We start from the raw sequence: 57,671 nt of genomic DNA, 5'->3' as shown, positions 1-57,671 counted from the left end.
GCAGCAGCTGTATCTAGCGCATTTGCACCCGTCGCAAGTTTAATCGCGACACCACCTGCAGGATTACCATTGAACTTAGAGTCAAACTGATAGTTGTCAGAACCTAACTCAACGCGTGCAACATCACTTAAACGCACTTGTGCGCCATCAGCCGCATTTTTTAGGAAAATGTTTTTAAACTGCTCTGGAGTCTGCAACATACTTTGTGCATTAACTGTCGCATTTAAAACTTGTCCCTGAACTGCTGGGGCACCACCTAATTGACCTACCGCAACTTGAGCATTTTGTGAACGTATAGCTGCTGCAACATCTGAAGGTGTGAGATTAAAACTAGTAAGTTTTGCTGGATCTAACCAAATACGCATTGCATAAGAACCACCAAAGACAGTCACTTCACCTACACCTGCAACACGACTTAGTGGCTCAGAGATGTTTGAATTGACGTAATCTTTAATATCTGATGCTGACAAGCTGCCGTCAGGTGAGTAGAAAGCAACGACCTGCATAAAGCTTGCACCAGACTTGGTCACTTTTACACCTTGACGTTGAACGTCTTCTGGTAAAAGTGCAGTTGCTGATTGCAATTTATTTTGAACTTGAACTTGAGCGATATCAGGATCAATGCCTTGTTCGAAGTTTAAGTTGATCGATGCTTGACCATTACCCGCACTGTTTGAAGAGATATAACGTAAACCATCCAAACCATTCATTTGCTGTTCAATGATTTGAGTAACCGTATTCTCAACAGTCTGAGCTGAAGCACCTGGATATGTTGCAGAAATTGTCACCGTAGGCGGTGCAATCGTTGGGTATTGCGCAACTGGCATTTTGGTGAGGGTGAGAATACCCGCCAGCATAATAACCAGTGCAATCACCCATGCAAAAATTGGGCGATGAATAAAAAATTGAGCCATGCAATCTACCCCTTAAACTTGTGAAGTAGCTTTTTGTTCAGTTTTTGAAGAGTCAGCTTGTTTTTGTTCATTTGCTTTAGGGGCAGCATTTTGACCTTGTGATGCTTGAGGTTGGTAAGGCTTAGCCTTAACTTCTTGACCTTCTTTTACCTTTGCAACACCATCCACAATAACTTTATCACCAGCTTTTAAACCATCGGTAATAATCCAGTCTTGACCTTGAACCCCTGCTGTCGTCACTGGTCGAGTCTCTACAGCACCTTTCGCATTGACTACCATAGCAATTGCTTGTCCTGTAGGTAAGCGAGTTACAGCTGCTTGTGGAATCAGATATGCATTAGGTAGAACTGCTTGAGAAATTTTTGCAGTTGCGTACATACCAGGTAATAACAAGTGATTTGGATTTGGGAAAACGGCACGTAAAGTCACTGATCCTGTTTCAGGGTTAACACTTGCACCAGAGAATGCGAGTTGTCCTTCGATAGGATAATCTGAACCATCTTCAAGTGTGAGTTTGACGCGAGTATTATTACTACTATCTAAACTACCTTTACTCAACTGCTGACGTAAACGGAGCATTTCAGCACTTGATTGATTGATATCTACATAGATTGGATCAAGTTGTTGGATTGTCACCAACGGATCTGCTTGGTTTGCAGTAACTAAAGCACCAGAAGTTACCGAAGAACGACTAGATTGTCCTGAGATTGGTGCGCGAACAGTTGAATAACCTAAAGTAATTTCAGCATTTTTCAATGCTGCCTGAGCTGCAGCTACATCTGCTTCAGCCAATTTTACTTGAGCATTAATATCATCATATTCTTGTTTAGAAACGGCGTTAGTACCAACCAATTGGCGATAACGATTTTCTTTCACACGCAATGCATTTAAATTAGCTTGCTGACGTAATAAAGCTGCACGAGCATTGTCAGCAGTTGCACGGTTGGTATTAGCATCTATTTGATAAAGCGCTTGACCTGCTTCGACATAACTGCCTTCAGCAAATAAACGCTTTAAAATAACGCCCCCCGTTTGTGGACGAACTTCTGATATTTGATACGCAGAAGTGCGCCCAGAAAGTTCAACATTTTGTTCAACACTTTGTGGTTGAGCAACGATAACACCAACTTCTGGAGGCGGCATTTTTTGAGCAGCAGCAGCTTGCTGTTCATCTTTAGGATCTTTGCTACAACCAACAAGCGCAATGCTTGTTGCTAATGCGCAAGCAGTTAGGGCAGGTGCCCAAAGCTTAGCCGACATCATTGTTCCACCTCAATTTAGATTTTTTATCTAAAAACAAATTGTTGCTGAAATTGCTTTGATACAGCCAAAACCAAAGCAACGAAGTCAAAATCAACCCAATACCCCAACCAGCCAATACATCAGTTGGATAATGAACCCCTGCATAAACTCTAGATATCCCCATGATTATTAACCATAAAACAGATACTAAAACGATACTGGAACGATATTTGTGCTGTTGTGATAGCAACAGAACTAAACTCGATAGGGTTGCAGCATACAGGCTATGGGCACTTGGGAAGGATGCTCCATAACTTTGAACTAAATGATAAAACGCCAATGGTCTTGGTCGATCAATGCCCCATTTCAGAAGCCAACCAATCACAATGCTACCGATCACGCTCAGGGCGACAAATATGGCCTTTTTATAGTTTTTCTTTCGAATTTGATGGATACAAAAAAACGACGTTAAAACCAGTAAAAAGGGCATGCCTCCTAGGCGAGAAAACAGAACGGCTACGTGGTTAAGCGCAAACGAACGGTGTTCAAATAGCATTTGAACACCTCTAAGGTCTAAATTTGATATGCTTGGAGAAAACAGCCCAATCACACCGATTATCAAAAAAATGCAACCAATACAAAACAGTAGGTACGGCATGCGAACCTCATTATTTGCTTAACCATTGTTCAGGGTTATATAATGTTTGAAAGTGTACTTGCGAGTACACTTTTGGTCAAGTCTTGAAATTTTATGATAATTTCATTTTCAGATTTTTTTAAGGTTCAGTAAAAAAACATAACAAAAATTGATTAATGTCTCACTTTTTGTTCACTTGATGCATCATCATCTACTTCGATTGGTTGCTTTGGTGGCCAAAAGAAATCACTTGGTCGTGTTAAGAAGTGCGTGAGTACCAATTTTGCCAATGGTTTCCATTGTGCGAAACGTACGCGACGAGCGCGTAAAGCAACAATAATAGTCAAAGTAAAGCTAACAAATAGGTTGGTTAAACCAATGAGCATGACACCAAGAAACGATACAAGGATTAGACCAATATCAGGTGATCCACTAATAGTCATTAAGCCTTGTATAAAATTTGCAGATGCAAATGCAATGTGACGAATATCTAGTGGTAAGCCTAAAATAAAACCAATGGTTCCCATACTTCCAAGCATAATGCCGAACAAAAAGTTACCAGCTAAAGCACCTAAGTTGGTTTCGATATAATTAGCAAACTTATCCAGTCTTTCTTGTCCCATTAAACGTTTCAAACGAAGATGCTGTTTTAATCGAGGACCTACCTTTCGATATACGGCTAGGTTATCGAAATATCCTGCAAGTAAACCTGATAAAAATAAGCACACACCAGCAATTGCTGCATGTGGAACGGCCAAAGAAGTGAACGGATTTAAGGAGTGCAGTGTTTTACTTGCTTTAACAGGTGAAAGCAAAGGTTCATGTAAGTTGTATTGCCATAAGAAAGTAATAAGTGCAGCTACTGGAATCGCAATCGAGATATTGCCGAGGATGGCCACAAATTGAGTACGAATAATATTGATAATTAAAGCTGCGAGTTCTGCAATTTGTGCGGTTTTACTGCCTTTTTGATGTTGTACTGTTGCTGCGAGCGCAGCAGCTGTCATTGCTGGTTGTTTAGTTGCAACGGTGAAATGCAGCACATGAATCAGCATAAAACCCAACGCATAGTTCATGCTATATAGAAATGCATGTCCAAATGGAGCCAAGACCAAACGCGCTGTCAGTATTTTTAAGGTTGCCATGGTCGCAATAATTGCACCTGCACCCGCAGCAGCCTTATACATTCCCCAAAAGCCAGCTTTGTCAGTACTTACATAATGTTCGCCTGTCTTACTTGCATTCTCAGTAACTTGTAACGCAATTAACTCACTGGTAGAACTCAGTAAGTGACGCACACTTTTTTCATCATAATTCGCTTGAGTTAGATCTGTGATTAACTCACCCAATGATCGGTATCGAATTTCATTTTTGCTGACCAATAAACTAAGCAATAATTCAATTCGATCAAGTGCTTGTTCCAAAAGCGAGAGTAAATAAGTCAAACTGATACTTACACCAATACGCTTGGTTGCTCTGCGGATTTTGAGTACAACTTCGCGACATTGATCCAGCATAACAAATGCTTGTGATGCATCAGGAGGCGGGAGAACTACAATGCTATCTTGATCTTCGATCTGCTTTTTATACTTCTCAATAAATTCGACAATTTCTCGGTTTTGAACCAGAAAAGGAGATTCATATTCAATAATGTCAGGTAAGGCATTAATAAACTCAGGATATAAGCCAATGCCACTGATTCGATATGAAAGAACAGTAATCGCTTTTATTAATTCATTTTTAGAATAGAGTTTTTCTTTACTATTGCTATGACTTTCACTGATTAGGCTAAATAAACGAATCCAATCTTGTGTATCAATTAAAGCTAACCAATCGCTATCAGTTTCTTGGTGAAAAACTTTACCCACTAATGTTCTGAGTTGCTGACCATCTTCAATTAAAGGAAGAAAATGAGCGCCTAATCGTTGGCTTAACTGGTTCCAAAAGCCATCCAAAGAGAGAATGCCACTGTCGGCATACAAGCTAATTTGTTTATATTGGCTAATCAGACGCAATAAAAAGTTTTGAAGCAAAATGGAGGATGCAGGAGTGGGTAATAAAATCCTAACCAATGCATCAATACGTGATTTTACTTCATTGGCATCGTTAGGATCAGCTGGTCGTATACGATTGACCAGTTCAATAATTAGGTTTTCGTCAAGAGCAGCTTGAGGTAGTTCAAGCTGTTCCTGCATTTTTAAAAATAAATCAGATAAATTTAAATGCATAGGCAATTAGAACATCATTGGAGTCGGTGTAAGGCCATTAAGGTTAAATTGATCAGTGCTTGTCGATATTCATTATCAGGTAAGGCTTTTAAAGCCTCTAATGCGCCATCCGTTTCTTGTTGGGCACGCTTTTGGCAATATTCGATTGCGCCCGAGTTATGCACGATTTGAATAACTTTATCTAGATGCTCGATACCACCAGTGGCGATACTACGACGGATAATCTCATGTTCTTCACCTGTCGAATGAGCTAATGCTGAAATTAACGGTAAAGTAGGTTTACCTTCCATCAAATCATCACCAATATTTTTACCTAATGTTTCAGCATCAGATGTGTAATCCAAAATATCATCAATAATTTGAAAAGCATTACCAAAATGACCTGCGAAGCGACGAAGAGGTTCACGGTACTCTTCTGTACCTGCCAAAATAGCTGCGCCTTCAGTAGCAAGTTCAAACAAACGAGATGTTTTACCATGAATAATGCGTAAATATGTTTCTTCGGTTGTTTCGGGTTGATGCTGAGATTGAAGTTGTAAAACTTCACCTTCAGCAATTTCACATGTGCCCGTAGAGAAATCTTTTAATAGCGTGATGTTATTTAAATCAACCAATAGATCAAATGAACGTGCTATTAAGAAATCACCCACCAAAACAGCAGTTTGATTGTTCCACGTTGCATTTGCGGTTGGGCGACCACGGCGGAGGTTTGATTCATCGACGACATCATCATGCACTAAAGTTGCGGTATGAAGCATTTCAATGATGGCAGCTAAATGTTGTGCTTGCTGCATATTTGCCAATCCACAAGCTTTTGCAGCCAGTAAACACATGATTGGACGCATACGCTTCCCACCAGCTTCTACGACGTGTTTGCTTACAGACATGACTAAGCCAACTTTAGAGCTAATTCCTTCATTGATCAGGTAATCCATCGCAGCAAAATCTGTCGCAACAGGGGAAAGAACGTCTTGCTTAAAATCGATAACCATATGAAGAAAAACCTCGTATAGGTGGGTAGTGCGCTAAGTGTATCAATTAATCTGTTGCTAAACAGTTATACAGGCTGTGTAATCCGTCATTTAAAACATTATGATGAGTTTTTTGGTCTTAATTTAGACAGAAAAAAGAGCTTGCCCACCAAACATCATTACTTTACTTATGACTTTGTAAAAACACAGTTTGTTATTGTCGCAATTTGTTTTTAAAAATGTATTGCAAATCACAGAAAGAATCAATCAAAACTGTAGAACTTCAATCTAATTGATTTTATTAGAAAATCTAAAAATTGATTGAATCTATTTGCATTTGTATAAAATGACTTGTTGTTTGATCAAATTTCACTTAAAATTTGTCCCCTTATATAACCCCAGTGGCGTTCGTTTTAAGATCGATATATCCCTTTATCGACACGACGACACGGGCATGTTGGAGTACATATGTACGCAGTAATCCAAAGCGGTGGTAAACAGCACCGTGTTGTTGAGGGTGAAACCCTTAAAGTAGAATTATTGAAAGCTGAAACTGGCGCAACTATCACGTTTGATGACGTGTTAATGGTTGTAAACGGTGACAACATTCAAATCGGTGCTCCAGTTGTAGCTGGCGCAAAAGTAACTGCAGAAGTAGTTGGCCATGGTCGTCACGACAAAATCCGCATCATCAAAATGCGTCGTCGTAAACACTACCGTAAGCAACAAGGTCACCGTCAATGGTTTACCGAGTTGAAAATTACTGGTATCGCAGGCTAACACGAGGAGTAAATAGACATGGCAACTAAAAAAGCCGGTGGATCGACGAAGAACGGTCGTGATTCGAATCCTAAGATGTTAGGTGTTAAAGTTTACGGTGGTCAAACTGTAACTGCTGGTAACATCATCGTTCGTCAACGTGGTACAGAGTTCCACGCTGGTGCAAATGTTGGTATGGGCCGTGACCATACTTTATTTGCTACTGCTGACGGCGTAGTAAAATTTGAAGTGAAAGGTCAATTTGGCCGTCGCTATGTAACTGTTGAAGCGTAAGTTTTAATAGTTCAGAAAAACCCGCTTTTAGCGGGTTTTTTTATGAGTATACATTTTATAAGGTGTCTAATTTGAATAGTGTCCGAATTTTCCTGTCTTAATATCATCATAAGCCTGTAAAATTTCATCATAACTATTCATGACGAAAGGACCTTGTCCATTAATTGGCTCGTTTAAGGGTTGTGCTGATAAAAATAATAAATCACAGTTTTCTAGAGCGTTGATTTGAACGTCAGTTCCTAAGCTCGACATGACAGCCATCGCTTGTTCTTCGAGAGATTCTTCATCAGAAGAAAACTGTACTTTACCTTTACGCAAATAGATCAAGGTTGTCGCACCCTCGGCAGCAGGTAATGTAATTTGTTGGTCTTTCACAAGATGTATGTCAAAGACATTCATTGCAGTAAATGTTTTTGCGATTCCAGTTGTTTGATTTAACTCACCAGCAACTACGCGAATATAGCTAGCTTGATCATCGAGAATAATTTTAGGGATATCTTCATTTAATAAACTTTGATAGCGAGGGGCAGACATTTTGTCTTTGGCAGGTAAATTTACCCAGAGTTGTACCATTTCAAATGGACCACCACTTTCACGAAACTCGGAACTAAACTGTTCTATGTGTTGTATTCCAGAGGCAGCAGTCATCCACTGAACATCACCTCGTTTGATCAAGCCACCGCCACCTGTGGAGTCCTTATGTTGTAATTCACCTGCAAATACAAAGGTCACGGTTTCAAAACCGCGATGTGGATGTTCATTTACGCCTTTCTTTTTGCTTTTAGGTTCGAGTTTTCCTGGTCCTAAATGATCAAGCAGTAGAAAGGGCGATGTTGTATTACCAAGTTCATGGTAAGAGAATACTGAAAGTGCAGGGTAAAAGTCGCCAATAGCGAATCGAGTGTCATTTCGATGGATGAATGCAAGACTTTTCATAGTTTATGCTTATTTTATAAATTCTAGTAAGACTATCAAAAAGTTGATTCAGGTCTACTCTATTCTTTATTAATAATTCCTATATCAAAAAATTTAGCTACATGATTGATTTTAAAATCTTGTCAAATTGTGGATTTGCATCCTTACAATTTCTACATAAAGACCGCATCTTCATACATAATGCTGAACTTTGCGACACGAAATACACAAAACCTGTGCTTTTCTTCATTTTTTTAATGATTAAAAACAGTAAGATGTCGTCATAACAGTAGAAATCTGATAGAAGGTTCATTTTATGAATTTCGTAAAAAAAATGGCATATGCTGCAACAATTGGTGCAATGACACTGTCTCCAGTTGTGAGTACACAGTTATCTGCTGCACCAACAGCAGCATCTGCTCAGCAAGCAACCTCAAGTTTGGTGAAGCAGTTATCTGGCTTGCAACGTTTAACAGCAGATTTTGAACAAACTACAAAAGTTACAAACAGTAAGCCGAGCAAAAATAAAAGCTTAACTGCACAACATATGAATCAAACTTTCAAAGGTACAATGAAAGTAGAACGTCCTGGAAAGTTTTATTGGGAAACGACTAGCCCAGCGAAGCAGACCATTGTGACCACAGGTAAGCTTGTTTGGATTTATGATCCAGATTTACAACAAGCTGTTCGTCAGAGTTTAGATGATCAAATTGCCAATACACCAGCACTATTGTTATCAGGCAATACTAATCAGATCATGCAGTCTTATCGTGTGACGCAGCCTGACCGCACTAAACTTTATTACACTTTATATCCAAAACAAGAAGACAGTGCTTTCCAAAGCATGACCATTAGTTTTGGCGCAAATAAAGCACCAAACCTGATGATTTTACAGGATTCTTTAGGTCAAACGACTTATGTTCGATTCAGTAACATTAAAGTCAATCCAAAGATCCCTGCATCAGTCTTTAATTTTGCACCGCCTAAAGGTACAGATATTATTGATCAGTAATCAGTTAAAAAAAGCCGCATATTTGCGGCTTTTTCTTGTCTGAAAGATACATTTTTAAATTTTATATCCTTACAAGGCTTTGTATAGTGAAGAAAAACATCAGAGACTTGCATGACGATGAATACTTCACAATTATCAAAACTTATTCCAATTCTTATAGTTGTTGCTTTAGTCGGATGCCAACCTAAACAAGAATCATCCAAAGAAACTGCAAAATTAGACATACCATTAATCCAAGCAAAAGTAATTCCAATTAAGCTTCCCAAGCAAAAAGTTTGTTTGGAGGATGGTTGTACCAATTACGATTTGCAAACCGTCGAAACCAATCAAAAATGGATCGATGAATATTTTGTCAATCGTATGAAAAAAGCTGAGCCGAATGCTTTTGCTAATCTTCCTGATCAGAAAGTTAAAGTTCCTGCAGATGAACCTTCATTGAGTGAGAGTAGTACATACGTTCGTTTTATAGGACAAAATTATAATTTAGCGACATTTGCGATTCAGTCGTATTCATATTCTGCTGGCGCAGCACATGGTATGTCACATCAAGAGTTTGTGAATTTTGATCTTTCTAATAAAAAACATATCACTGTCAGTGAATTGATTAAACCTGAGATGAATACCAAACTGCGTGATGAACTATATGCGTCTAATCAGAACTGGTTAGAAGATCATAATATTAAAAAACAAGATTTACAGCTCAGTGACAATTATTACTATGGAGTGAATGGTATTGTTTTTGTCTATCCTTTATATGAGCTTGCATCTTATGCTGAAGGAATGAGTGAGTTAACGTTGCCCTATTATGCAGCGAAACAGTTTATTAAAGCTGAATATTTACCAAGTTTACCAAAAGAACCAAATTAATTGATTTTCAGCATCTCAACCTGCGTAGGTGCTGAGTCTTTGTTGTCTATCGCTGTATTTTTTTGGGTTAAAGCCTTACACTATAGCCAGTTTTTTCTCTATTCATGATTGATTATGATTGACCCAAAATTACTCAGAAATAATATTGAAGCAGTAAACGCTGCTTTAGCAAAACGTGGTGTTCAGCTTAATGCGCAAGAATGGGCTGATTTAGAAGTTCGCCGTAAAGAATTGCAGTCAAAAGCTGAGAATTTACAAGCTGAACGCAATGCGGGTGCTAAACAAGTTGGTCAAATCAAAAAGTCTGGTGGAGATGCTTCCGAAATCATGGCACGTATGTCTGCCATTGGTGACGAAATCAAAGCTGCTGAAGTTGCTTTGGCAGAACTTCAAACTGAGTTAGAACAAAAATCACTGGCGATTCCAAACCTGCCTGATGAATCTGTACCTGAAGGTAAAGATGAAAGTGATAATTTAGAAATCTTGAAATGGGGTACACCACGCCAGTTTGATTTCGAAATTAAAGATCACACTGATCTCGGTGAATGGATGGGTGGTCTTGAATTTGAGACTGCAACAAAACTAACAGGTTCTCGCTTCAGCGTGTTGAAAGGTCCATTGGCTCGTTTGCAACGTGCTCTGACTCAATTCATGCTAGATACACATACGCTTAAAAATGGTTATACCGAAGCTTATGTACCTTACTTAGTAAATGCAGATACTTTACGTGGTACAGGACAATTACCTAAGTTTGAAGAGGATTTATTCAAGCTTCAAGGTGAAAAGGAATACTACCTGATTCCTACTGCCGAAGTGCCGATTACTAACTTTGTGCGCGATGAAATCATTGATGCAGATCGTTTACCGTTAAAATATGCTGCACATACACCATGTTTCCGTAGTGAGGCTGGTTCTTATGGTCGTGATACCCGTGGTTTAATTCGTCAGCATCAATTCGATAAGGTCGAAATGGTGCAAATCGTTAAGCCTGAGCACTCTATGCAGGCACTTGAAGAATTAACTGCACATGCAGAGGGCATTTTACAGGCACTTGGTTTGCCATACCGTAAGATTTTGCTCTGCGGTGGTGATATGGGCTTTGGCGCAACTAAGACTTATGACCTCGAAGTGTGGGTACCGAGCCAAAATACCTATCGTGAAATCTCTAGTTGTTCAAATATGGGTGATTTCCAAGCGCGTCGTATGAAAGCACGTTATCGTGTAGATCAGAAGAAGATCGAATTGGTGCATACATTGAATGGTTCAGGTCTTGCGGTGGGTCGTACCTTGCTTGCGGTAATGGAAAATTATCAACGTGCAGATGGTTCAATCGAGATTCCAGAAGTTTTACGTCCATATATGGGCGGCGTAAGCTTCATTGATTAAAACATGCATCGATTTTGTGCATAGTTTTTGCTTTAGTTCAATCAGATAGAAAATATAGAAGAGGCTAGATGTGGAAATATTTCCAATCTCTTTAAAGTTGCAACAGCAACGTTGTCTGATTGTAGGCGGTGGGCGTATTGCCTATCGTAAAGCAAGTTTATTGGTCAAAGCAGGTGCAATCATTGATGTGGTTGCACCTGAGATTGAACCTGATTTAATGATTTTAGTTGAGAAATCAACGGGTCAGTATATCCAAGAAAGCTTCTCAGAATCTGTACTTGATACTCGCTATCGCTTAGTGATTGCTGCGACAGACCAAGCAGATGTAAATAAAGCCGTATTTGATCATTGTGAGCAGCGCAATATTTTAGTCAATAGTGTTGATGACATACCTAATTGCCGTTTCATGGTACCTGCAATCATTGATCGTTCACCTTTAGTGATTTCTGTTGCGTCTAATGGGGCATCGCCAGTATTGTCTCGACAATTGCGTACACAGATTGAAACTATTGTGCCGCATGGGATGGGTAAACTCGCTGAGTTTTCTGGACAATGGCGTAAGCATGTTAAAGAAAAAATTTCTAACCCAGATGAGCGACGTATCTTTTGGGAAAATTTATATGCAAGTCCTCTAAAAGAACAAGTTTTCAATGACAATCTTGAGCTTGCAAATCAACTGATCCAGCAAGCTCTAACTGAATGGTCTGCACCTAAAGGTGAAGTATATCTTGTTGGTGCGGGACCTGGTGACCCAGAGTTATTGACACTCAAAGCGTTGCGTTTGATGCAACAAGCTGATGTTGTGATCTATGATCGTTTGGTTTCAGGTCCGATTTTAGATTTGTGTCGTCGTGATGCCGAAAAAATTTATGTGGGTAAAGCACGTTCAAATCATTCTGTTCCGCAAGAAGGCATTAATGCTTTGTTGGTTGAATATGCACAACAAGGTAAGCGTGTTTGCCGTTTAAAGGGCGGTGATCCATTTATTTTTGGGCGTGGCGGTGAAGAGATTCAAGAATTGGTCGAAGCCAATGTGACATTCCAAGTTGTGCCAGGGATTACCGCGGCTTCAGGTTGCTCCGCTTATGCAGGGATTCCGTTAACACATCGTGATTATGCGCAAAGTGTGCGGTTTTTAACAGGACATTTAAAAGAAGGTTCACCTGAGTTGCCTTGGAGTGAATTGGTCTATGAAAACCAAACTTTAGTTCTGTACATGGGCTTGGTTGGATTAGAACGCATTTGTGAGCAACTCATTGCACATGGTCAACGTCCAACGATGCCTGTTGCATTGATTTCTAAAGGTACAACGCCTGAACAAAAAGTTGTTGTTGGAACTTTGGCTGATATTGCAACAAAGGTATCTGAACATCATATCGTAGCACCGACTTTAACTATTATTGGTGAAGTTGTGAGCCTACGAGAACAGTTAAAATGGCAATAAATCTTTCCTAATCCCACTTTAGAAAGAGAGTGAGTTCCTCTCTTTTTTAAAGGGTGACTAGGAGGGATTATGAAAAGTAGAGAAAATTTGTGATTCATGTGGTCCTATACGAACCTGAGATTCCAGCAAATACAGGTAATATCATTCGTTTATGCGCTAATACAGGTGCTCAGCTACATTTAGTCAAACCTTTAGGTTTTGAGCTAGATGATAAAAAATTGAAGCGCGCAGGTTTGGACTATCATGAATGGGCAAGAATGTTGATATGGGACAATATTGAGTTGTGTCTTGCTGATCTCAAATCTAAAGGTGTTGAGCATGTCTTTCCACTGACGACCAAGGGCAGTGCGACACCACATACAGTTGATCTCAATCGTCCAGTTGCTTTATTGATGGGACCTGAAACTAGAGGTTTGCCTGAGCATGTCCGAATGATGTTCCCACAAGAGCAGTGGATAAGATTACCAATGGCTGAAAACTCAAGAAGTTTAAATCTATCTAATGCAACTGCTGTTATTGTCTATGAAGCTTGGCGTCAACAAGGATTTAAAGCTTTAGTTTAATTTATTGCTCAAGTGCTAAAACGACTTAAAGTGATCTATTTTAAGTCGTTTTCTTGTTTGGGGCTTGAATCAAATTTTTGTTGAGCTGATATCACTTTTTCAATATTAGTTTCAGCCCAATCTTTTAACTGAAATGCCATTTTGGCAACTTCATGTCCTAATGGTGTTAATGAATAATCAACACGTATTGGAGAGGTATTTTGGACTTGTCTTTGGATAAATCCATCTCTCTCTAGCATTTTTAGTTTTTGAGACAGTACTTTAGGTGAAATACCTTGAATATTTTTCTTTAAAAGATTGAAGTGCTGAGTTTCGTCTGCGAGGACATTGATAATCAGTAAAACCCATTTGTCAGCAATTTTTTCAAAAAATAACCGAGCAGGGCAATGTTGTTGATAAATATTATATTTTAAAGCGGTATTCATCTTTTTAACCCAGTATTTAATGCGAATAGCAACATAGTTACCAATTGGTAACTAATTGACACCTAGTTTCTAAAATATATCATTAAATCGAACTTTTTTGAAATTATAAGGACTCTCTCATGTCAAACATTGCTGTTGTTTATTATTCTGGTTATGGACATACGAAAGTTATTGCTGAAACATTTGCTCAAAGCATACAAGCAGATTTAATCGAAATTGATCAAAATGGTGATATTTCAGAACAAGATTGGCAGCTGCTAAATCAAGCACAGGGGATCGTTTTTGGTACACCAACATATATGGGAGCAGCGCCTTGGCAATTTAAGAAATTCGCTGATGCATCTTCTAAAATCTGGTTTACACAGGGCTGGAAAGATAAAGTTTTTGCAGGTTTTACCAATAGTGCAAGTTTAAATGGTGATAAACAAGTTACCTTAATCCATTTACAAACTTTAGCCTCTCAACATGGTGGAATTTGGGTAAGTTTAGGCTTATTACCAGCAAATACTAAAACAGCAACCCGTGAGGATGTGAACAATTTAGGTGGTTCTGTTGGTTTATTAGTACAAACTCCATCAGATGCAGGTGTTGATGAAATTCCTTCAGGTGATTTGGAAACAGCTAAGCTCTATGCAAAACGAGTTAAAGATATTGTTGAAAAAATTCATGCATCTTAATAGATGATAATAAAAAAGGCGCATGAAGCGCCTTTTTTTATGATGTTGATTAAAGTTTATCATCAAACTCATTATGCTGAGGTGCAGAATATTTGAAGCCTTTAGTTTTATAACCAAGGTATAACACACCAAACATAGCCCACCATAAGCCATATTTTAGTGAGGTATCTTCAATTTCTAACCACAATGCAAAGATACTGATGAATCCCATTAAAGGAATCACAACGAAGTTTAAAATATCTTTAAGATTTTTAGTTCGTCCATCACGTAATGCATAACGAGAAATAACTGATAAATTGACAAACGTAAATGCAGTTAAAGCACCAAAGCTGATCAATGAAATAACGGTATCAAGGCTCATAAATCCAGCACATAGCGCGACTGCACCTACGATCATGATGTTGTATGACGGCGTAAAGTTCTTTGGACTAATATGACCAAAGATTTTTTTATTAATCACGCCATCACGACCCATCACATACATCAAGCGCGATACCCCTGCATGCGCAGAAATACCAGATGCCATTACTGTCACGATTGCAAAAGCAAGAACATAAGACTGGAACAATGAGCCACCAACTAGGAGTAAAATGTCAGGCTGTGTTGCTGCGACATCTTGGAAGTAAGTTTTAGGATCATTTGGAAAGTAAATTTGCATGAAATATGTGCTGATGATAAACACGATCCCTGCAAATAGAGCAGTCAAGAAAATAGCTTTTGGAAGCGTTTTTTTGGTATCTTTGGTTTCTTCTGCAAGTGAACTTAAAGAGTCAAACCCTGTAAACGAGAAACAAAGTAAGGTTGCACCAGTAATTAATGCGCCAACTGAGGTTAACTCGTTCCAAAATGGTTCAAGACTCCAAAGCTGATAGCGAGTTTCTGCTGTTATTGGTCCTTCTGCGTTAAGTCCCATTTGTAATTTGCTATAAACTAAATAGGTAAATACAGCAATCACAATCAGCTGGACTAAAACAATCATGCTGTTGAAATTAGCAACAAACTTGGCGCCACGTAAGTTTACGCCAGTCATGAACGCAGTCAAAACAATAACCCAAACCCAATGATTTACACTTGGAAATAATGCTTCAAGATAAATCACTGCAAGGATAATATTGACCATTGGTGAGAGTAAATAATCTAACCAAGATGACCAACCTACCATAAAACCAACATTGGGATGAATGGATTTTTGCGCGTAGGTATATGCCGAACCAGACGATGGATAGCGGCGAATCATGTGACCATAGCTCAAAGATGTGAACAAAATTGCAATTAAGGCCACTATGTATGAGGTAGGAACATGATGATGACTTTCTTCTGATACTAGACCAAAAGTGTCAAACAAAGTCATAGGTTGAATATAAGCTAAACCAATAATGATAATGTGCCAGAGACCTAGCGTTTTTTGCAGTTTAGCTGCCGATTGAGTCCCAGAGATATTTGTCAACGGCGTTATCCTCATAATCGTTGATCAAGGATCAGCTATGGTTTAAGGATCATTTGAGACGAAATGATCCCCCCTACAGAAAAAAGAAGTCCGCCAATCTATCCTAAATTGGTATTCATTGTCAGTACTTTTATGCTTTTTTTAGCAATTTTTTTGCCAATTGTGGAGAAAAAAAGATGAATAAAAGTTCACCTAAATTTTAAAAGCCCCGATCACTTTATATGATCAGGACTTTTTCTGCATGATTTATGATCTAAATCAATTAATTACCAAGCTTTTTGCAAGATAGCACGTAGATCTTTTAAGCTTGCTTCTTTTGGATTGAAAATGATTGAACCATCATTCAACGCTTTTTCAGCAACATCATCAAGTTGAGCTTCAGTGACTTTACCAGTTTCACGCAAATTGCGAGGTAACTTAGTTAAGCTGAATAAACGATCACGCATTGTTAGGATTGTAGCAATCGCTTTGTCCGCACGTTGATTCGCAGGGGTTTGAGCATAAATGTCAGCGCCTGCTAACGGAAGCAATAATTCACCAATCTTATTGCCATTCACTTCTTTGTTGTATTCAAGCACATATGGCAAGAACAAGTTCATGCATAGACCGTGAGGCAGATGAGCTACCGCACCTAAAGCATGACCTAAAGAGTGAACTAAACCAACCATTGAGTTCGAGAACGCAATACCAGCCATTGTTGATGCTTGTGCAAGCTCTAAACGACCTTGTGGTTCACTAGGATTATCTAGAACTTTAAACAAGTTTTCGCTGATTTTTTTGATAGCAGCACTTGCATAAGCATCACTTAGAGGGTTAGCAGCCAAACACGTATAGGCTTCAACAGCATGTGTCATCGCATCCATCGCAGTCATAGCTGTAAGATGCGGTGGTAAGGTCTGAGTCATACGTGGATCAAGGATTGCAGCATGTGGCATTAGATAATATGACGTAAATGGGATTTTTACGTTCTTTTCTAAGTCTGAAACAACAGCAACCATTGTTACTTCTGAACCCGTGCCAGATGTCGTTGGAATCACGAAGAACGGTTTCAATGGTTTTGATAGGTTATGTGCACCTGAGTATTGTAGTAAATCATTACCACCTTCAGATACCAGAATGTTAGTAGCTTTAGAGGTATCAATAACTGAACCACCACCAATTGCAATAATCGCATCACATTTTTGTTTGCGATAAAGTTCTGCTGCTAAACGAACAACTTCTAAGCTTGAATCTGGTGGTACATCATCAAAAATTGCACCAATAACAGCATCAGTCGTACTGAAAGCAGCTTCAATTGGATTTAATAAGCCATTTGCGCGAACACCCTTGTCAGTAATGATCATTGGGCGTTTTGCACCTAAAGTTGCAAGTTCAAAAGGGATATGCTCTAACGCGGCATTACCAGCAATTACTTTTACAGGGCAGAAAAATTCGTAATAAGGCTTAGCCATGTTAAGCACTCCGTTGGAAATATGATTTAGCGACTTTAAGGTAAATATTTTTAGCACCCGTGAATTTTTCTTTTAATGTCAATTCGGCTGGGTAACGTTTTACTGCGAGTGAAGCAATTAACTTAGGTAAGATCAGTGCTTCCATTTTATTTAAGCAACGGACAAGGCGAATCGCACTTGATACATCACCATCCGCAATCATTCGGTCATTTGCAAAGGCTTGAGCTGTGCTTTCTTGGAAAGAAAAAACTAAGAAGGCATGAGTCAGATGCTTAAATGTAATGGTTAAATCAGGCTTACCTTTGTAATTTGGTAATAGCTCTAATTGTTTTTCTTCTGTTACCCGAGCGATAAATGCAGGACCATTAGGAAAAACATTCATCGAGAGTATAAAGCCCACAGGAAATTTAGAAACTTCCTCTTGAACTTCACTGTCCACTTGGCTTGCCATTACTAAACCACGACCAACAACGTCCATCATGAGTTTTACGTAGGCAAATTGCAAAGTGGGCTTCACTGCTTTGGTCGAAATCACTTGCGTATCCCTTGTTAAAATTATGCAAAAGCAAATTTAGAGTATTTACTCTAATTTATTTCTCTAGATTTTAAAAGTAATTTATTCAGATTTGACTTCAAGGTCATTAAACAAATCTGCATTTTTAAAATATTCAACGAAATCATTACAGAGCTGCTCGAAATTTGGATAATCTTCAAGCAAGTCTTGTAAGCGTACCATTTCTAAACCTGCGTATCCACAAGGATTAATGGTTTGAAAACCACTAAGATCACAATCAATATTTAGCGCAAGCCCGTGATAACTCCTTCCTCTTCTAATTTTAAAACCTAAAGACCCAATCTTACGTCCATCAACATAGACTCCTGGGGCATCTGGTTTGGCATAAGCATTGATATCGTATTTCTTGAGTAAATCGATCATCGCTTGTTCAGCGAAGCTAACTAAAGTTCTGACATGCCATTTCAAACGATTAAGATCAAACAGGAAGTAGGCAACCAATTGTCCTTTACCATGCCACGTCACTTGACCACCACGATCTGTATGCACAACAGGAAGTTGAGTATGCATGAGAATATGTTCTGGTTTACCTGCTTGTCCTTGAGTTAGAACATCTTGATGTTGGAGTAGCCAAAGCTCATCAGGTGTTGTTTTATCACGATGAGTTGTAAAATCTTTCATCGCTTCAAATCGTGTCGTGTAATCTTGTAGATCCTGAAAACATCGAATGATTAAGGATGGTTTATCAAGGTTCGTCACAATAAACTTCCTTTGATTGAATAAATACTTTTTTGCGGAAAATCTGCTCTAACTGATCGTTTGTCGTTTCATGTGGATTTGCACAATTCGACCACTCACGAATGAGTTGAATTTGGGCATATTGAACTGCGTTTTTGCTTTTTAATTTAATATCAAAATCTTTGCTGCGTTTCATGAGAAATTGTGGATCATTACCTAATTTTAACTCTAATTGATTTTCACGTTGCAGAGAAAGTTTGGCATTGTTAATCAGTGATAGCTTATCTTGTGCATTTAAAGCTTTGGCTTGGTTTAAACATTGTGGTGCAAAAGTCGAAGTGAGTAACTTCGTAGGCTGTGTAAATGCGAGAGCTGTCAAATAATTATGTTGGTATTCCTGATCTAGATTTTGAATAAGCTCTTTTTTGAGTTGCTGAAATTCTTTAATAGGCAAGGGGTGTAAATTATTTAATGCTTCCTTCTGTACTTTGTATTCTTCTTGAATTGCAATTAAATTGATCTTAGCAATGTCATCTGGGTGAAAGGCATAAGATTTACTATTTAATTGTGTCGAATGACGTGATTGCATCATTTTAATCGTGTCATTTAATTGTTTAACTGTGAATTTATTGGTGTCATAAACTCCTTTATATTCACATAGCTCATTTTGCCAAGAAAAAGTTGCTGTTTTCGCATCACTGATAGATGGGATAAATACCGTAAATAATGATAGTAAAATTCGTTGCGTTTTCATCAGCTATTTCGCAATCATAAATCGAAAAAGAAAGAATAATATAGAAGTGTTATGAATGGTTTAACTGATCAGAGGTTTTATTTGCACACATAAAAAATCCAAAACACTTTCGTATTTTGGATTCCTTGATTATAGCGCTGTCTTAATTAATGGACAGGCAGCAAGATCAGCATATAGTGCATGAACTTGTTCTAATTCTTCAAAGCGTAATTGCGCAGTTAAAGAATGATATTTACCTGTGCGAGATGCTTGAACAGTAACTGTTTCACCATCAAACTCAGGGAAGTGCTTCTGCAAAATATCAACAACAGCCACTCGAAGTTCATCCCCTGCATTACCAATCAATTTGATTGGATAGTCCATTGGGAAAACCCAAAGATGTTCTTGCAATTCACGAGAAGGAGTGCGGTCTAACATGAGCAACCTCTTAATTTGAAACGCCTGCATCAGTGCAGGCGCTTATGATCTAATACAATAATGGGGACAAAGCACTAGACTTCAACCCCTAAATCAAAGCCTACAGAATGCGCTGTTAGAGCTTTGATTTTTGAGTAAAACACACTCAATATTAGTCGTTTTCCAAGAATGAACGTAAGTGTTCAGAACGAGAAGGGTGGCGAAGTTTACGTAACGCTTTCGCTTCAATCTGACGGATACGCTCACGCGTTACATCAAACTGCTTACCTACTTCTTCTAAAGTATGGTCAGTTGGCATATCAATACCAAAACGCATCTTCAAAACTTTTGCTTCACGTTCAGTTAAGTTTTCAAGTACTTCACGAGTCGCTTCTTTTAAGCCTTCCGAGGTCGCAGCATCCACTGGTGAAGTGATGTTTGAATCCTCGATGAAGTCACCAAGATGCGAATCTTCATCATCACCGATTGGTGTTTCCATCGAAATCGGTTCTTTTGCGATTTTAAGTACTTTACGAACTTTAACTTCGTCCATTTCTAAACGTTCGCCTAATTCTTCAGGTGTTGGTTCGCGACCCATTTCTTGAAGAAGTTGACGAGATACACGGTTGATCTTGTTGATCGTCTCAATCATGTGTACTGGGATACGAATAGTACGCGCTTGATCGGCAATAGAACGAGTAATTGCCTGACGAATCCACCACGTAGCGTAAGTCGAGAATTTATAACCACGACGGTATTCAAACTTATCTACGGCTTTCATCAAACCAATGTTACCTTCTTGAATAAGATCAAGGAATTGTAAACCACGGTTCGTGTATTTTTTCGCAATCGAAATTACCAAACGTAAGTTGGCTTCAACCATTTCTTTCTTAGCACGACGGGCTTTTGCTTCACCTACGGCCATACGTTTAGAAATATCTTTAATTTCTTTCACGTTTAGATCTAGTTCTTTTTCGATGTCAGCAATCTTTTGTTGGAATGCAAGTACATCTGGGCGAACTTTTTCAAGGTGTGGTTTGATTTCAGCAGGTGCCTTAGCAATTTGTTCATCTAACCAAGCAGGATTTGATTCTTGCTCTGGGAACGTTGTACGGAACTGATTGCGATCCATACGGCCTCGACGTACAGCATAACGCATAATCTCACGTTCATTTGCACGAATTTGATCATGTGTGCCACGAATCATTTCTGAAATAATGTCAAATAAACGTGGAGTAAATTTGAACATCATGAACACAGCTGCTAGAGATTCAAGCGCAGCTTTCGCTTCTTCGCTGCTACGACCGTGTTTTTCAATAATCGCTTTGGTGTCATTCCAAGCAGATTCTAATTCTGTAAAACGAACTTTTGCGACTTCTGGATCAGGACCTGAATCACCTTCAGAATCATCATCACCTTCAGACTCTTCATCTTCATCATCATCGTCGAGTTTTACATCTTTTGCTGGTGCTGCTGGAGTTTCATCATCCTCAAGCACAGCTTCTTCTTCCAGTACTTCTGGAATATCATCATCTGTTTCTGGATCTAAATAGCCAGAAAGAATATCGGCAAGACGACGCTCGCCAGTTAAAAAATCATTATATTCTTGTAAAACGACTTCAACAGCATTTGGCCAGTAAGCGATCGAGTGTAAAACGTCACGGATACCTTCTTCGATACGTTTTGCAATACTGATTTCGCCTTCGCGAGTAAGAAGTTCAACTGTACCCATTTCGCGCATATACATACGAACAGGGTCAGTCGTACGACCAGGCTCACTTTCAACTGAAGCCAATACTGCAGCAGCTTCTTCTTCTGCAACTTCATCAGCAGCCTCAGTCGATTCGCCAAACATCGCATCGTCAGTTTCTGGCGCACGTTCATGCACAGGAATACCAACGTCTTGAAGCATCTGAATGATGTCTTCAATCTGTTCGCTTTCTGTAATCGAGTCCGGGAGATGATCGTTAACCTCAGCGTAAGTTAAGTAACCTTGTTCTTTGCCTCGGCTAATCAGAGCCGCTACTTGAGAAGTAGGGGAATGCATATCGCTCATCTTTGCTTACTCTTTGTTGAATCTGTGGCGGTGAAAAACCGTGCATGATAGCACAATTCACGTCGAATGTTTTGGATTTGATCCGTTTGTCTTAAATAAAAAAATAGGTTTGATTTCACGGTAGTTTGTTGGATATGGGGTTGAGTATTATTTTTTCAAGCAGCAAGTCCATTGAAAGTGATTATATTTCATTGTTGTTGCCCTCCATCTATAAATACACAAAAAAAGCGCTGAAAAAAAGTACAAATCACCGATTTATAGCGAAAAAATTAAATAAAACTTGACAAGGTATTTGAAGAAAGATAAATAGCGGCTAGACCCATTTATATTTTTCATTGTTAGAGGTAGTGTTAGTGTCTTCTACAGATTTTGAATTAGATGATGATAACTACGGCGATGATGATGTTGGTTTTGATGAGTCATCAGGAAAAATCAGCGCCAAAGAATCATTAGAAAAGCGCCGTTTGATTGATGATCTATTGGCTCAACGTCGTTTAGAACGAGAATTAAAAGATTTTGATTATGATTTCGACGACGATGATCTCGACGAAGAAGACTGAGCAAAATTTCTGAGACTTTAAGTCTTAAAATGTTATGCTGTTGACGAAATATTTTTAAAATTTGGATAAAGAATGAGTACGTTAGATTTAGACTTATTGAGTAATTATCTTGACGGTGATCAAAACGAATACGGTCTGGATTTTGCAGCGACTCATGGTTTTCTGTGTGCAATAGCCGTAGGTCCAAAGTTTGATCGTTGGTTAGAAGAACTTTTTGATAATAATCAAAAGAAAGTTCCTAGCGAAATCGTTGAACAAGTTAAGTTATGGTTAGAGTCTCTAAGACAAGACTTGGCAAACGAAAACGGAATCGAATTTCCTTTTGAAATCGAAGAAGCGGACGTTGAATCAAGTTTGGGTGATTGGAGTGTAGGTTTCGTTGATGCAATGTTCTTGAACGAGGATGCTTGGTTTACACCTGAGTTTGAAGAGCAACTTGTAGATTTAACTTTACCAATCATGGTCTTCAGCGGTATTGATGAAGAAGATCCTCAGATGGAGTCTTTCCGTCGTAATGGTCAATTGATGGATGAGTTAGCAGAAGAAATTCCAGATAATCTGAACGAAATCTATCTCATGTATCATACTCCAGCATAATATGTTGTATTTATCAGCTTATTAAGTTGATGATATTTGATGTAAAAAACGTCCAATAATGGGCGTTTTTTATACCCTGAATTTTATATTTTGATCGATTTGATTGAGTGTTTTATATTTGAGAAAATATTAAACTGACACCTAATAAGACCAGCAACAAACCAATACCTTTATTAAGAAATATTTGTTTCTCTAAGATTTTATTTCTAATGTTTGGTGTAGAACAAAACTGAACGATGAGAAGAAACCAGATCAAATGAGCGGCTGAAATAAATATACCGTAACCAAGCAAGACCCACGTATTGTTTCCATTATTCATCACCTGTGAAAATAAACTCATAATAAATAGCATGGTTTTTGGATTTAAAGCGTTTGTTAGAAATCCCTGTTTAAATGATTTGCTTCTTGAGTTATATACTTTTGTCTCTTGTATACTTGCAGTCGTGTGAGTGAAAGTTTTATAACCAATATAAATCAAATAAAATGCACCAAGATATTGTATAAATTGAAGAACGCCAGGAATGCTATGGCGCACAAAATTTAGGGCGATTAGACTATAAAAAACATGAATCCAAACCCCGCAAGCGATTCCATAAGCTGTATATCTACCTTGTAGACGACCGTATAAATAACTATTTCGTGTGATTAAGGCAAAGTCAGCACCTGGACTGACTACTGCCAAAATCGTAATCAATAAAACGATTAGTATTTCATTCACGCAAGTGACTTATTAATAAATTTAAGCTTAATTCATTTATTTTTCATATATTTGCTATAGTTAAAAATGAAGTTAATTCATTTTATATATGAGTATTTGGAATGATAGAGCGCTTGTCATTGAATTCTCTTAAATTTTTTTACTATGTTGCTCGCTATCAGAGTGTTACAGAAGCAGCGGAAAAACTGTTTGTGACACAGAGTGCGGTGAGTAAGCAGTTAAAAAGTTTGGAGGATAGTCTAGGGATAGAAATTTTCTTTCGTGAGGGGAGAATGCTAAAACTCACACAGGATGGTGAGGTGTTGTTTGAGTGTTGCCAACAGATTTTCCCACAAATTGAAACTTGTTTAGTTCATTTAAAAGAAAAGAATAAGACGAAGAAAAATTTAATATTATCTTGTGAGCCCACGATAGCTATGAAATGGCTAATTCCAAGATTGGCAAATTTCAAACAAAAGTTTCCTGATATTGAGGTCAGTTTGCTCACAGGTGGAGGTGAGGTCGATTTTAATGTGCAACAAATTGATTTGGCTTTAAGAAGAGATGATTTTATTTGGTCAAATCAGATTTATAGCGAGAAAATTGCTGATGAATATATGCTTTGTGTGAAGAAAAAAGATCGATTAGACATTCCCAAAAATATCTTTATATCAGCATCGAGAGCCAAGCTTTGGCATCATTTTAAAAAGATACATCAACCACAATTGAGTTCGATGCATACAGAAACACTTGAACACTTCTATCTATGTATTGAAGCAGCATTGGCTGGATTGGGTGCAACGATTGTTTCTGGCTACATGGTAGAACGTGAAATGGACTATCAAATGCTTGAAAGACTTACAAAAGTTTATCAAGATGGTTCTGCTTATTACTTGTTATCTGAGCTTCCATTTGAAGATGATATTCGTAAGATGCATTTCAAAAACTGGTTAATTGATGAAATGCAAAGCTCACAATTTAAATTCTCTAGCAATAATTAATTCTTGGTTCTAAACATCTCAATTAAGACGCTTTTTATTCTCAAGTCCTTTAAGGCATTGCTTTGCATACCAGCCATAGCTGAGATGAAAAATAAAATATTCAACTAATATTAAAAATACAGTCACCAAAATCCAAAGCCATATAGGAATGTGTTTAATAATCTCAATAGATGTTTGAATAGGAGCAATAAAAAATAATGCGATCACGACGAGGATTGCACTCATAATTAAGTTACTCGCAATTGATCCTAAAATTAGTTGTTTACGTTCTTGAGGATTGGGGACTCTTTGTTCGCGTTTTACAAAGATCCATGACGTAAAAAATCCTGCTGCAATTAATGTCGGTACGGTAGTAGAACTTGATAGATCTATCCAGTAAGCCAATAATCCAAAAATAAGTAGTGTGAGTGTATAAATACCTGTAAATATCCATAGATAATATTTCATTATGATTTCTCTTTATGATTTGGTTCTGGGTCTATAAGTAATTTAAATCTATATGTTAATTTTATTTTTTAAATCAACTTGAACGTGCATTATAAATAATAAGTAATTAAAACCACAGCTTTTAATGTGGTTTTAATAAGTTGATATGCATTTAGTAAGGCTTTAATAGCCAAATTTTTTCTTCAGCGTCAACCTTTCCTTTAAGTAGCTCTGTCTGACTTTCAAGTAATTTCAGTTGGTACTGCTTGGAATAATAGTCTTTAAGCTGTTGAGGGGAAATAGAGAAAGGCGGACCTGCCATCACACTTTGATCATATTCAAAACTAATGAGTAATTGAGTTGCTTGATTGCTAATTTGCATCAAATGCTGTGCATAATCTGTTCGCACTTCTTCAGGTAAAGCGACTAAAGCAGCTCGATCATAAATCGCATCAATTTTACCAATATTGCTTGAAGTCAATTCAAAGAAATCACCAACAAATAGATCAATTTGAGGATGATGATAATGAGTTAATTTTTCTAGTTTTCTTTCAGTAAATGGAATAGCAAGTTCGGATATTAATTCTTCGATTGCAATTGGACTAAGATCAATTCCAATCAGATGATAACCTTGTGCTAACAACCAATGGATATCTAAGCTTTTCCCACACAATGGAAGGAAAATACGATTGCTTTTCTCTAGGTTTAAGGAGTCAATATATTTAACCAATAGTGAATGCGGTTGATTGAGATGAAACCCAATTTCATTTTTTTTCCATTTGTCATGCCAAAATTCATGTTTCATAATTTGTCTCAGATAAAAATAATTGAAAATAAGTCTCAGTGTTTATCTTTATGATTTTTTTGGAACTTTCTTGCAATAATCCAAATGATATACAGTAAAGCTAGAGCTAAAATAATATAACCAACACGTTGCATAATCAGAGTCATCAAGGCTTGATTTTCACTAAAGTGATAACCTAAGTAGGCTAGAAAAGTAGTCCATACAATCGTTCCTAAGGCACTGTAGGTCATGAATTTACCAAAAGGCATTTTACTCATACCCGCTGGAATACTTATGAGAGAGCGAACAGCTGGAATCATACGACCAAAGAAAACAATCTTATGTCCATGTTTGTTAAACCAAGTTAATGCTTTTTCAAGATCACTTACTTTTATTCTTAGAAATTTTCCGTAATGCTCTATAAAGATGAATAATCGTTGCTCAGGAATTTTTCGACCAATCCAATATAGCACCATCGCAGCAAGTAAAGATCCTGTACTGCCCGCAATAATGACACCAATTAAAGTCAAATCACCTTTAGAGGCTGTATAACCAGCAGAGGGCATAATAATTTCAGATGGTATTGGTGGAAAAATATTGTCTAAAAACATTAAGAATGCAATACCCAAATATCCCAGCTTTTCCATCACAGATAAGACCCAGTCTTCTAGTCCCATAGTACCATTCTTAGTCGAAGATCAATTTAGATAGAATATTTCTTACTTATCCAGCTGACAACAATAGATTGGTTAATTGAGATGTACTAAATCATTAAGTCTACACAGTCTAGAAAGTAAATTTTTTTTCTCATGGTATGGTTTCTTAATCCTCTTGTAGGTATAAATACTTAAAAATAAACAGAAAGGTATGTATAATTTTGTTAGTTTCGGAAATTGCTGAAATTGAATTAAAAAATTTTAAAAATATTAGGGTAAGTTAATGAAATTAAATACTAAAACATCAATTAAGTTCAGTTTATTAATTATGTCAGTCCTAATGGTCGCTTGTGGAGGGGAGAAGGGTAACAATACAAGCGAAGCAGATAAATCTTCTGATGAATCTAAAATTGCTTATAGTTCGATTACAGGGACAGCCTTTGGTTTTACAACTTTAAATAATTCGAATGTGACAGCAAACTGTAAAGATGGTGTTGGTTTTAAAGATGAAGTCAAAGTTGACGCTCAAGGCAAGTGGCAAGGGCAGATAGATAGCAGTAAATTTCCATGCCGTTTAGAAGTCAAAGCTAATGAGCAAAGCTATCACAGTTATATTAGTCAAGCTGGAAGTGTTAACATTAATCCATTAACAGATTTGACTATTACTTATGCCAGTATGCAATTGCCTAATACTTGGTATCAATCAGGAATGATGACTGAGGAAAAGTTAAAATCAGCAAATGCGGCTTTAGTTGCTGAATTGATTAAAAAAGAGTATTCGCTAGACAGTAAAACCGATCTTTTTACTACTGAAATAAAAACAGCAAATCCTCTCCATTTAGCTATCCAAGCCTTGTTTGAAGCAATTCAAGGTAGCAATACTATTGAGAACTACAATGCCTTATTAACTTTAGTGAAAGATGGTAATCTAACACAACTACCTGCTAAATCAGATAAAGTAGTGATTAACCCATTAAACATTATTGTAAATACAGCAGCGTGCCAACAATATGACTCAGGCATGATTGAAAGGTACAATTATTGTGCTTCAAATGTATTGCCAGATTTTAAAGAAGATCAACTAATTACCCCTTTTGGTGAAAAGTGTATTTTAACAAAATCAGGAAGTACACTCACGGTCAGTAATGGTAAGTTGACTATATCGGCATTTATCAATGGAGAGGAGGAGGATGAGATTCTTTCGAAAAGTTCTGTTGGTGTTATGTTTGTAGCCTCTAATCCTGTTTCGTCTTCCTTGGATGATGTTTTATATAATGTTGCAATCTCACTCTTGCCTGATGGACAAATTAATGGTGTAACTGCGGGTAACGAAAAGGGAGAGCCTTTGGTTTGTTCAACAACTAGAGTGCGTGCCTGAGAATAAAGAAATATATCTTAAATTAGTTCTCACAAGATAGCTTACCTAAAAAAGCTAACTTTTGATGTGATCTTTATTAGTTAAGGAAAGGTAGATTGAAAACAATCTACTTTTCCTTATATTTGACTTAAATTGGTCTGAATGTAAGTATTATTAGACATCAATTGGACTGTTAAGTTCTTAATTAATTAACATTCATTTTTTGATAGCTTTTTACTATTTACAGACGTTTGCGTTTTGCTGCTGCAATTTGTGATTGGCGCATGCGGAAACCTTCTTTTTGTTTTTCTGTAGTTTTATCAATACAGAAAACACAAGAAACTCCATGTTCATAGCTAGGTAATTCAGCTTCTTCTTTAGTAAGAGGCCAGCCACATGCATGACATTTAATATTTTCGCCTTCTTCAACACCATGTGTTACTGCGGTGCGGCCATCAAATACGAAACATTCACCTTCCCATAAACTTTCTTCTGCTGGGGTTTCTTCTAGATATTTAAGAATACCGCCTTTAAGGTGATATACCTCATTAAATCCTTCTTGTAAGAGTAATGATGTTGATTTCTCACAACGAATACCACCTGTACAGAACATGGCGATTTTCTTATCTTTGTGTTGTTCTAAGTTTTGCTTTACGTATTCAGGGAACTCACGAAAAGTTTCAGTTTTAGGATCAATTGCACCCTTAAACGTGCCTGCTTTATATTCATAGTCATTACGTGTGTCGATTAAAATCACATCATCACGGCTAATTAACTCATTCCACTCTTTAGGGTCGAGGTAATGACCGACTAGATCACGGGGTTTAACTTCTACACCTAAAGTTACGATCTCTTTTTTGAGTTTAATTTTCATTTTGCGGAATGGTTTATCAGAGCTAAAAGACTCTTTATATTCCATTTCGTTGAAACCTTCGTTCAGCAAAAATTGATGTACAGTATCAATTGCTGTGCGATCACCAGCGACAGTACCGTTGATTCCTTCTGGTGCAACAATCAGAGTTCCACATAAATTGATGCTATTCACTAGTGTTAAAAGACGCTGTTGCAGATCCGCTGCATCTGAAACTTCTTTAAATTGATATAGTGCCGCAACAACCCAATTATTGGTCGCTTGCTGTTCTACAGGTGCAAGCTGTTCTACAGTAGCGTTCATGGATAACTCCAAATGTATTAAGATAGGAAAATCAAGGCGCGTATTTTAGCGTGAAATTTGAAAATAAGCGAGAAAACCATAAAATTGATATGGTTTTAGAGGAATGTGTTTTGAGTAATGATCGTCGAATCCCATCATTGACCCCATGTGCAGGGCGTTGTTCAACGGTATTTGGTGATTTGGTGTGCCGAGGATGTCGCCGTTTTAATCATGAAGTAATTCATTGGAATACATATACACCAGAACAGCGACTTACAGTTTGGCAACGTTTAGATGCACAACTTGATCAAATTCTTGTGCCTTTGTTACCTCATGCAAATATGCAACAGGTAGAGGACTTTATTCATAATAAGCGGATTCGAGTATTAGATACGGCAACGAAAGGTCGCAAGCTTTATCATGCATTAAAGATATGCGAAAAAAATAAGTACTTAGCTCAGGAAAGTGGTCTGGGGATTGTGGATGCACAAGTGAAGCCTGTATGGGATGAATTCGAGAGAAGAGTATTGGCTTTAGCGAAAGCGAGTTATGAACTGGCTTGGCTTCGTGCCGATGGGATTAGTTCGAATTTGTTACGGACATTAGAAGAAGATGAAATCTAAATTCTTTTGTGGTTGATATAGTAAATAATAACTTCTGCAATCAATAAATTAATCGTCCAACCTAGCCATGCTTCTAGTTGATATATGTGGATTGGTGTGAGCCAGTCAATGTGCGGTTGTAGTTCGTATAACACGAGTTTCCATGTTCTTAAACTCAAGGCAGATAAAGCTAAAGCAAAACTTCTTATCATCCAGTCACGATGTCGAAACCATTGTTTCCCAATCGCAAAATAAAGCGCAATTAAAGTGCTGACTCCCCAAAGTAGTCCTAGTAAAATAAAACACAATTGGGTACTGAAGCCGCCATTGGCATACACCGCCAATATCAAACCGTTCGGTAGTGCAAAACCTAGAGTCGAAACAATATAAATCCAACCTGCATAACGATGAACAAGACTAAATTTTTTACGAATATATTGTGAAAATTGAGTAAAGCCAGCTAAAAGAACAAAACTGCTCGTTAAGACATGAATTTGGAAGGCGATGCGCCAAGGCTGAGTCAGGACGACATCTTGCTTTAGAACTAAAAAATTAGATTGATTTGACCAAGGAAAATATTGAATACAAATTCCTACCATCAATATAAATAAGTAAAAGAAAATGAATGTGGTTATAAGTCGAGTAAGGGGATTTAGAATTTTCCACATATCATTGATCGCTGTTATCATGATTGACTAAGAATAAATGCAATAACTTTATATTTGATGAGCATAGAAATATGAATAAATTAGTTAAGTTTTTAACTTTTACAGCTGCTTTAACAGGTTGTAACTTGAGTTTTGCCCAAACTCCACAGCTCGCCTCATCTTGGACAGGATTGTATAACGATGAACAAAAAATTTCTTTGTTCTTTCAACAGAAAGGAGATCAACTCACAGGGTATAGTTTGTTAAATGGTAAGCAAACTAGATTTAAGGGAAGTCTTCAAAAAAGTGGCTCAGTTTATAAAGCAACTTTGAATGAATTAGGACAAGGTGCTACCTTTGGTCAGTTCATTTTAGATTATAAAAATAATGCTACAGTGATTGATGCACAATGGTTACCCAGTAGTAAAACAGTTAAACCAAAGTTTTTTAGCTTGAAAGCACAGCAGTGTAACTATGCAAAAGATGAAGGTAACTATCCAGAAGCATCGCGTAAATTATTAAAAGATTCAGATCTACAAGTTGCTTTAGGTGAGTTGCAATATATGCGTAATGAAATCTATGCACGCCATGGGTATGCATTCCAGAATAAAAGTTGGGCTGCTACATTTGCTGATTATGATTGGTACATGCCGTGTTTTACCAATGTGGATTCACGTTTAACTCAAATTGAAAAAGAGAATGTGAAGCGTATCAAAATGGTAGAACCTTATGCGAAAGACGTAGAGTGGGGACGTTAATTTATTTTATAAATTAAGTATCTAATAAAAAAAGCTGCCATCAGGCAGCTTTTTTAACATTAAGATTCTGTTGAAAATTAACGTTTGATATCGCGTTGAGTCGAGCCAGTATAAAGCTGACGCGGACGACCGATTTTGTAAGGACCGCTGTGCATTTCTAACCAGTGGCTGATCCAACCAACAGTACGTGCAAGAGCGAAAATTACAGTAAACATTTCTGTTGGGATACCAATCGCTTTTAAGATGATACCTGAGTAGAAGTCTACGTTCGGGTAAAGCTTACGCTCTACGAAGTACGGGTCGTTCAATGCAATACGCTCAAGTTCCATAGCAAGTTGCAATTGTGGATCGTTGATGCCTAATGCTTCAAGAACTTCGTCACAAGTTTGCTTCATTACTTTAGCGCGAGGGTCAAAGTTTTTATAAACGCGGTGACCGAAGCCCATAAGCTTCACTTCTTTACGTTTTACTTTTTCCATGAATTCAGCAACGTTTTCAACGCTACCAATTTCATCTAACATTTTAAGTACAGCTTCGTTCGCACCACCGTGAGCAGGTCCCCAAAGTGCAGAGATACCAGCAGAGATACATGCATAAGGGTTTGCACCAGTAGAACCAGCAAGACGAACTGTAGAAGTCGATGCATTTTGTTCGTGGTCAGCATGAAGCGTGAAAATACGGTCCATTGCGCGCGCAAGAACTGGATTTACTTTGTAGTCACGATCAGCAGGCGTAGCAAACATCATGTGTAAGAAGTTTTCTGCGTAGCTTAAATCATTACGAGGGTAAATGAATGGTTGACCTACGGTGTACTTGTAGCTCCACGCTGCAAGCGTAGGGATTTTCGCGATTAAACGAATTGCAGTGATTTCACGGTGGTTAACATCTTCGATGTCTAAACCGTTGTGATAGAACGCAGATAAAGCACCAACTACACCAACCATGATCGCCATAGGGTGAGCATCACGACGGAAACCATTGAAGAAACGGCTTACTTGGTCGTGAACCATAGTGTGGTTACGTACTTTTGCATCAAATTCAGTTTTTTGTTCAGCATTTGGAAGCTCGCCATTTAATAATAAATAACAAGTTTCTAAGTAGTCTGCTTGAGTCGCTAATTGATCAATTGGATAACCACGGTGTAATAAAACACCTTTGTCACCGTCAATGAATGTGATCTTAGATTCGCAAGCCGCTGTCGCCATAAAACCAGGATCGAAAGTAAAGTGACCTGATGCTAATACATCTTTAACGTCAATTACATCTGGGCCCAATGTGCCGCTGTAAATTGGTAATTCAATTTCTTTGCCATCAAGCTGTAATACGGCTTTTTTGCCAGTTGCTGCAGACATTCAATAGATCTCCTGTCCTGGTGAATGATTATCTGACTCGAAATCCTAATCTTGTCATGTGCGAATCAGACGGTGTCAAAATTTGCTATAAGATTAGTGGCTACTAAAATTTTGTCAATTATACTTAGGGATAAAAAATGACGTTATCACAGTCAATTAGTCATTCAGTATCAACGGGAAAATTGAGTAAAATCACAGCACCGGTCGAGTATAATATGTCAAATCATGTTTTAGGTGCAGAAAAAAAATGAAGCATCAGTACAATTGTAAGTAAATTTTTAACACTTTTTAATTTATAGATTCTTAAAATTTTTTGAAATAAAATGCCAAAACCCTATATTTCTCATGCCTTAGATTTAAATTATCATTAAAAAAAATGTTGATTGAAAAATAAAGGAATTTTTATTTGTTCTATTATGGTGCGATCAACTGATTAAAAAATGACTAATTTTTAACTAAAATCATCTTTGCTTGATAGATTATTGCTTAGTTATATTTAATATTAAAATGAGGGGTATTATTTCTGAGTATATAAATAATCGATCCAAATATATGACTTTAGTATGATGCTTTAATAATTTCTTAATGATTTTGAACGAATATATTCGAAATTTAAAAATAAAAATAATAAATTGTATTTGATGTAATATTTTTAAAAATCAATATTTTATGTAATTTTTGTATGGTGGGTTTATTGATTTTTCTTGCTTATTTTTGTGAATGATTCTTATTTAAGGCTTTTTTCGACTAAAGAGAAAGCTGATTGTTTGTATTTTGATATTTCACGTTTTATAATTCGTTGTCGTTATATAGGTTAGGCATGTGCTGTGCTTGCCTGACAATGCCAGCTTTCCTTTGAATTAATTCAAACAAACTCCAGTTGGAGTTTCTACCTACAGGATGCCCGCTGTGAAAAGCAACAGACCTGTCAATTTGTCCATGGGTCAGGTGTTAGCGGTAAATTTACGCTCACCCGTGGCTATTGCATCAATTCTACACCGTCTATCTGGTGTAATCGTTTTCTTATTAGTCGCTGTTCTTTTGTGGATTTTGGATAAATCTCTATCTTCACCAGAAGGATTTGACTACGTAAAAAATGTCGTTTTCGGAAATATCTTAGTACGTTTCATCGTATGGGTATTTGTAGCAGGCTTAATCTTCCATTTTATTGCAGGTATTAAACATCTACTTGCTGACCTTGGTTTTGCTGAGGAATTACAAAGTGGTCGTATTGCAGCTACAGTTTCGTTGATCTTATCTGTGATCGGTATTGTCGCAGCTTTTGTATGGATTATGTTCTAATGAAAAGTGCTACAGGTTTAACGGGTTCAGGTTCTCGCGATTGGTATATCCAACGTGTATCAGCTGTAGTTTTAGCTGCTTATACTGTCGTTATGTTTGGCTGGATCCTATGCAATAGTGGATTCGGTTATGAGCAATGGGCTGGCTTTATGCTAACGCTTCCAATGAAAATTTTCTCATTGTTAGCTGTGTTATCGCTTGTTGCGCACGCTTGGATTGGTATGTGGCAAGTCTTTACAGATTATGTAACGACACGTCAAATGGGTCCTTCGGCTTCAGGTTTACGCCTTGTGTTAACTTCTGCTGTCATTATTTCAGTGTTCGTATACGCAATCTGGGGTATCCAGATTTTCTGGGCAAATTGATAGGAAGAGATCATGGCAACTACCCCTAAAGAAAATTATTCAAATATTCAAACCCTATCATTCGATTCAGTTATCGTTGGTGGTGGTGGTTCTGGTATGCGTGCTGCTTACCAACTTGCTCAAGCAGGTTTGAAAGTTGCTGTATTAACCAAAGTATTCCCAACACGTTCGCATACAGTTGCCGCTCAAGGTGGTATTGGTGCATCGTTAGGAAATATGCAAGAAGATAACTGGCATTATCATTTCTACGACACAGTAAAAGGTTCTGACTGGTTAGGCGACCAAGATGCGATTGAGTTTATGACTCGTGAAGCACCGAAAGTTGTTTATGAGTTAGAGCATTTAGGTATGCCGTTTGACCGTAACGAAGATGGTACGATTTATCAGCGTCCATTTGGTGGTCACTCTGCAAACTACGGTGAAAAAGCAGTTCCACGTGCTTGTGCTGCAGCTGACCGTACTGGTCATGCACTACTACACACGTTGTATCAAAGCAACGTAAAAATGGGTACTCAATTCTTTGTTGAATGGATTGCATTAGATCTAATTCGTAACGAAGAAGGTGATGTACTTGGTGTAACTGCAATTGATCAAGAAACAGGTAACATCGCAGTATTCCAAGCAAAAGCAACATTATTTGCTACAGGTGGTGCTGGCCGTGTTTACCGTGCATCTACCAATGCCTACATCAATACTGGTGATGGTTTGGGTATGGCTGCTCGTGCAGGTATTCCATTACAAGATATGGAATTCTGGCAATTCCACCCAACGGGTGTTGCGGGCGCTGGTGTATTGTTAACTGAAGGTTGTCGTGGTGAGGGTGGTATCCTTCGCAACAAAGACGGCGAACCATTCATGGAACGTTATGCACCGACTTTAAAAGACTTGGCTCCACGTGATTTCGTATCTCGTTCTATGGACCAAGAAATTAAAGAAGGTCGTGGTTGTGGTCCAAAAGGTGATTATATCCTATTAGATATGACACACTTGGGTGCTGATACAATCATGAAGCGTTTACCATCAGTATTTGAGATTGGTAAGAAATTCGCGAACGTTGACTGTACTAAAGAGCCAATTCCTGTAGTACCAACGATCCATTATCAAATGGGTGGTATTCCAACGAATATCCATGGTCAAGTTGTTGTACCTCATGGTGTTGAAGAGGGTGAATTCTCTGCTCATTATGATAAAGATACAAAACAATATACATATAAAGGCACACGTGATTATGTGAAACCAGTTAAAGGTTTCTATGCAATCGGTGAGTGCTCATGTGTATCTGTTCATGGTGCAAACCGTTTAGGTACTAACTCGTTGCTTGACCTTGTTGTATTTGGTAAAGCTGCTGGTGAACACATTATTGATTATGTGACTAAACACCATGGTGATGATTATGCTCCATTACCAAACGATGTGTTAGAAAGCACATTGGCACGTGTACGTAAGTTGGATGAATCTACATCTGGCGAAAATGCGCAAGAAGTTGCTGATGTAATTCGTGACATCGTTCAAGATCATGCTGGTGTATTCCGTACACAAGCATTACTTGATAAAGGTGTTAAAGAAATTCTTGCGATTGAATCACGTGTTCGTAACATTCATTTGAAAGACAAATCTAAAGTATTCAATACTGCACGTATTGAAGCATTAGAAGTTGAAAACTTGTATGAAGTTGCTAAAGCAACCTTGATTTCTGCTGCTGCACGTAAAGAATGTCGTGGTGCGCATACCGTTGTTGATTATGAATTGGCTCCAGATCATCCGACTTACTCTTATGGTCGTCGTGATGATGAGTGGATGAAACATACGTTATGGTATTCTTCGGACAATCGTCTTGAATATAAACCAGTACGTTTCAATCCATTAACGGTTGAAGCTATTGAACCTAAACCACGTACATTCTAATCGGGAGAACAAAGATGAGTAGAGGTACTCGTACATTCGAAATCTACCGCTATGATCCTGATAAGGATAAAGCGCCATACATGCAAACTTTTAAGTTGGAGTTAACTGACAAGCACCGTATGTTGCTTGATGCGTTACTTGCATTAAAAGTTCAGGATGAAACATTAACATTCCGCCGTTCTTGCCGTGAAGGTATTTGTGGTTCTGATGGTGTGAACATTAATGGTAAAAATGGTTTGGCATGTTTGTGGAACTTGAATGACTTGCCTGAAAAAATTGTAATTCGTCCTTTACCTGGTTTACCAGTTGTAAAAGACTTGGTTGTAGATATGAATCAATTCTACGATCAATACAATAAAATTCAGCCATTCTTGATCAACAATCAGCCAGCTCCTGCGAAAGAGCGTTTGCAATCTCAAGCAGATCGTGAACATCTTGATGGTTTGTATGAATGTATTCTATGTGCATGTTGTTCAACTTCATGCCCATCGTTCTGGTGGAACCCTGACAAGTTCTTGGGACCATCTGCACTGTTAAATGCTTATCGTTTTATTATCGATTCGCGTGATACGGCTACTCAAGAGCGTTTGGCACGTTTGGATGACCCATTCTCATTATTCCGTTGTAAAGGAATCATGAACTGTGTGTCTGTATGTCCAAAAGGGTTAAACCCAACTAAGGCAATTGGCCACATTCGTAATATGCTATTGGATCAAGCTGGTTAATTCGGTTTTCCTGTAGAAGAAACGGAAGTTTTGAAAAAAGCTTCCGTTTTTTTATTTGCGTCATAAAAGTATGTTTTGTGCTACAAGGATGCTGGTCTGCTTATTACTTATGTAGATAAAAAGAATTAGAAAAGTTGATCAATTGCTTTGCGTTGATTCATTTTTGAGCACTGTGCTTAGAGTTTGTGCGAGATTTGTAGAAAATCTTTAACTTTGGTCGATAAGAGTGCAACTTTTTTTGAAAGGGCGCTATATTAGATTATAATTTGATGTGTGTATTTCGCTGATTTATGGATGGTATGTGTCAAAAAAATCAATCCAAGCTTGATAACATGTTAGGATTTCTGCCAACGACTGAAAGCAAAAAATTAGGATATTCCTTAAGTTATACAGGAGATATTCACAAAAGATTTATGCAGATTATTCAGTCAAAGTCAATTTAGAAAAGTTAAAAATTTAGTTAATTTTTCTAAAATGATTTGCAAAAAATTGCTCGATGTCGTCGAGTATAAGAATGAGTTGCGCGCCTTGTTTATGGGTGCGTGACTGATTTGTTACATCAAAAGGAATACTCCTGATGTGTAGTGATAATGTCCTAAGGTTGGATGATCTTGGGTAGTAGTGTCTTGTTACCAATTCGATACTATGAATCATGGGTCTGCTTAAAAGGCAGCCTGTATTATTTTTTGCAATAGGAAATGGGTCCAAAAATGCAAGAAGTTGCTGACGCACTGCGTCTTGACACTGAACTTTCCGCTGATAGTGCAGCGTATATTGAAGAGCTTTACGAACAGTATCTAACATCTCCAACCTCAGTGTCAGAGGATTGGCGTGAATATTTCGACAAATATCCTAAAGGGGATCAACCACACGGTAGTGTGCGTGAACAATTCCTGCTTTTGGGTCGTAATTCAAGCCGAATTCAACCTGTAGTTCAAAGTGCTGTGAGCACAGAGCATGAGCGTCGTCAAATTGGTGTACTACAACTCATTGCTGCTTATCGTAACCGTGGTCATCAAAAAGCTAAACTCGATCCATTAGGTCTTGCGAAACGTGAAGACGTTCCTGACCTCGATTTATCTGCACATGGTTTAACAAAATCTGATCTTGATACTGTATTCAATACAGGTAATCTCGCGATTGGTAAAGCAGAAGCTACATTGTCGGAAATGATTGAGGCAATGGAAGCAATTTACTGTACCTCAATTGGTGCAGAATACATGCATATCGTCGACACTAAAGAAAAACGTTGGATTCAACAGCGTTTAGAAGGTGCTCGTGGGAAATTTAATTTCTCAGCTGATCAGAAAAAAGGCTTTTTAGAGCGTTTGACTGCGGCAGAAGGCTTAGAAAAGTATTTAGGTACAAAATTCGTAGGTGCTAAGCGTTTTGGTGTGGAAGGCGGTGAGTCTTTTATTCCAATGATGAATGAGATCATTCAGCGTGCAGGTAGTGTTGGTTGTAAAGAAGTTGTGATTGGTATGCCACACCGTGGTCGTCTCAACGTTTTAGTCAACATTATGGGTAAAAACCCAGCCGACTTATTTGGTGAGTTTGAAGGGAAGAGCCTACACAAAAAAGGTTCTGGTGATGTTAAGTATCACCAAGGTTTCTCTTCAAATGTGATGACGCCTGGTGGTGAGGTTCACTTAGCATTAGCATTTAACCCATCGCACTTAGAAATTGTTGGACCAGTAGTCGAAGGTTCGGTACGTGCTCGTCAAGTACGTCGTAAAGATATTGGTGGTGACGATGTTCTTCCTGTGATTGTTCACGGTGATGCGGCATTTGCAGGTCAAGGTGTTAACCAAGAAACCTTCCAAATGTCACAAACACGTGGTTATACAGTCGGTGGTACAGTTCATATCGTTATTAATAACCAAGTTGGTTTCACGACTTCAGATCCGCGCGATACACGTTCTACAGAATACTGTACTGACGTAGCAAAAATGATTCAGTCACCAATTTTCCATGTGAATGGTGATGATCCTGAAGCTGTAATTTTTGCAACACAACTTGCACATGATTTCCGTCATGAATTCCGCAAAGACGTTGTGATTGATTTGTTCTGTTACCGTCGTCGTGGTCATAACGAAGCAGATGAACCATCTGCAACTCAACCGTTGATGTATCAAGTGATTAATAAAAAAGCGACTACACGTACGCTTTATGCTGATCAATTGGTTCAAGAGAAAGTCCTTGATCGTGCAAGCGCTGATCAAATGGTTGAAGGTTATCGTTCTGATTTAGAAGCGGGCAACCATGTTGCTAATGCATTAGTACGTGAACCAAACAAAAAAATGTTTGTGGATTGGACACCATATCTAGGTCATGAATATACAGATGTTTGGGATACGAGCTTTAACATTGATCGCTTAAAAGAACTTGGCAAAACAATGAATACATTACCTGAAGGTTTTGTATTACAACGCCAAGTACAAAAAGTTATTGATGACCGCATCAAAATGCAAACAGGTGAAATGCCACTGAACTGGGGTGCTGCTGAAACATTGGCGTATGCATCTTTGCTGGACGATGGCTTCCTAGTACGTATTACGGGTGAAGACGTTGGGCGTGGTACATTCTCTCACCGCCATGCGAAACTACATAACCAAGTTGATGGTTCTGTTTACATCCCGTTGTGTCACATTAAAGAAAATCAGCCACGTGTTGCGGTGTATGACTCTTTATTATCAGAAGAAGCTGTGCTTGCTTTTGAATATGGTTATGCAACCACTCTACCGAAGAGCTTGATCGTTTGGGAAGCACAATTTGGTGACTTCGCAAACTGTGCGCAAGTCGTGATTGACCAATTCATTGCTTCTGGTGAAACCAAGTGGGAGCGCGTATGTGGTTTAACTATGTTGTTACCACATGGTTATGAAGGTCAGGGTCCTGAGCATTCATCTGCACGTTTAGAGCGTTTCTTACAATTGTGTGCTGAAGACAATATGCAAGTATTGACTCCTACAACACCAGCACAGATTTTCCATGCTTTACGTCGTCAAGCGGTTCGTCCTATTCGTAAGCCAATGATTGTGATGTCACCAAAGTCATTGCTACGTCATAAATTAGCGACTTCAACTTTAGATGAATTAGCAAATGGTTCATTCCAAACAGTGATTGATGAAGTCGATCAAATCAACAAAGCTGACGTTACTCGTTTAGTTCTTTGTGGTGGTAAGGTTTATTACGATTTACTCGAAAAACGTCGTGAGCTTGGTTTAAACCATATTGCGATTGTTCGTATTGAACAGTTATATCCATATCCAGAACAGCGTTTAGCTGAAGTTATGGCTCAATATCCAAACATTCAAGAACTTGTTTGGGCGCAAGAAGAACCTAAGAACCAAGGCGCTTGGTTATTTATCGTTCCTCGTTTGTATGAAGACGTTCTTAAATCAGGTAAACAAATTCGTATTAGCTATGCTGGACGTGAAGCATCGGCCGCACCTGCTTGTGGCTCACCGTACTTGCATGCAAAACAACAAGCTCAGCTCGTCAATGACGCACTTGCAATTGAAGCTGAACAATCAGGAGATTCTAAATAATGGCAACCGAAATTAAAGCACCGGTATTCCCAGAGTCAGTTGCTGACGGTACGATCGCAACTTGGCATAAAAAAGTAGGTGAACCTGTATCACGTGATGAAGTGATCTGTGACATTGAAACCGATAAAGTTGTTTTAGAAGTGGTTGCTCCAGCTGATGGTAGCTTAGTTGCGATCATCAAAGGTGAAGGCGATACAGTTCTTTCTGATGAAGTAATTGCTCAATTTGAAGCTGGTGCTGTTTCTGCGGCTGCTCCTGAAGCTGCTGCACCAGTAGCAGCGGCTCCTGTGGCATCTGCTCCAGCTGCGGCTGCACCAACTCAAGCTGTTGATCAAAACCAAGCCCCTGCTGTACGTAAAGCATTATCTGAAACAGGTATCAATGCTGCTGACGTACAAGGTACTGGTCGTGGTGGCCGTATCACTAAAGAAGACGTTGCAAATCATAAACCAGCTGCTTCAGTTCAGCCGTTAAGCGTTGCTGTAGGTGAACGTATCGAGAAACGTGTTCCAATGACACGTTTACGTAAGCGTGTTGCTGAGCGTTTATTGGCGGCTACACAACAAACTGCAATGTTAACAACATTCAATGAAGTTAACATGAAGCCGATCATGGAAATGCGTAAGCAATATAAAGATGCTTTCGAAAAACGCCATGGAGCTCGTTTAGGTTTCATGTCTTTCTTTGTTAAAGCAGCAACAGAAGCTTTAAAACGCTATCCAGCTGTAAATGCGTCGATTGATGGTGATGATATTGTTTATCACGGCTTCTATGACATCGGTGTAGCAGTTTCTTCTGATCGTGGCTTAGTTGTGCCAATCCTTCGTGATACTGATCGTATGAACTATGCTGAAGTAGAAGGTGGTATTGCTGCATATGCTGCTAAAGCACGTGAAGGAAAATTATCGATCGAAGAAATGACTGGCGGTACATTCACTATTACTAATGGTGGTACTTTCGGTTCATTACTTTCAACACCTATTTTAAACCAGCCACAAACAGCGATTCTTGGTATGCATAAAATCCAAGAACGTCCTATGGCGGTAAATGGACAAGTTGAAATCTTGCCAATGATGTACTTAGCGCTTTCATATGACCACCGTCTAATTGATGGTAAAGAAGCAGTAGGTTTCTTAGTAACAATTAAAGAATTGTTAGAAGAGCCAGCTAAACTTATTCTTGACCTATAACTTATTATTTAAAAATCATCCCTAACTTTTCTTTAATTAAGAAAGTTCAATCCCCTTAATCAAAAGGGGATTTAGGGAGATTGATTGGAGATAAAAATGTCTCAACAGTTTGATCTTGTTGTTATTGGCGGTGGACCTGGTGGTTACGAAGCAGCAATCCGTGCTGCGCAACTAGGTTTTAAAGTTGCATGTATCGAAAAGCGTATTCACAACGGTAAACCATCTTTGGGTGGTACATGTTTGAACGTAGGTTGTATCCCTTCTAAAGCATTGCTTGACTCTTCTCATCGTTACGAAGCAACAGTTCATGAACTTGCTGAACACGGTATCACGACTGGTGAAGTTAAATTTGATTTAGATACTTTGTTAGCTCGCAAAGACAAAGTTGTTGATCAATTGACTGGTGGTGTTGCTCAATTACTTAAAGGTAATGGTATCGAGTGGTTACAAGGTACTGGTAAATTACTTGCTGGTAAAAAAGTTGAATTCACGCCATTTGACGGTGAAGTACAAGTTTTAGAACCTAAGTATGTCATTCTTGCGACTGGTTCAGTACCTGTAAATATCCCTGTAGCTCCTGTTGATGAAGATTTGATTGTTGACTCAACTGGTGCTTTGAAATTCCCGGAAGTTCCAAAACGTCTTGGTGTTATCGGTGCAGGTGTTATCGGTTTAGAGTTAGGCTCGGTATGGCGTCGTCTTGGTTCGGAAGTTGTTGTATTTGAAGCATTAGATGCTTTCCTTCCAATGGCTGATAAAGCACTGTCTAAAGAATTTCAAAAAATCTTGAAGAAACAAGGTTTAGATATTCGTATTGGTGCAAAAGTTTCTGGTACAGAGGTTAATGGTCGTGAAGTGACTGTTAAATATAACCAAGCTGGCGAAGATAAAGAGCAAGTATTTGACAAATTAATCGTTTGTGTAGGTCGTAAGGCTTATGCAGAAGGTCTATTGGCAGAAGATTCAGGTATTAAACTCACTGAACGTGGTTTAGTTGATGTAAATGATCAGTGCCAAACATCTGTTGAAGGCGTTTATGCAATCGGTGATCTAGTTCGTGGTCCAATGCTTGCTCATAAAGCAATGGAAGAAGGCGTGATGGCAGTTGAGCGTATCCATGGTCATGCTGCTCAAGTAAATTATGACACTATTATTAGTGTTATTTACACGCATCCAGAAGCTGCTTGGGTAGGTTTAACTGAAGAACAAGCTGCTGAAAAAGGTCACGAAGTTAAAGCAGGTCAATTCCCGTTTGCGGTCAATGGTCGTGCATTAGCTGCTGGTGATACAGCTGGTTTTGTTAAATTCGTTGCTGACGCAAAAACAGATCGTCTTTTGGGTATGCACGTTGTCGGTCCTAATGCATCAGACATCGTTCATCAGGGTATGATCGCACTTGAGTTTGTTTCTTCTATAGAAGATTTACAGTTGATGACTTTTGGTCATCCAACGTTCTCTGAAGTTGTACATGAAGCTGCACTTTCAGTTGATGGTCGTGCAATCCACGCGATTCAACGTAAGCGCAAATAAAAACAAAAAGTGTGGTTCGCCACACTTTTTTGAATGAAGACGATTGGTTTATAAGACAGTCGTCGTCTCATAATGTAGTGTCCTAGTGTTAAGAATATCTAGGTCGCGTCACAATAAACAACGTAGTAGGTAATTAAATGAACTTACATGAGTATCAAGCTAAAGCGTTATTAAAAAAATATGGCATGCCAGTACAAGAAGGTATTTTGGCAACAAATGCAGATGAAGCAGTAGCTGCGTTTGAACAGCTTGGTGGTAAATTCGCGGTAATGAAAGCGCAAGTACATGCTGGTGGTCGTGGTAAGGCTGGTGGCGTAAAAGTTGCAAAATCAAAAGAAGATGTTATCGAATTTGCTAACAATATTATTGGTACTCGTCTTGTAACGTATCAAACAGATGCAAATGGTCAGCCTGTTAACAGCATTATTGTTGCAGAAGATGTCTATCCAGTTGAGCGTGAGCTTTACTTAGGCGCGGTTGTAGATCGTTCTAGCCGTCGTATTACTTTCATGGCTTCTACCGAAGGTGGTGTAGAAATCGAGAAAGTTGCTGAAGAAACACCTGAAAAAATTATTAAAGTTGAAGTTGATCCATTAGTAGGTTTACAACCATTCCAAGCACGTGAAGTTGCATTTGCTCTTGGTTTGAAAGATAAACAAATCGGTCAATTTGTTAAAATTATGTCTGCTGCTTACCAAGCATTTGTAGAAAATGATTTTGCTTTATTTGAAATTAACCCACTTTCAGTTCGTGAAAATGGCGAAATTTTATGTGTAGACGCGAAAGTAGGTATTGACTCTAATGCGCTTTACCGTTTGCCAGAAGTTGCAGCTTTGCGTGATAAATCTCAAGAAAATGAGCGTGAATTAAAAGCATCTGAATTTGACCTTAACTATGTTGCTTTAGAAGGTAACATCGGTTGTATGGTGAATGGTGCTGGTCTTGCAATGGCAACGATGGACATTATCAAGCTTTATGGTGGTCAGCCTGCTAACTTCCTAGATGTTGGTGGCGGTGCGACTAAAGAGCGTGTAATCGAAGCATTCAAAATTATTCTTGCTGATACTTCTGTACAAGGTGTTTTAATCAACATCTTCGGTGGTATCGTTCGTTGTGACATGATTGCTGAAGCAATTATTGCAGCAGTTCAAGAAGTAAACGTAACTGTACCAGTTGTTGTTCGCTTAGAAGGTAACAATGCTGAGCTAGGTGCGAAATTGCTTGATGAATCTGGTTTGAAATTAATTTCTGCAAACGGTTTATCTGATGCTGCAGAAAAAATTGTTGCTGCAGTTAAAGCGTAAGGGGAGTATCAATCATGAGCGTATTAATTAATAAAGACACTAAAGTATTGGTACAAGGTTTTACTGGTAAAAACGGTACTTTCCACTCTGCACAAGCTTTAGACTACGGTACAAAAGTTGTTGGTGGTGTTACGCCAGGTAAAGGTGGAACAACACACCTTGACCTTCCTGTATTCAATACAATGAAAGATGCTGTACGTGAAACTGGTGCTGATGCATCTGTTATTTATGTTCCAGCTCCGTTTGTATTAGATTCTATTGTTGAAGCGGTTGATTCAGGCGTTGGTCTTATTGTTGTGATCACTGAAGGTGTTCCAACAATCGATATGCTTAAAGCAAAACGCTATTTAGAAACTAACGGTAATGGTACTCGTTTAGTTGGTCCTAACTGCCCAGGCGTGATCACTCCAGGTGAATGTAAGATCGGTATTATGCCTGGTCACATCCACCAACCTGGTCGTATTGGTATTATCTCACGTTCAGGTACATTGACTTATGAAGCGGTTGCTCAAACAACTAAGCTTGGTTTAGGTCAATCTACTTGTATCGGTATCGGTGGTGACCCAATCCCAGGTATGAACCAAATCGATGCATTGAAATTATTCCAAGACGATCCTGATACTGATGCAATCATCATGATTGGTGAGATTGGTGGTACTGCAGAAGAAGAAGCTGCTGAATTCATTCAATCGAATGTAACCAAGCCAGTTGTTGGTTACATCGCTGGTGTAACTGCACCTAAAGGTAAACGTATGGGTCATGCTGGTGCGATTATCTCTGGTGGTAAAGGTACAGCAGAAGAGAAATTTGCTGCATTCGAAAAAGCAGGTATGGCTTACACTCGTAGCCCAGCTGAACTTGGCTCAACAATGATGCAAGTGCTGAAAGAGAAAGGTTTAGCGTAATACGTTAGATTTATTTATCTTGAAAAAACCCAATGGTGACATTGGGTTTTTTTATGAGTGTAATATTGTGACAAAATACGTGCAAGATGCCGAAGAAATCATATAAATAAATTTGATGGATATAATTAACTGATTGTAATAGATGAAAGTATAATTTTTTATATTATGTTTAGGTTTTATTTTTTATTGAAAAAGCTTAATTAAAATATTAAAAATGAGTTTTAAATATTATCTGTTTTTAATTCATACAGAACGATCTTTATTATACAGGTCGTTCTTTCTTTTTAAGTTTTATTTAATAAAATGTTTATCTAAATTATTTTTCGTTTTTTTAAGTTTTTCGTATGGAAAATTAAATTTTATTTTATTTTTATATTGTTTTTGAATAAGTTTAATTATTACATATGCTTATATTAATTTTTATTTTAAACTTTGGTATAATTTTATATTTAAATTTAATTTAGAGTAAAATTTTTTAATTTATTGTTGTGGTTATTTTTTTATTAAATTATTATTTATAATAAATACTAAATAATGAGGAATAATATGATTAAAATAAAATTATTTATTCCTGTGCATTGTGTATCTCTTTTTGCTTTATTGTGTTGTGGAAGCGCTGTTTATTCAAATCCGATTGATCAACAGAGGGAGTACGCTGTTCAATTAATCCAGAAAGGAGAGGTTGATCATGGGTTACTTGATCTAAAGAAATTATTAGTTTTGTATCCTAAAGACCAAAAATTAATTGCGGATTATTTTGTACTTTCTTATGGAAGAAATACGCTTCATGCGACTGAGTTGATTACCTATATAGAAAATATACAAATAGAAATATTTCCTATTTATGCGCAGACCAGTGTCGTTAAAACCTTAAGAGATGCCAGACAATATTCTCTGGCTAAAAAGATGATTACAGGGTTTAGAGCTCATAATCCTCAAATAGGGTGGAATGTATGGTTAGCTACGATAGCTGCTGAAACAAAGCAAAATCAGGAAGCTCAAACCATATTAAAACAAGTAGATATGCAGCAATTAAATGCAGAAGAACTAGTGCTGTTATCGTATACCTATCGATTAGTGGGAATGCCTATCCAAGCATTGCAAGCTGCAAATGCTGCTTTCGATAAGAAAAAAACTCAATTTTCTCAAGAGGAATATTTATTAGCACTGACTGACAACGGAAATTATAAGGTGACAGATGAATATGTAAAAGGTTCTGTCTTATTTCAGACTCATCCTGATTTAGTGATCAGAATTAAACTCAGTCAATTCGCCACTCAAATTAAAAATGCAGTACTTGCTTATAAAACTGCTCAACAAGAAAGCAAATATGCAGATGCATATGTTGAATTAGACAGCGTGCTTGCTGAAATGGAATCGTATAAACCCATAGTAAATGGTTATCCTCATTGGCAAAAAAGCTTTTATTCTGATTACATCTATGCTTTAGCGAAACGTAAGCGTTACACGGATATATTAACTACTTTACAGAGTATTAGTATTCCACTAGATCTTTGGCCAACTTATACACGTCATGCAATTGCAGATGCGTATTTAGCGACCAATCAACCTGAACAAGCAGAGCAAGTTTATTTGTCATTATTTAATGAAAAGAACTATGCTGATTATGATGTTTATTCAGCCTTATATTATGCGTATTTAGAACAAGAAAAATTTGAAGAAGCAAATAACTTGATTGATGAAATGGAGCATCAATTAAGACGTTATCAATATAGCCAAGTAAAAGGTGTAGATCGTACAACTCATGAAGATTGGGAACAATATTTAAGTTTAAAAGGGTTAAATCTTGCTTATCGGAATGAGCTAGAAAAAGCCGAACAGTATTTTGAAAATTTGGTTTCAATCGCACCACGTAATATTGGTTATCAAAATAATCTGGCTTTGATTCAACGTTGGAGGCAAAAACCATTAACAGCGAAACAAGGTTTAGAACAATGGAATGGTTTGGATGAAGTCAGCCAAATGACGGAAATCAACCAAATGAATAATGCGCAAGCTCTGGGAAATATTTCATATTGGAGAGAATTAAATAAAAAGCTCTTACAATCAGCTGCGGACGATACAGGTGTCCAACTAAGTTATAAAGAGTTAAAGGATCGCGATCGGTGGAGTGTAGAACATCATAGTTATTTTTCAAGGAATAAGTCTAATGATGATCGTCTATTAAATAGTTTACGAGGATCAAACGAACAGAGTTTCTGGACGCGTTTAAATAGTCCTTGGTTTAATGATTATTATCGTATCTTTCTTGAGCATCAATATCGAAAAGCACGGTATAAAAATAAGAAATTAGACGATGCTCGGGTAGGGCTGGGACTGGAATGGTCTTCAAATAGAAAAACAGCCAATATTCTATTGTCCGAAAGAAAGGATCAAGAGCGACTTGGTGTTAGATTGGATTGGTCACATTGGTTAAATGATCATTGGGCATACAACTTCTCAGTCGATTCTGATGCTGATATACCATTACAAGCAATTGATCAAAAGCATAAAGGGCAATCTTATGTAGCCGCGATGAATTGGCAAGCTAATGAGTCTCGAAAAGCAGGTATTCAATATCAAGCGATAGATATTGATGATGGAAATTTACGACAAGCGTATCAGGCATATTTCAGTCAGCAATTTTTTCAATCACCACAACACACAAGCACAGCGACTGTTACTGGATATTACGGAAGAAATAAAGCTGTGCAAGTTGATTATTTTAACTCTGTATCTAGTCATAGCATCGAGTTAAATCTGCAACATGATTGGTTGACATGGCGTGAATATGAGCGTGACTTTAAACAGCATTTTGAGCTGACTCTGGGTACTTTTAAGCAAAAAGATTTTGCTCATCAGCCCGTTTATAACTTTTTGTATCGCCATGATTGGCGAATTTCACGTGTTTGGTATCTAAATTATGGCGTAGGGTGGAGATCCCATCCTTATGATGGTGAGCACGAAGACAAAACGTATGCCATTTTGGGCTTCGAAGGAAGGTTCTAATGAATATAAAATCTCCTTTCTGCTTATTGGCGTGTATAAGTGCAATGTCATTCAATCTGTTTGCACAACCTATTGATAAGGCAGTTTCCGAATCCGCACAAACGAGCTCTAAAGCTAATCAATTTGTGACGCTGACATTTCATGATGTTCGTGATGATGTCGCAGCAAAAGGTGATCGTGATTATTATGCGATTAGCAGTCAAAATTTTGCGCAATTTTTACAATGGATTAAAGATAATAAATGGCAACCGATACGATTAGAGGATGTTTGGCAAGCGCGTAATGCAGGAAAAGCTCTTCCTGAGAGAGCGTTGTTATTAACCGTTGATGATGGTGTATCGAGTGCATACACACATATTTTTCCATTATTAAAACTACATAAAATCCCTGCTGTATTTGCAATACCAACCAGTTGGATTAACGGCAATACCAAAGATGCTATTGAGGCATATGGTACAAGTAATTTGATGACATGGCAGCAAATGCGAGAAATGCAAGCTTCGGGTTTGGTGGAGTTTGGATCTCATAGTGACAATTTACATTACGGTATAGCCGCAAACCCTCAAAAAAATCTAGAGTTCGCAGCAATTACTCGGCAATATTTTCCTCAGTCTGAAAGTTATGAGACTGATGAAGCCTTTAGACATCGAGTCGTGAAGGACTTGCAACAATCTAAGCAAATTTTAGATAAAGAGCTAGGTACTAATACTCGCGCAATCTTTTGGCCATATGGAGCTGTGACCAAAGAAACCGAGGAATTGGCGAGTATGGTAGGTTTACCGTTGTCATTTAGCCTAGGTAGTGAGTTAAACACAGCAGATTTATTTGGGACTTATCAACGTGCTTTGATCATTGATAATCCAATACCAGCTCAAATTTACGCTGAAATGCAAGATTTTGTATTGGATCGGCATGCACCTTATAAGCAACGTAAGAGTTTTCTGCGTTTTAATTTAGCTGAACTAGTAAAAGATAATGGAAATTCTGAACAGCGATTAGGTCAATTATTGGATCAGGTTGGAGCTTTTAAGTCGAATAATTTATTGCTGACCGTTGTTGAAGATCAGAATGATGATGGAAAAATTGATGTTGCTTATTTTCCTAATCGTAGTTTACCGATGAAAGCGGACTTATTAAATCGGGTGGTCTGGCAAGCACGTACACGGATTGCAAATAAAGTTTATGCAGAACTTCCTCTGAGTTTAGAAACTCAACAAGGTTACGACTTGTCAGAGTTAACTGCAGATTTAGTCAAAAATAATAGTTCCATCACGGGTTTGATGATTGAAACAGATGACACATTACACTGTGCAATTATTCAGCGAGATTGGGATCACATTTGTCAGAAGAAAATCAATGATGTATTGACGATCAAAAATAAGACTAAATTGAAAGCAAATTATTACGTCAATGTCAGTACAAATTATCAGACAGCACTAAAATTTAGTTACAAGGGAGCCCAGTGGGGTGGGCTACAAAAGTTACTGCAGTTGATTCCTGATCATGCTGATTTTCTGTATATCGCTTTAGATTCGAATCAATCAAAAAATAATATAAATGAGCTAGATAAAGCTTTATCGACTTTAACTGAACGTGAAAAACAACATTTAATCATTAGTTTGCAGATCGATAATCAAGCTTCCTCTTATGATTGGAAAAAATATCAGCAAATCTATCAGCAATTAAAACGACAAGGTGTTCAAAAAATTGGTGTAGATAATTATCAGCTTTCTTATGGGGCTACGATTCATCAATATCTTTATCGTGAGTTGAGCTTAAATGGTAGTCCGCTCAGCTATCGCAATCCTTATGTGTTGAAACAAGGAGGGCGCTAATTATGGAATTTTTTTCAGATATTTCTTTAAGCGACTTATTTTTTGGATTTGCATTTTTATTTCCTTTATTAATGGCTTGGCTTTGGATGGCGGGTGGAATTTGGTTTTATTTCAAACGTGAATTTCGGCAAACGGTTTTCCCTGAACCTAGTCAAGAAAGTTGTAGCATTATCATTCCTTGTTTTAATGAAGAAGAACAAATTCGAGAAACCATCAAGTTCGCTATGCAAAGCCAATATCCTGATTTTGAGGTGATTGCTATAAATGATGGGAGTACGGATAGAACCGCAGAGATTTTAGATGAACTTGCGTTGCACTATCCAAAACTACGTGTGGTGCATTTGGCAGAAAATCAGGGCAAAGCATATGCCTTGAGAGCAGGTGCGATGGTCAGCCAGCATGAGTTTCTAATTTGCATTGATGGCGATGCTTTACTGCATCCTCATGCCGTTTTTTGGATGATGAATCATCTAACACATTATCCGAGAGTCGGTGCAGTAACAGGTAATCCACGCATTATTAACCGTTCCAGTGTGTTGGGAAAAATTCAAGTAGGTGAGTTCTCTTCAATCATTGGATTGATTAAACGCGCACAACGTACTTATGGACGTATTTTTACGGTATCAGGGGTGATTGCTGGTTTTAGAAAAACAGCACTAGATCGAATTGGTTATTGGCGTGATGACATGATCACAGAGGATATTGATGTCTCATGGCGGCTCCAGTTCGATCATTGGGACTTACAGTATGTACCAAAAGCACTTTGTTATATCTACATGCCTGAAACCTTTAAAGGATTGTGGCAACAACGCCTACGTTGGGCGCAAGGTGGTATCGAAGTCTTATTTGCTTATGTACCGAAGTTATTTAAATGGCGTTTAAGACGCATGTGGCCAGTCGTTTTTGAAGCAATTATTAGCGTAATTTGGGTTTATGTGATGACTGCTATCATTCTTCTTTATGTGATTGGCTTATTTGTAGAGTTACCAGAACAATGGGCGGTTCATACCGTACTGCCTAACTGGTATGGGATTGTTTTAGGTATGACCTGTCTAATACAGTTTTTAGTGAGTTTGATGATCGACCGCCAATATGACAATAGTCGAACCTTACGAACATATTTTTGGGTCATCTGGTATCCATTATTTTTCTGGGTATTAATGACCATCACAACTGCGATTGCATTGCCAAAAACCATATTTAAAAAAACCAAAACGTGCACGTTGGGTAAGTCCTGATCGTGGATTTAGAGAGGGGCAAGATCATGTCAAACTTTAAAATGGTCTATGACCTTACACAATTGGAAATTCCTCAGTACATTGATGAACCTCGTTATGTCAGAAACAAAATGGCTGGCTATGGATTGTTTTTTTTAGGTTGGTTGCTTTGGATATGGATTTTTATGCCATTAATCACTGCATTATTATGGATTTTCCAAGGTTTCAGTGCATATGAACAATTATTCGTGATGAATATACCAGAGCAATCGATTGATATCCTTTATTTAATTATTTCTATCATGTTGTTTATCCTGACTTTAATTATTTGGGCGATCTACAATTGGTTTCGTTTTTATATTAAAGAAAGAAGATCCTTTCCGAAAAATATTTCTGTAGATCAATTAGCACTGAGTTTCGAGTTAAATACTGAACAAATGAATGCCTTAAGAGATGCTAAGAATGTCACCCTGCATTATGATCAGGAAGGAAGGTTAACCAATTTTGAGCTGGCTGAAAAACAATAAAAAACGCGGTCAAGACCGCGTTTATCTTTGACTTATTCTTATCAATCTAATTTATTTTGAGATTTTAAAGTATTAGTAAGGCCGTTAATATCACCACCTTGTAGGCCTAATTCATTCATTAAGCTATCGATCAAAGGTGCTTGAGAACGGTAGCGTAGGGCACTATTCACAACTTGATCAGACAAAGACGTTTGACCGTTTTCAGTGGTTTCACCTGATGTAGTACCACCAGCAAAACCATTTAAACCATTCACCTGTAGAATTTTGATATCGTCAATATTCTCCATTGGTTTAACGCTTTCACGAATAATATCTGGTAAATGTTTGAGTAAGGCTAAACGAACTTGCATCTCCACTTGCTCTGCAGAAAGAACATTGGCTGCCTCATTCACTGCACGTGTACCTTCAGCATCTACTTGATATTGTTTTTCGAGAGCTTGTGCGAGAAGTACCTTAGCATCAGCTTCACCTTTTGCTTTTAAGCGTATCTTTTCGGCTTCAGCTTCCGCAGCAATTCGAACAGCTTCTGCTTCATCTGCTGCAGCTTTTTTACCTGCATCAGCTGCCACAGTAATCGCAATCGCTTCTTTTTCAGCAGTTTGTTTAGCTGCTACAAGCTCGACAGCTTTTTGACGTTCTGCTCTTTGAGTTTCTCGCACCGTGACGACTTCTTCTTCAGCTTTTACAGCCTCAGCTCTGGCTTTGTCAGCTTGAGCTTTAGCTTCAGATTCGGCACGTGATTTTTCAGCAATTGCAATTGCACGATCTTGCTCTGCGAGTTCGATAGTTTTTTTCTGTTCAACTTGTGCTTTTTGAATAAGTTGAGCTTTTTGGATATTTTCGTTTTCTACATCACGAGCAGAAGCGATACGTTTAAGTTCAACTTCACGTTCAGCAGCAATACGAGCTTCTTCAGCTTCACGTTTTTTACCTGCTTCTTGAGAAGCAATTTCAGCATGTTGTTCGGCTTTACGAATAGAAATTTCGCGTTCTTGTTGCAGTTTTGCATATTCTTCTTCACGAGAAATCTCAAGGCGCGCACGCTCTGCTTCGAGATTTTTAGCACGAATCGCTAAATCAGCATCCTGTTCAATATCATTACGCTTCTTACGACGGTCTTCGATTGTTTCTGTAAGTTTAGTTAAGCCTTCAGCATCAAAAGCATTTTGTGGATTGAAATATTCAAAACCAGTTTGATCTAAACCTGTCAATGAAACGGTTTCAAGTTCTAATCCGTTTTTAGATAAATCTTCAGAAACCACCTGTTGAACTTTTTGTACAAAGTCGACACGCTTTTCATGTAGTTCTTCCATTGCCATTTCCGCGGCTACAGCACGTAAAGAGTCGACAAATTTACCTTCGACTAAATCTTTTAACTCCTGTGGAGACATGGTTTTCCGACCTAAGGTTTGCGCTGCAGTCGCAATCGATTCACCTGTAGGTTTTACGCGAACGTAGAATTCAGCCATTACATCTACACGCATACGGTCACGTGTAATCAAAGCTTGGTCAGCTGCACGTTTTACTTCTAGACGCAATGTGTTCATATTGACGGGGATGATTTCATGCAATACAGGAAGCACAATCGCACCGCCATTCAAGATGACTTTTTCTCCACCGAAACCAGTTCTTACGAATGAAACTTCTTTGCTTGAACGAGTATATAAACGAGCAATCACGATACCGATAAATATCAGTGCTGCGAAAATTACACCTGTAATAATTAAAATTTCAGTCAATGCTGAATTGAACATTAAAACACCCTCATATCATTTATATTAAAAAATTAAGCGGAAATAGCCTGAAAGCCAATTTTGGTTCTTTGAGTTAAAATCACATCTTGACCTTGAGTAAAAACAACATCTAATTCTGGTTCCACTAAAACATAGTGCATTTGTCCAAATTGATCTTTCACTTTTGCTTGGGCAGGAGAATTAGGCTTTGCCTCACCCAATATAATTTTGGCAGTACGACCAATCAGATCATCACTATGAATCGCAGTTGTTTCATCTTTAGGAATAATTTTGGAAATGAGTTTTGCTGCAACACGAACGAGTGGCATACATAGAAAAAGACAGGCAGGTGCAATGATCCAAGCAGATAGATAGTGTTCAGTAAAATTGAAAAAAACATCTTGAATAATTAAACCAGTGAGTGAATAAACAGTTAGGAAAATAATCAACCAAACTAGTAAAGGTACTTTTCCAAGATACAGCCATTCTAAAAACTGAGTGAAAAGGTTATCTGCATGATCCATTGAAACATCAGCGTGATCAACGTCAGTCAAACTATCGGGAAGAAATTGATCGATGAAGCTGCTGCTTCCTCCAAACATTAATAAAATCAATTCTAATACACCTATACATAGACATAGCAATAAAGAAACGCTAAAAACAATGTTGGAAGGGTGTATTAATAAATCCCATATCATTTGTATATACTCTTTTTTCTTTTGGAAAAATTTTTTTAAAAAAATTATAAAAACTAATTATTTATAAGATTAATTGTATCGAGCATAAAATTCAATCAAATTCCAAGCTAAATATTTAAAGCAAAAAAAAAACGCAATGATTGGGGTTGTCATTGCGTTGAACAACGAATCTGTAAAAACAGTTTCGGTTGAAAGGAGAAATGTCATGAGATTAGTGTTATCTAACCTACTTGGCTATACTAATAAAAAACTTGACTGTGTTCATAGGTATTCGTGTTAACGAGTGTTATCAAGTGTTAATAAGTGACAAAATTTGTTAGTTATTGGGTTCGGGTTAAAGTTCCTAAAATAAACTTAAATCAAAAGCTTAAATAAAAATAGCCCAAAAATGGGCTATTTTTATGGTAAAAGTATTGTAATTAGAATTTAAATAAACCTAATCCACTTTTTACTTCATCTAAAGTTTGTTGCGTGATATCTCGACATTTGTCAGTACCATGCTTAAGAATATCCATAATATAGTCTGGATCTTTTTCAAGTTCAGCACGACGTTCACGGATTGGAGTAATCAGTTCCTTTAGAATACCTTCTAAACGTTTTTTAACCGTACCATCACCTAAGCCACCACGACGATAATGTGCTTTTAATTCTTCAACTTCTTCTTTGTTTGGATCAAATGCATCTAAATAAGTGAATACGATATTTCCTTCAACTTGACCTGGATCTTCAATACGCAAATGATTTGGATCGGTGTACATCGCATTGACAGCTTTTTTGATGTCTTTATCAGATGCATTTAAAACAATAGTATTACCTAAAGACTTTGACATTTTTGCCTTACCATCGAATCCTGGTAAACGTCCCATGTTTGATAATAATGCTTTGCATTCTGGTAGGAGATCATGTCCAATTTGACGATTTACACGACGAACAATTTCATTGGTTTGTTCAATCATTGGAATTTGGTCTTCGCCTACAGGGACAACCGTTGCTTTAAATGCCGTAATATCCGCTGCTTGAGCAACTGGATAGCATAAGAAGCCAGCAGGGATATCACGCTCAAAACCGCGCATCTGAATTTCAGATTTAATTGTTGGATTGCGTTCTAAGCGAGCAACCGTAACGAAGTTGAGGTAAAGCATGGTCAGCTCATTGAGGGCTGGTAAACATGATTGAACGCAAATCGTTGTTTTAGTTGGATCAATTCCAACGGCAAGATAATCTAAAGCAACTTGAAGAATATTATTTCGTACTTTATCAGGATTATCTGCGTTGTCAGTCAAAGCTTGAGCATCAGCAAGCAATAAGTGTTGATGATGACTGTCTTGTAAACCAACACGAGAACGCAATGAACCGACAAAATGACCTAAATGAAGTTGTCCAGTAGGGCGGTCGCCAGTCAAAATGATTGGACGTTGATCAGCATTACTCATGATATGTTCCAAGATTCAGTGATTTCATAAATATAAAATTGACCTTATTGTACGGGAAATAAAAAAATTTCGTCAGCGATTGAACAAACTTTTATGAAAATAATGTTGTGAATTTATTGAGTAAATCTACAATAGCGAGATAAATACAAACTAGGAAATAAAAATGGCGAGTGGTTTATTACTATTACTTGATGATATTGCAACGATTTTAGATGACGTTGCTGTAATGAGTAAAATGGCAGCAAAAAAAACAGCTGGTGTATTAGGTGATGATTTAGCTTTAAACGCTCAACAGGTGAGTGGTGTTCGCTCTGACCGAGAATTACCAGTTGTATGGAGCGTAGCAAAAGGCTCATTTGTTAATAAACTCATTCTTGTTCCATTAGCATTGTTAATTAGCGTAGTTGCACCTTGGCTTATTAATCCATTATTGATGATTGGTGGTCTATTCCTTTGTTATGAAGGTGTAGAAAAAGTAGTACACATGCTACATCACAAAAAAGCAAAAACTGCCGAAGAAGCAAGTGCTGATCTAGAAGCAATAGAGGTTGATTTAGCAAAATTTGAAAAAGAAAAAGTCAAAGGTGCAATACGTACAGATTTTATTCTATCTGCTGAAATTGTTGTGATTTCGTTGGGTACTGTTGCGACAGCCGCATTTATGACTAAAGTATCTGTATTGAGTGTTATTGCGATTGCTATGACAATTGGTGTTTATGGTTTTGTAGCGATGATTGTCAAAATTGATGATTTAGGGTTGTATTTAACTCAACAAGCTTCAGAATTTAAAAATAAAGTAGGGCGTGGCTTACTGGCTTTTGCTCCGATTTTGATGAAAACATTGTCTGTTGTAGGTACAGTAGCAATGTTTTTAGTCGGTGGTGGCATCATTACACACACGATTCCTTTATTACACCATTTTACGGAAGAAACTGTTGATCATTTGGAGTTAATCCCAAGTTTTGGTTCAATCATTGGTGCATTAACACCAACATTAATTAACTTGGGTATTGGATTTATCGCGGGTGCTATTGTATTAATTGTTGTCGGGCTAATACAAAAAGTTTGGTCAAAAGCATCTAAATAAAAAGAAACCGTCATCATTATAATAAAGAGAGGTAGTCATGCGTTGGAAAGGGCGTCGTGTAAGTACCAATGTGGAAGATCGTCGTGGTGGTGGCGGTGTTAAAGCTGGTGGTATTAGTATCATCGGTTTAGTGGTTGCATTTATTGCTTGGAAGTTTTTTGGTGTTGATCCCCAGCAAGCTTACCAAGCAACACAAGCTGTCACCAGTGAAACAACATCAACAGCCGAAGCACCGCAAAATCTGACTTTAGAACAAAAAGAAGCAAGTGAGTTTGTGGGTACGGTATTAGCTGATACAGAAGATACATGGACGCCAATTTTTCAACAATTAGGCATGACTTATAAGCCTCCTCGACTAGTTTTATTTAGTGGGGCGGTGAAATCAGGTTGTGGTACTGCGCAATCGGCAATGGGTCCCTTTTATTGCCCAGCTGACCAAAAGGTTTATATCGATACTTCTTTCTTTAAAGATATGCGCCAACAAATGGGTATTTCTGGTGAGCAAAATCAAACAGAATTGTCACGTCAAGATCAAGCTGGGGATTTTGCACAAGCTTATGTCATCGCACATGAGGTTGGACATCATATTCAGAACCTACTTGGTATCTCAGGAAAAGTGCAGCAGGCTCGTGCGCAATCCAGCCAAGTTGAAGGAAATCAACTTTCAGTTCGCTTAGAACTTCAAGCAGATTGTTTCGCTGGTATTTGGGCGAATCAAAATCAACAAAGAACACAATTTCTCGAACAGGGTGATATCGCAGAGGCAATGGATGCTGCTGAAAAAATTGGTGATGATTACTTACAAAGAAGAGCAACAGGTCAAGTTGTACCAGATAGCTTTACTCATGGTACAAGCGAACAACGTATGCAATGGTTTGAGTTGGGATACACCACAGGTGATATCAATCAATGTAATACTTTTAAATAGTCTGAATTTTATTGATTGTTGATTTTCATACGAAATGTATACCGATATATCGTTTCGCTCGATTAAAGTAACTATGTTTAGCTGATGAAGTAATTTCCTAGCTAAACTATAAGGTTTAGAAAAAGAAAGAAAAAAGAAATGAACTTC

Annotated in this window: 52 protein-coding genes and 1 pseudogene (1 of these 53 cut by a window edge); 29 read left to right on the top strand and 24 right to left on the bottom strand. The window is 37.9% G+C overall.

The features are described from left to right. From adeJ to sdsA, 5 genes are all read right to left on the bottom strand, one after another. On the bottom strand, nt 1–914 hold the 5' portion of the coding sequence (adeJ, locus tag H2677_RS11955) for a multidrug efflux RND transporter permease subunit AdeJ (protein WP_212638630.1). It extends 2,260 nt beyond the left edge of the window; the window shows 914 of its 3,174 coding nt (coding positions 1–914); the start codon lies at nt 912–914; its stop codon lies off the left edge, out of view. 12 nt (nt 915–926) lie between these two features. Continuing rightward, entirely contained in the window at nt 927–2,177 is a 1,251-nt protein-coding gene (locus H2677_RS11950) for an efflux RND transporter periplasmic adaptor subunit (RefSeq protein ID WP_125298498.1), read from the bottom strand. Next, a complete protein-coding gene (locus tag H2677_RS11945) occupies nt 2,164–2,814 on the bottom strand; it encodes a phosphatase PAP2 family protein (protein WP_212638629.1) in 651 nt (216 codons plus the stop codon). The genes H2677_RS11950 and H2677_RS11945 overlap by 14 nt, the downstream gene beginning before the upstream one ends. Before the next feature lie 152 nt (nt 2,815–2,966). Continuing rightward, on the bottom strand, nt 2,967–5,021 hold the full coding sequence (locus H2677_RS11940; RefSeq protein ID WP_212639610.1) for a site-specific recombinase: 2,055 nt from the start codon (nt 5,019–5,021) through the stop codon (nt 2,967–2,969). Between the two features lie 14 nt (nt 5,022–5,035). After that, entirely contained in the window at nt 5,036–6,013 is a 978-nt protein-coding gene (sdsA, locus tag H2677_RS11935) for an All-trans-nonaprenyl-diphosphate synthase (protein WP_004950751.1), read from the bottom strand. Nucleotides 6,014–6,460: 447 nt separating this feature from the next. On the opposite strand from sdsA, the gene rplU reads away from it, so the two are divergent. Both rplU and rpmA read left to right on the top strand, forming a co-directional pair. Further along, nucleotides 6,461–6,772, top strand: a complete 312-nt coding sequence (gene rplU / locus H2677_RS11930) for a 50S ribosomal protein L21 (RefSeq protein ID WP_004652230.1) — start codon at nt 6,461–6,463, stop codon at nt 6,770–6,772. Between the two features lie 18 nt (nt 6,773–6,790). After that, nucleotides 6,791–7,045 carry a 50S ribosomal protein L27 gene (gene rpmA / locus H2677_RS11925; RefSeq protein WP_004640422.1) on the top strand — a complete coding sequence of 85 codons (255 nt, stop codon included), beginning with the start codon at nt 6,791–6,793 and terminating at the stop codon, nt 7,043–7,045. 66 nt (nt 7,046–7,111) lie between these two features. Here rpmA and H2677_RS11920 read toward each other — a convergent pair whose 3' ends face one another. Further along, nucleotides 7,112–7,981, bottom strand: coding sequence for a pirin family protein (locus H2677_RS11920; protein ID WP_129263717.1), 870 nt, complete (start codon nt 7,979–7,981; stop codon nt 7,112–7,114). 295 nt (nt 7,982–8,276) lie between these two features. Between H2677_RS11920 and lolA the strand changes: the two genes are divergently transcribed. From lolA to H2677_RS11895, 5 genes are all read left to right on the top strand, one after another. Beyond that, on the top strand, nt 8,277–8,972 hold the full coding sequence (gene lolA, locus H2677_RS11915; RefSeq protein WP_212638628.1) for an outer membrane lipoprotein chaperone LolA: 696 nt from the start codon (nt 8,277–8,279) through the stop codon (nt 8,970–8,972). Between the two features lie 111 nt (nt 8,973–9,083). Next, entirely contained in the window at nt 9,084–9,839 is a 756-nt protein-coding gene (locus tag H2677_RS11910) for an RsiV family protein (protein ID WP_168154240.1), read from the top strand. 114 nt (nt 9,840–9,953) lie between these two features. Next, a complete protein-coding gene (gene serS / locus H2677_RS11905) occupies nt 9,954–11,225 on the top strand; it encodes a serine--tRNA ligase (protein WP_004908431.1) in 1,272 nt (423 codons plus the stop codon). Between the two features lie 70 nt (nt 11,226–11,295). Next, nucleotides 11,296–12,669, top strand: a complete 1,374-nt coding sequence (gene cysG, locus H2677_RS11900; RefSeq protein ID WP_212638627.1) for a siroheme synthase CysG — start codon at nt 11,296–11,298, stop codon at nt 12,667–12,669. A gap of 89 nt (nt 12,670–12,758) precedes the next feature. After that, the gene (locus tag H2677_RS11895; RefSeq protein ID WP_004908427.1) at nt 12,759–13,232 is read left to right on the top strand and encodes a tRNA (cytidine(34)-2'-O)-methyltransferase; all 474 of its coding nucleotides are present in this window, start codon (nt 12,759–12,761) and stop codon (nt 13,230–13,232) included. A 35-nt stretch (nt 13,233–13,267) separates the two neighbouring features. On the opposite strand, the gene H2677_RS11890 is transcribed toward H2677_RS11895, so the two are convergent. After that, nucleotides 13,268–13,657 (bottom strand): winged helix-turn-helix transcriptional regulator, encoded by a 390-nt coding sequence (locus tag H2677_RS11890; RefSeq protein WP_125298494.1) that lies wholly within the window; start codon nt 13,655–13,657, stop codon nt 13,268–13,270. Between the two features lie 119 nt (nt 13,658–13,776). Here H2677_RS11890 and H2677_RS11885 point away from each other — a divergent pair, with 119 nt between their 5' ends. Then, nucleotides 13,777–14,334, top strand: a complete 558-nt coding sequence (locus tag H2677_RS11885) for a flavodoxin family protein (RefSeq protein WP_125298493.1) — start codon at nt 13,777–13,779, stop codon at nt 14,332–14,334. A gap of 49 nt (nt 14,335–14,383) precedes the next feature. On the opposite strand, the gene H2677_RS11880 is transcribed toward H2677_RS11885, so the two are convergent. The 7 genes from H2677_RS11880 to rpoD form a co-directional block, all read right to left on the bottom strand. After that, entirely contained in the window at nt 14,384–15,796 is a 1,413-nt protein-coding gene (locus H2677_RS11880; RefSeq protein WP_212638626.1) for an APC family permease, read from the bottom strand. A 251-nt stretch (nt 15,797–16,047) separates the two neighbouring features. Then, nucleotides 16,048–17,232, bottom strand: a complete 1,185-nt coding sequence (locus H2677_RS11875) for an iron-containing alcohol dehydrogenase (protein WP_004908412.1) — start codon at nt 17,230–17,232, stop codon at nt 16,048–16,050. A 1-nt stretch (nt 17,233) separates the two neighbouring features. Continuing rightward, nucleotides 17,234–17,767, bottom strand: coding sequence for a hypothetical protein (locus H2677_RS11870; RefSeq protein WP_004908410.1), 534 nt, complete (start codon nt 17,765–17,767; stop codon nt 17,234–17,236). 81 nt (nt 17,768–17,848) lie between these two features. Further along, entirely contained in the window at nt 17,849–18,505 is a 657-nt protein-coding gene (gene lipB, locus H2677_RS11865) for a lipoyl(octanoyl) transferase LipB (RefSeq protein WP_099949036.1), read from the bottom strand. Then, nucleotides 18,492–19,238, bottom strand: coding sequence for a hypothetical protein (locus H2677_RS11860; protein ID WP_099949035.1), 747 nt, complete (start codon nt 19,236–19,238; stop codon nt 18,492–18,494). The genes lipB and H2677_RS11860 overlap by 14 nt, the downstream gene beginning before the upstream one ends. 129 nt (nt 19,239–19,367) lie before the next feature. Continuing rightward, the gene (locus H2677_RS11855) at nt 19,368–19,655 is read right to left on the bottom strand and encodes a YbeD family protein (RefSeq protein ID WP_004950773.1); all 288 of its coding nucleotides are present in this window, start codon (nt 19,653–19,655) and stop codon (nt 19,368–19,370) included. A 151-nt stretch (nt 19,656–19,806) separates the two neighbouring features. Next, a complete protein-coding gene (gene rpoD, locus H2677_RS11850) occupies nt 19,807–21,690 on the bottom strand; it encodes an RNA polymerase sigma factor RpoD (protein ID WP_004950775.1) in 1,884 nt (627 codons plus the stop codon). 353 nt (nt 21,691–22,043) lie between these two features. Here rpoD and H2677_RS11845 point away from each other — a divergent pair, with 353 nt between their 5' ends. Together H2677_RS11845 and H2677_RS11840 are read left to right on the top strand one after the other, a co-directional pair. After that, nucleotides 22,044–22,250 carry a PA3496 family putative envelope integrity protein gene (locus tag H2677_RS11845; protein ID WP_212638625.1) on the top strand — a complete coding sequence of 69 codons (207 nt, stop codon included), beginning with the start codon at nt 22,044–22,046 and terminating at the stop codon, nt 22,248–22,250. A 72-nt stretch (nt 22,251–22,322) separates the two neighbouring features. Then, entirely contained in the window at nt 22,323–22,847 is a 525-nt protein-coding gene (locus H2677_RS11840) for a YecA/YgfB family protein (RefSeq protein ID WP_004908396.1), read from the top strand. Between the two features lie 112 nt (nt 22,848–22,959). Here H2677_RS11840 and H2677_RS11835 read toward each other — a convergent pair whose 3' ends face one another. After that, entirely contained in the window at nt 22,960–23,565 is a 606-nt protein-coding gene (locus H2677_RS11835) for a LysE family translocator (protein ID WP_212638624.1), read from the bottom strand. Between the two features lie 101 nt (nt 23,566–23,666). Between H2677_RS11835 and H2677_RS11830 the strand changes: the two genes are divergently transcribed. Continuing rightward, nucleotides 23,667–24,545 (top strand): LysR family transcriptional regulator, encoded by an 879-nt coding sequence (locus tag H2677_RS11830; RefSeq protein ID WP_212638623.1) that lies wholly within the window; start codon nt 23,667–23,669, stop codon nt 24,543–24,545. An 18-nt stretch (nt 24,546–24,563) separates the two neighbouring features. Here the strand turns inward: H2677_RS11830 and H2677_RS11825 are convergent, their stop codons facing one another. From H2677_RS11825 to H2677_RS11815, 3 genes are all read right to left on the bottom strand, one after another. Next, entirely contained in the window at nt 24,564–24,992 is a 429-nt protein-coding gene (locus H2677_RS11825) for an ABZJ_00895 family protein (RefSeq protein ID WP_212638622.1), read from the bottom strand. A gap of 151 nt (nt 24,993–25,143) precedes the next feature. Continuing rightward, entirely contained in the window at nt 25,144–25,776 is a 633-nt protein-coding gene (gene tmpT / locus H2677_RS11820; protein WP_212638621.1) for a thiopurine S-methyltransferase, read from the bottom strand. A gap of 35 nt (nt 25,777–25,811) precedes the next feature. Continuing rightward, a complete protein-coding gene (locus tag H2677_RS11815) occupies nt 25,812–26,432 on the bottom strand; it encodes a DedA family protein (RefSeq protein WP_212638620.1) in 621 nt (206 codons plus the stop codon). Between the two features lie 262 nt (nt 26,433–26,694). Here H2677_RS11815 and H2677_RS11810 point away from each other — a divergent pair, with 262 nt between their 5' ends. Beyond that, nucleotides 26,695–27,789 carry a hypothetical protein gene (locus tag H2677_RS11810; RefSeq protein ID WP_212638619.1) on the top strand — a complete coding sequence of 365 codons (1,095 nt, stop codon included), beginning with the start codon at nt 26,695–26,697 and terminating at the stop codon, nt 27,787–27,789. A 220-nt stretch (nt 27,790–28,009) separates the two neighbouring features. Here H2677_RS11810 and trhO read toward each other — a convergent pair whose 3' ends face one another. Next, nucleotides 28,010–28,942, bottom strand: a complete 933-nt coding sequence (trhO, locus tag H2677_RS11805) for an oxygen-dependent tRNA uridine(34) hydroxylase TrhO (RefSeq protein WP_004908383.1) — start codon at nt 28,940–28,942, stop codon at nt 28,010–28,012. Between the two features lie 110 nt (nt 28,943–29,052). Here trhO and H2677_RS11800 point away from each other — a divergent pair, with 110 nt between their 5' ends. After that, entirely contained in the window at nt 29,053–29,544 is a 492-nt protein-coding gene (locus H2677_RS11800) for a DUF1289 domain-containing protein (RefSeq protein ID WP_112987686.1), read from the top strand. Here H2677_RS11800 and H2677_RS11795 read toward each other — a convergent pair. Next, nucleotides 29,541–30,191: a DUF2306 domain-containing protein gene (locus H2677_RS11795; RefSeq protein ID WP_212638618.1), complete on the bottom strand. Its 651-nt coding sequence runs from the start codon at nt 30,189–30,191 to the stop codon at nt 29,541–29,543. The two genes, H2677_RS11800 and H2677_RS11795, sit on opposite strands and share 4 nt — an antisense overlap. A 71-nt stretch (nt 30,192–30,262) precedes the next feature. Here H2677_RS11795 and H2677_RS11790 point away from each other — a divergent pair, with 71 nt between their 5' ends. Continuing rightward, nucleotides 30,263–30,928: a YARHG domain-containing protein gene (locus tag H2677_RS11790; RefSeq protein ID WP_212638617.1), complete on the top strand. Its 666-nt coding sequence runs from the start codon at nt 30,263–30,265 to the stop codon at nt 30,926–30,928. Nucleotides 30,929–31,005: 77 nt separating this feature from the next. Here H2677_RS11790 and gltA read toward each other — a convergent pair whose 3' ends face one another. Next, a complete protein-coding gene (gltA, locus tag H2677_RS11785; RefSeq protein ID WP_004908368.1) occupies nt 31,006–32,280 on the bottom strand; it encodes a citrate synthase in 1,275 nt (424 codons plus the stop codon). Between the two features lie 900 nt (nt 32,281–33,180). Between gltA and sdhC the strand changes: the two genes are divergently transcribed. The 13 genes and pseudogenes from sdhC (at nt 33,181) to pgaD (ending at nt 51,645) form a co-directional block, all read left to right on the top strand. Then, nucleotides 33,181–33,582 carry a succinate dehydrogenase, cytochrome b556 subunit gene (sdhC, locus tag H2677_RS11780; protein WP_005402201.1) on the top strand — a complete coding sequence of 134 codons (402 nt, stop codon included), beginning with the start codon at nt 33,181–33,183 and terminating at the stop codon, nt 33,580–33,582. Continuing rightward, on the top strand, nt 33,582–33,947 hold the full coding sequence (sdhD, locus tag H2677_RS11775; RefSeq protein WP_004908359.1) for a succinate dehydrogenase, hydrophobic membrane anchor protein: 366 nt from the start codon (nt 33,582–33,584) through the stop codon (nt 33,945–33,947). Before sdhC ends, sdhD begins: the two co-directional genes overlap by 1 nt. Nucleotides 33,948–33,956: 9 nt before the next feature. Further along, entirely contained in the window at nt 33,957–35,852 is a 1,896-nt protein-coding gene (gene sdhA, locus H2677_RS11770; RefSeq protein ID WP_035336742.1) for a succinate dehydrogenase flavoprotein subunit, read from the top strand. Nucleotides 35,853–35,866: 14 nt separating this feature from the next. Then, a complete protein-coding gene (locus H2677_RS11765; protein WP_004908354.1) occupies nt 35,867–36,577 on the top strand; it encodes a succinate dehydrogenase iron-sulfur subunit in 711 nt (236 codons plus the stop codon). Between the two features lie 710 nt (nt 36,578–37,287). Next, nucleotides 37,288–40,128, top strand: coding sequence for a 2-oxoglutarate dehydrogenase E1 component (locus tag H2677_RS11760; protein WP_004908351.1), 2,841 nt, complete (start codon nt 37,288–37,290; stop codon nt 40,126–40,128). Continuing rightward, on the top strand, nt 40,128–41,318 hold the full coding sequence (odhB, locus tag H2677_RS11755) for a 2-oxoglutarate dehydrogenase complex dihydrolipoyllysine-residue succinyltransferase (RefSeq protein ID WP_004908350.1): 1,191 nt from the start codon (nt 40,128–40,130) through the stop codon (nt 41,316–41,318). Before H2677_RS11760 ends, odhB begins: the two co-directional genes overlap by 1 nt. A 96-nt stretch (nt 41,319–41,414) precedes the next feature. Next, nucleotides 41,415–42,848 carry a dihydrolipoyl dehydrogenase gene (gene lpdA, locus H2677_RS11750; RefSeq protein ID WP_212638616.1) on the top strand — a complete coding sequence of 478 codons (1,434 nt, stop codon included), beginning with the start codon at nt 41,415–41,417 and terminating at the stop codon, nt 42,846–42,848. 137 nt (nt 42,849–42,985) lie between these two features. Continuing rightward, entirely contained in the window at nt 42,986–44,152 is a 1,167-nt protein-coding gene (gene sucC, locus H2677_RS11745; protein WP_004908344.1) for an ADP-forming succinate--CoA ligase subunit beta, read from the top strand. Between the two features lie 14 nt (nt 44,153–44,166). Further along, nucleotides 44,167–45,057, top strand: a complete 891-nt coding sequence (sucD, locus tag H2677_RS11740; protein ID WP_004908342.1) for a succinate--CoA ligase subunit alpha — start codon at nt 44,167–44,169, stop codon at nt 45,055–45,057. Nucleotides 45,058–45,603: 546 nt separating this feature from the next. After that, a complete protein-coding gene (pgaA, locus tag H2677_RS11735) occupies nt 45,604–48,066 on the top strand; it encodes a poly-beta-1,6 N-acetyl-D-glucosamine export porin PgaA (protein ID WP_212638615.1) in 2,463 nt (820 codons plus the stop codon). Beyond that, nucleotides 48,066–49,901 (top strand): poly-beta-1,6-N-acetyl-D-glucosamine N-deacetylase PgaB, encoded by a 1,836-nt coding sequence (gene pgaB / locus H2677_RS11730; RefSeq protein WP_212638614.1) that lies wholly within the window; start codon nt 48,066–48,068, stop codon nt 49,899–49,901. The genes pgaA and pgaB overlap by 1 nt, the downstream gene beginning before the upstream one ends. A gap of 2 nt (nt 49,902–49,903) precedes the next feature. Continuing rightward, a pseudogene (pgaC, locus tag H2677_RS11725) lies at nt 49,904–51,179 on the top strand (poly-beta-1,6-N-acetyl-D-glucosamine synthase). Then, nucleotides 51,166–51,645 carry a poly-beta-1,6-N-acetyl-D-glucosamine biosynthesis protein PgaD gene (gene pgaD / locus H2677_RS11720; protein WP_212638613.1) on the top strand — a complete coding sequence of 160 codons (480 nt, stop codon included), beginning with the start codon at nt 51,166–51,168 and terminating at the stop codon, nt 51,643–51,645. Before pgaC ends, pgaD begins: the two are co-directional and overlap by 14 nt. A 41-nt stretch (nt 51,646–51,686) precedes the next feature. Here pgaD and H2677_RS11715 read toward each other — a convergent pair whose 3' ends face one another. From H2677_RS11715 to trpS, 3 genes are all read right to left on the bottom strand, one after another. Next, nucleotides 51,687–53,399 (bottom strand): flotillin family protein, encoded by a 1,713-nt coding sequence (locus H2677_RS11715; protein ID WP_005402206.1) that lies wholly within the window; start codon nt 53,397–53,399, stop codon nt 51,687–51,689. 32 nt (nt 53,400–53,431) lie between these two features. Next, nucleotides 53,432–54,076 (bottom strand): YqiJ family protein, encoded by a 645-nt coding sequence (locus H2677_RS11710; RefSeq protein WP_004950838.1) that lies wholly within the window; start codon nt 54,074–54,076, stop codon nt 53,432–53,434. A gap of 419 nt (nt 54,077–54,495) precedes the next feature. Further along, on the bottom strand, nt 54,496–55,509 hold the full coding sequence (gene trpS, locus H2677_RS11705; RefSeq protein ID WP_004908319.1) for a tryptophan--tRNA ligase: 1,014 nt from the start codon (nt 55,507–55,509) through the stop codon (nt 54,496–54,498). A 163-nt stretch (nt 55,510–55,672) separates the two neighbouring features. On the opposite strand from trpS, the gene H2677_RS11700 reads away from it, so the two are divergent. Then, nucleotides 55,673–56,596, top strand: a complete 924-nt coding sequence (locus H2677_RS11700) for a DUF808 domain-containing protein (RefSeq protein ID WP_004963560.1) — start codon at nt 55,673–55,675, stop codon at nt 56,594–56,596. 37 nt (nt 56,597–56,633) lie between these two features. Next, nucleotides 56,634–57,524 (top strand): KPN_02809 family neutral zinc metallopeptidase, encoded by an 891-nt coding sequence (ypfJ, locus tag H2677_RS11695; RefSeq protein ID WP_212638612.1) that lies wholly within the window; start codon nt 56,634–56,636, stop codon nt 57,522–57,524. The last annotated feature ends 147 nt before the right edge of the window (nt 57,525–57,671 follow it).

The organism is Acinetobacter junii (assembly GCF_018336855.1).
Classification (GTDB): domain Bacteria; phylum Pseudomonadota; class Gammaproteobacteria; order Pseudomonadales; family Moraxellaceae; genus Acinetobacter; species Acinetobacter junii.
Note: the sequence above shows the minus strand (reverse complement) of the source record. Positions and strands in the feature narration are given on the sequence as shown.

Bases quoted from the DNA above. Each gene is read 5' to 3' on its own strand.
- H2677_RS11715 (WP_005402206.1), bottom strand. From the start codon at position 53,399: ATGTTCAATTCAGCATTGACTGAAATTTTAATTATTACAGGTGTAATT.
- H2677_RS11840 (WP_004908396.1), top strand. From the start codon at position 22,323: ATGAGTACGTTAGATTTAGACTTATTGAGTAATTATCTTGACGGTGAT.
- rplU (WP_004652230.1), top strand. From the start codon at position 6,461: ATGTACGCAGTAATCCAAAGCGGTGGTAAACAGCACCGTGTTGTTGAG.
- H2677_RS11880 (WP_212638626.1), bottom strand. From the start codon at position 15,796: ATGAGGATAACGCCGTTGACAAATATCTCTGGGACTCAATCGGCAGCT.
- H2677_RS11890 (WP_125298494.1), bottom strand. From the start codon at position 13,657: ATGAATACCGCTTTAAAATATAATATTTATCAACAACATTGCCCTGCT.
- H2677_RS11795 (WP_212638618.1), bottom strand. From the start codon at position 30,191: ATGTGGAAAATTCTAAATCCCCTTACTCGACTTATAACCACATTCATT.
- H2677_RS11885 (WP_125298493.1), top strand. From the start codon at position 13,777: ATGTCAAACATTGCTGTTGTTTATTATTCTGGTTATGGACATACGAAA.
- H2677_RS11825 (WP_212638622.1), bottom strand. From the start codon at position 24,992: ATGAAATATTATCTATGGATATTTACAGGTATTTATACACTCACACTA.
- trpS (WP_004908319.1), bottom strand. From the start codon at position 55,509: ATGAGTAATGCTGATCAACGTCCAATCATTTTGACTGGCGACCGCCCT.
- pgaD (WP_212638613.1), top strand. From the start codon at position 51,166: ATGTCAAACTTTAAAATGGTCTATGACCTTACACAATTGGAAATTCCT.
- H2677_RS11710 (WP_004950838.1), bottom strand. From the start codon at position 54,076: ATGATATGGGATTTATTAATACACCCTTCCAACATTGTTTTTAGCGTT.
- H2677_RS11830 (WP_212638623.1), top strand. From the start codon at position 23,667: ATGATAGAGCGCTTGTCATTGAATTCTCTTAAATTTTTTTACTATGTT.
- ypfJ (WP_212638612.1), top strand. From the start codon at position 56,634: ATGCGTTGGAAAGGGCGTCGTGTAAGTACCAATGTGGAAGATCGTCGT.
- H2677_RS11810 (WP_212638619.1), top strand. From the start codon at position 26,695: ATGAAATTAAATACTAAAACATCAATTAAGTTCAGTTTATTAATTATG.
- tmpT (WP_212638621.1), bottom strand. From the start codon at position 25,776: ATGAAACATGAATTTTGGCATGACAAATGGAAAAAAAATGAAATTGGG.
- H2677_RS11910 (WP_168154240.1), top strand. From the start codon at position 9,084: ATGACGATGAATACTTCACAATTATCAAAACTTATTCCAATTCTTATA.
- lpdA (WP_212638616.1), top strand. From the start codon at position 41,415: ATGTCTCAACAGTTTGATCTTGTTGTTATTGGCGGTGGACCTGGTGGT.
- sdhC (WP_005402201.1), top strand. From the start codon at position 33,181: ATGCCCGCTGTGAAAAGCAACAGACCTGTCAATTTGTCCATGGGTCAG.
- sucC (WP_004908344.1), top strand. From the start codon at position 42,986: ATGAACTTACATGAGTATCAAGCTAAAGCGTTATTAAAAAAATATGGC.
- H2677_RS11940 (WP_212639610.1), bottom strand. From the start codon at position 5,021: ATGCATTTAAATTTATCTGATTTATTTTTAAAAATGCAGGAACAGCTT.
- sucD (WP_004908342.1), top strand. From the start codon at position 44,167: ATGAGCGTATTAATTAATAAAGACACTAAAGTATTGGTACAAGGTTTT.
- serS (WP_004908431.1), top strand. From the start codon at position 9,954: ATGATTGACCCAAAATTACTCAGAAATAATATTGAAGCAGTAAACGCT.
- H2677_RS11860 (WP_099949035.1), bottom strand. From the start codon at position 19,238: ATGAAAACGCAACGAATTTTACTATCATTATTTACGGTATTTATCCCA.
- H2677_RS11875 (WP_004908412.1), bottom strand. From the start codon at position 17,232: ATGGCTAAGCCTTATTACGAATTTTTCTGCCCTGTAAAAGTAATTGCT.
- rpmA (WP_004640422.1), top strand. From the start codon at position 6,791: ATGGCAACTAAAAAAGCCGGTGGATCGACGAAGAACGGTCGTGATTCG.
- odhB (WP_004908350.1), top strand. From the start codon at position 40,128: ATGGCAACCGAAATTAAAGCACCGGTATTCCCAGAGTCAGTTGCTGAC.
- H2677_RS11700 (WP_004963560.1), top strand. From the start codon at position 55,673: ATGGCGAGTGGTTTATTACTATTACTTGATGATATTGCAACGATTTTA.
- H2677_RS11855 (WP_004950773.1), bottom strand. From the start codon at position 19,655: ATGTTAGACCGCACTCCTTCTCGTGAATTGCAAGAACATCTTTGGGTT.
- rpoD (WP_004950775.1), bottom strand. From the start codon at position 21,690: ATGAGCGATATGCATTCCCCTACTTCTCAAGTAGCGGCTCTGATTAGC.
- sdsA (WP_004950751.1), bottom strand. From the start codon at position 6,013: ATGGTTATCGATTTTAAGCAAGACGTTCTTTCCCCTGTTGCGACAGAT.
- pgaB (WP_212638614.1), top strand. From the start codon at position 48,066: ATGAATATAAAATCTCCTTTCTGCTTATTGGCGTGTATAAGTGCAATG.
- H2677_RS11765 (WP_004908354.1), top strand. From the start codon at position 35,867: ATGAGTAGAGGTACTCGTACATTCGAAATCTACCGCTATGATCCTGAT.
- H2677_RS11790 (WP_212638617.1), top strand. From the start codon at position 30,263: ATGAATAAATTAGTTAAGTTTTTAACTTTTACAGCTGCTTTAACAGGT.
- lolA (WP_212638628.1), top strand. From the start codon at position 8,277: ATGAATTTCGTAAAAAAAATGGCATATGCTGCAACAATTGGTGCAATG.
- H2677_RS11760 (WP_004908351.1), top strand. From the start codon at position 37,288: ATGCAAGAAGTTGCTGACGCACTGCGTCTTGACACTGAACTTTCCGCT.
- pgaA (WP_212638615.1), top strand. From the start codon at position 45,604: ATGATTAAAATAAAATTATTTATTCCTGTGCATTGTGTATCTCTTTTT.
- H2677_RS11920 (WP_129263717.1), bottom strand. From the start codon at position 7,981: ATGAAAAGTCTTGCATTCATCCATCGAAATGACACTCGATTCGCTATT.
- gltA (WP_004908368.1), bottom strand. From the start codon at position 32,280: ATGTCTGCAGCAACTGGCAAAAAAGCCGTATTACAGCTTGATGGCAAA.
- H2677_RS11945 (WP_212638629.1), bottom strand. From the start codon at position 2,814: ATGCCGTACCTACTGTTTTGTATTGGTTGCATTTTTTTGATAATCGGT.
- sdhD (WP_004908359.1), top strand. From the start codon at position 33,582: ATGAAAAGTGCTACAGGTTTAACGGGTTCAGGTTCTCGCGATTGGTAT.
- H2677_RS11815 (WP_212638620.1), bottom strand. From the start codon at position 26,432: ATGGGACTAGAAGACTGGGTCTTATCTGTGATGGAAAAGCTGGGATAT.
- H2677_RS11950 (WP_125298498.1), bottom strand. From the start codon at position 2,177: ATGATGTCGGCTAAGCTTTGGGCACCTGCCCTAACTGCTTGCGCATTA.
- trhO (WP_004908383.1), bottom strand. From the start codon at position 28,942: ATGAACGCTACTGTAGAACAGCTTGCACCTGTAGAACAGCAAGCGACC.